Below are 57,671 nucleotides of genomic sequence, written 5' to 3' on the forward strand. Positions count from 1 at the left end.
TGGCGCGCGGCGTGTCCGCACAACCTCGCGTAAACGACGGAGTGATGCGGCCATGATCGTTATCGAACCCGAAGCGGCGGCCTATGTCCGGAAACGGTCCGCTTCCCTGTGTGTCGGCTTCAAGTTCGAGTCGGCCATGGGGGGCTGAGCCTGTTCCTCAAAAAGGGTAACAGGTAGTTACATCCCCTTCGTCAGCGCGGGAGCCCCCCTGGATGCGGCGGGCTACCGCGTTGAATCGATCGACGGCATCGAGGTTTTCCTGGCGCCCGGGCTCACGCTGAAGCAGGGGCACAGGCGCATGCGTGTCGTGCTGAAGCGCTTTTTCTTCCTGCGCTGGCTGGAACTGGAGGGGGCCAAGGCCGTTCCCGTCTACGAATGACGCCAAGGTCCGCGCCGCACCAGGGGGATAGCGGCCGGCCTAGGCGCGTAACTTGCCGGACACCCGTTTGATGACCTCGCAGAGCGAGTCCATGTCCACCGGCTTGGCGAGGTAGTCGGTCATGCCCGCCTCGATGAATTTGCTTCTGTCCCCGGCCATGGCGAAGGCGGTCAGCGCAATGACAGGGATGCGTGCCTTGTCCGCTCCGGCAATCCCGTCGCGGATGCGCCTGGTGGCCTCCACTCCGTCCAGGGCGGGCATCTGGACATCCATGAAGACCAGGTCGAAATCCTGCTCGATAAAAAGCTGAAGCGCCTCCTTGCCGTCCTTGGCGGTGGTGACGGCGAACCCGTATTTCTCGAGCATCCACTTGCCGGAAAGAGAGCTTATCGCGTCGTCTTCCGCGAACAGAATCCGCAACGGGGACTCCGAGCCCGGGAGGAACGCGGGGCTGGGCTCGTCCGCTTCGGAAGGGGCTTCCTCCGGGACCTTGAAGGGCAGGGAAAGGTGTACGGCCGTGCCTTCCCCTGCCGTGCTCTCGATGGATACGTTCCCGCCCATCAGCGCCACCAGCCGCTTGACAATGGAGAGCCCGAGGCCTGCGCCCTGGAAACGCCGGGTGTATGAACTCTCCGCTTGAACGAACGGCTCGAAAATGACCTTCAGGTTCTGGTCGGTGATGCCTATGCCCGTGTCGCTGACAGTGACCAGGACACGGACATTCGAACCGCGCGATCCCGGCAACAGGGACGCTTCGACCCGGACGCGGCCCGTGTCGGTGAATTTGATGGCGTTGCCGACAAGGTTGAAAAGAATTTGCCGCAGGCGCGCCTCGTCCCCGATGAGCACCGGAGGGACGTCCTCCCCGGTGTGGAATTCCAGCCTGAGTCCTTTCGTGCTGGCTTGCGAGTCGAAGAGTTCCTTGATGGATTGCTTTGTCTTGTTCATGTCGAAAGGGGATTCGACGATGTGCAACTGTCCGGCCTCGACCTTTGAAATATCGAGTATGTCGGAAAGTAGTCCGGTCAGGCGGTGGGTCGATTTGATCGCGGCCTTCAGGTATTCTTTCTGGTCGCCGCTCTGGGCCGAGACTTTCAGCAGTTCCAGCATTCCGAGGATGCCGTTGAGCGGAGTCCTGATCTCATGGCTCATGTTGGCCAGGAATTCCGACTTGGCCCTAGTCGACGCCTCCGCGACGTCGCGGGCCTCGCGGAGTTCCGCCACGGTTCGGTTGAGGTCGGCGGTCCGTTCCTGAACGGTCGCCTCGAGTTCGTCGTTGGCGGATCTGAGAGACTCTTCCTCGATCTTGCGTTTGGTGATGTCCCTGAGGGCGGCGAGAAAAGCCTGCCGGTCCTGGATTTCAACCACCGTGAGCATGACTTCGGCCTGGAACGCTTCCCCGCTTGCCCGGACGAACGTCCATTCGAACATGTGTGAACCGCTCTCCCGGGCCGAGGACAGCATCCTGGCGAGTTTCTCCCCGGAGCGGTGTCCGTCGGGCTGAAAGGCCGGGGAGATGTCGTTCATGGTAAGGCCGCCGGTCGGGGATTCGGCGGGAAATCGCATCAGGGCGGCGGCGGCGGGGTTGCGTTCGAGGATGGTTTCGTCGTCGAGGAGCAGCATGGCGTCCGAAGTGTTTTCGAACAGGGAGCGGAACCGCTGTTCGCTTTGGAGCAGCCGGGCCTTGGCGATGTCCCGGTCGTATCGGGCCTCGGCCACGGCAAGGTCCGACTTGGCCTGGATCGCGCGCCGGTTGACGAACACGAGGATTCCGAGCTGCGACAGGCCCAGGGCCAACGAGGACGCGAGGACGATGCCGAGCGCGTTTCTCATGTCCGTGGTGGTGGGGGTTATGTCCGAATACACCTCGGCCGCCCCGGCGAATGTGCCCTCGCGCATGATGGGGATGTAGGTTTCGATGACGTCTTTCGTGATTTTCGATCCGCCAGCCGACCGGTGTCCCTTGTCGACGAGCTTTTGGTAGGTGGACCCCTTTTTGACTATCGTTTCAAAATAATCATTCTCGTTTTTTCTGCCAAAATGCTGATCAGCATACGAGTATATCTCAACTCCATTCTTCGAATATATCCTTACGTTGTAAATGTCATAACTGTTGATGAGTTTTATTATGTTGCTTATCAGGGATTTGTCGCTGATTTCCGTGTCGCTGTTGAGCTCGTTTCCGGAAACAAGATCCGCTAGTTGGGTTGTTATTTTGCGGGATTCATATTCTTCTCGCAAAAGAATATGAGATTTAAATGTCGTGTACAGGATGTATGTAGGGATTGATGGGATGCATATCATAAGAATTGAAGAGAGGAGGAGGGGCTTACTGATGTTAAGCGAGCGAATTCTCCTGGAGAAAGAGCCAGTAATGTAACGTTCCCATGCTGCCTGAATGAGAGATTTTCCGGTTCCCGGAGCCATGTCGTCTCCTGGGCCATGGTGTATGGCCGGTCATGGAACGAACTTTCGATTCCGATCGAATTCACACGTGTTGCCGCACACCGGGACACGGGCACGGAGTCTTGGCCGTTCGGCGCATGAAGGCTCCGGTTGTGAAGTCTAGATTAAATGCTCCTATGCTGGCCCGTGGTTCTAATCAAGTGCTTCAGCCGCACTTTTGCATATTCTCCGGCGGATTTTAATTCCCGGACCCGCACGGCAGAACCGGTGGGGAGGCGGATGAGGAGATTATTATAGGGCATTGCAAGCTGCGCCTGGCCGCAGTCCAGCGTCCGGCCTCCGCATGAGCTGCCCGGGCTGGATTGCCGGACCGACGGGAAGGTCGCTTTTCCTTGGCGCAAAAGTGTCATAACGACCAGGGGCCGCGTCCGGCTATGCCGCGCGGCCGTATGACCCAAGGAAGTATCCGCGTGAACGAAAAGTACAGCTCCCGCATCGCCAAGGAAATGTCCCTGTCCGTGACCCAGGTGGAAGCCGTGGCCAGGCTGGTGGCGGAGGGGGCCACGGTCCCCTTCGTGGCCCGCTACCGCAAGGAAGCCACGGGCTCCCTGGACGAAGTGGCCGTTGCGGCCATCCGTGACCGCCTGGAGGAACTGGCCGAACTGGACAAACGCCGCGAGGCCATCCTCTCCTCCCTGGAAGAGCGCGGGCTTCTCACTCCCGAGTTGCAGGCGGCCCTGGAGATAGCCCAGGACAAGGCCAGGCTGGAGGACGCGTACCTGCCGTACCGGCCGAAACGGCGCACCAGGGCGTCCATGGCGCGGGAACGGGGGCTGGAACCCTTGGCCCGGGCGCTCATGGCCCAGCAGGGCCGCGATCCCAAGCCCCTTGCCCGGCCTTTCGTGGATGCGGGCAAGGGGGTGCCAGATGTGGAGGCCGCCCTGGCCGGGGCCCGGGACATCCTGGCCGAGGAGATGGCCGAGGCCCCCCGCCTGCGGGCGGCCGTGCGCGACCTCTTTTTTCGCCGCGGCCGGTTTCTGTCCAAGGTGGTCAAGGGCAAGCAGGAGGCCGGTGCGACCTTCCGCGACTGGTTCGCCTGGGATGAGCCGTTGCGGTCCATTCCGGGGCACCGCGCCCTGGCCATGTTCAGGGGGGAGGCCGAGGGGTTCCTGTCGCTTAGCCTGCGGCCGCCGGAGGAAGAGATTCTCGACCTGGCCCGGCGGTCGCCGGAGTGCGGGGTGCGCGGCCGGGGGCCGGACGCACGGGAGGTGGAGACCGCCCTGGCCGACGGGTGCAAGCGCCTGCTGGCCCCGTCCCTGGAGAGCGAAGTCCGGGCCGAGGTGAAGGCCCGGGCCGACGCCGAGGCCATCCGCGTATTCGCTTCCAACCTGCGCGGGCTCCTCTTGGCGCCGCCCCTGGGCCAGAAGAGGGTGCTGGCCTTGGACCCGGGCTTCCGCACCGGGGCCAAGCTCACCGTGCTGGACGCCCAGGGGGGGCTTCTGCACCACGCCACGATTTATCCCACCACATCGACCGGCCAGCGGGAGATCGCCGCCGCCCTGCTCAAGGAGCTGTGCGCCCGCTTCCGGATCGAGGCCGTAGCCATCGGCAACGGCACCGCGGGCCGGGAAACCGAGGCCTTCGTGCGCGAGCTGGGCCTTGGGCTGCCCGTGGTGCTGGTGAACGAGGCCGGGGCTTCGATCTACTCCGCGTCGGAGACCGCGCGGCGGGAATTCCCTGACCTGGACCTGACCGTACGCGGATCCGTAAGCATAGGGCGCAGGCTCATGGACCCCCTGGCCGAGCTGGTGAAGCTCGACCCCAAATCCATCGGCGTGGGCCAATACCAACACGACGTGGACCAGGCCGGGCTGCGCCGGGCCCTGGACGACGTGGTCATGAGCTGCGTGAACGCCGTGGGCGTGGATGTGAACACGGCCAGCCAGGAGCTGCTGACGGCGGTGTCCGGGCTGGGCCCGGCCCTGGCCAAGGCCGTGGTGGCGCACCGCGACGAGAACGGCCCTTTCCGCTCCCGGGACGCCCTGCGCAAGGTCAAAAGGCTCGGGCCCAAGGCCTACGAGCAGGCTGCCGGATTTTTGCGGGTGCGCGGGGAAGAGCCGCTGGACGCGAGCGCCGTACACCCCGAACGCTACGCCCTGGTGCGGCGCATGGCCCGGGACGCGCAATGCACCGTGGACCAGCTCCTGTCCGACCCCTCCGCCAGGGCCAGGGTGCGCCTGGAGGAGTACGTCTCGGAAGACATCGGCATGCCCACCCTGACGGACATCATGGCCGAACTGGAAAAGCCCGGCCGGGATCCCAGGGCCGGTTTCAGCGCCTTCGCCTTCGCCGAGGGCGTGAACCGTATCGAGGACCTGACCCCCGGCATGGAACTGCCCGGCATCGTCACCAACGTGACCAAGTTCGGGGCCTTCGTGGACGTAGGCGTGCACCGCGACGGAATGGTGCACGTGAGCCAGCTGGCGGACCGCTTCGTGTCGGACCCGGCGGAGGTCGTGTCCGTCGGACGGGAGGTGCTGGTGCGGGTGGTGGACGTCGATTTGCAGCGCGGCCGCATCGGGCTCAGCATGCGCGGCCTTTCTGCGAAAAGGGGCGGCTAACTTTCCGTTAACCGGTCATTTCCCTTGGGGAAATTCTGGTCGGGATGAGAGGATTTGAACCTCCGACCCCTTGAACCCCATAAGCAGAATGTCAGTATCTCTTGCAAAACCGCCCAGGCACGACGCCATCAGAAACTGACGTTCACGCCCAGTTCGCCGCCGTAGGTCACCGTCTGCGGGTTGCTGAACATGGTGGAGAACGAGGCCTTGAGCATCACCCGCTCACTCACCTTGAAGGATGTGCCGAACATCACGGTGCCCCAATCGGTGGTCACCGGCACGGCGTCCATGGAATACGCGGGGGCTGAAATGGTGGTGAGCGCGGCCTTCACCGTGCGCTTGGGGTCGGCCAGCTCGTGGTTCCATTTGGCTTCGGCGAAGGGCTGGAACCGCCCCACGTCAGCGAGGATCCGCCAGCCCAGCTGGGTGACGGCGGAATCGCGCTTCTGCTCGCCGTAGGAAAGGGCGGTGACGCCGCTCAATCCGGACTCGGTGAATCCCTTGATGGTCACGCGCTGCAGCACCAGGCCAGCTACCGGCCCGGTGGTCACAAGGCCCCACTTCAGGTCCCCGCCCAGGCGCAGGGCCAAGCCCAGGGAATCGCCGGTGGTGTTGGCGCTGTTCTCGTCCATGAACAGGCCCAGGGGCGCGTTGCGGCTGACCTTGTCCTGGTACAGGCCGTAGGAGGCCACGGCGTTTCCCCACACCGGCCCGTATTTGTAGGCGGTGTAGAGGCTTATGGCCTGGTCGTTCTGGTCGTAATGTCCTGCCCCCTGGGAGAAGTTCTGGGTCTGGGTGCCGGCCGCGAAGGCCGCGCCCAGGATGAGCCCGAAGCTGGTCTGATAGTCCGCGCCCACGGAGCCCACGAACGGGGTGCCGGTATCTTCCACAAAGCCCGAGTAGTTCTTGATTTGAAGCGAGCTGACCCCGCCGCTGGCCCAGACGTTGATGCCGGTGTCGCCTCGGTGCTGCCCGGACAGGTCGATCTGTCCCTGGATGGTGGCCGCGCGCGCGAGGCCGCCCTGCACCGGGCCTTCGGCCAGAAGCGACATGAGGCTTGGCGCAACGAGCAGGCTGTGCTCGTAATCGGTTTCTATCTGCTGTCCAGCCGTGGTCAGGTGCTTGCCGTCGATGAAGAGATAGGTCTGCATCTGGAGGGGGGTGATGTCGGCCCAACTGGTAAACAGGGCGGCCACGGGTGAAGGGGCGTTGGACGACAGCACCGAGGACGGCGTGAATCCGAACAGAGTGGGATTTGTGGATACGAACCGGAACATGCTGGTGAGGTCGGCGGGGATGAAGCGCACGCCCGCAGCCGCAAGATACGTCCACTTCGTATTCCCGTAGTTGATGGCCCGGGCGTAGGAATCGGCGTTGCTCGCGGGGATGACGCCGCCAAGGTCCAACAGGGCCGAGGTGTAGAAGGTGTTGGGCACCATGATGGTGCGGGCTCCGGCGGCCTGCAGGGCGGCCACGCTCAGAGTGAGTTGGGAAGCCACGTTACTGAGGAAGTTGGGGTTGGCGGCGATCCAGGCTGCGCTCTGGTTCTGCACGAAGATCAGGTCGTTGTTGCCGGTGTTGACGACATACAGGGCGCTGGGATTGGCTGCGCCTCCCCCGGAGGCAAGGTGATTGGCGATCTGCTGGGTCGTGGCCACGTTCCCGGGCAGACTTCCCGGGATGGAGGGGCCGCCGGGGGTGAAACTCAGGAGCGTCGTATAGGCGGCGCCGTTGGCGTAGATGGTTCCACCGGCGCTGACCGGTTGGGCGCTCAGGCCGAAGCGGCCCCCAAGCATGGTGGTGGTCATCACGCCCGGTCCGGCGAACCCGCCCTGGGCCCCGGCCGCGATGGCTGAGACGAGATTCGCGTTGAGCATCGCGTTTCCCGTGGAAGCATAGCGGAAATAGCCTGTGTCCAGGGTGCTGTCGCCAAGGCCGATGAGCTGGTTGAACTTCCCTGCCGCGCTGGCGGGCGCGGAGGCGATGAGAGTGGCCAGGGAGAGCACGGCGGCGACAAGGGCAACACGTTTCATGCCGGGCACCATTCCTTGTGTTGAGTGCGGGTCAATGTGAAATTGCCTGGATGTTTCGAGGAGTTAGGTATGCGTAATGTGTCGATAACTCAACATGAAATATATCCGGCAGGCACTCTTGCGGAATCCGGACAGGGACTTTGGGAGGAGAGCGCAAGGCGGGCCTGTGAAAAGTGTTGTGAAAAGAAAAAGGGCTTACGATTTTCATCGTAAGCCCTTGATCGCGCTGGCCGGGATGAGAGGATTTGCCCCCCCGCCCCGAGTCCCATGGGTATTTCCGTTTTAGGGGTTCACCTTTCTGCGGCGCAGCCAGGGCAAGCCAAGAGCGCCGATGCCGATGAGGGCCAGGGTGCAGGGTTCGGGGACGCTCCTGCTGCTCGCCGTGGTCGTCGTGCGCAGCGAAGCGCCGCCAGTGTCTTTAATGCCGATCGAAATCGGAAAGCTCCCGCCGCCGGCGTATGTGTGGGACCCCTCCAATGCGAACTCACCCGGGCTTCCGGCGAGGATGATGCCCGGCGTTTGCGTGCCGTCGCCCCAATCGATCATCCCCGTGAAATCTATGACCGAGCCAAATGGGTTGGCGTCGCCAAAGGTCGCTAACAGGAAGTTGCTCAGGGGAACGCCTGGCGTGAACGGGATCGGGGGAGCGGTGGAGAGAAGGCTCAGGGCGGCGTCGGCCACGCCCGCCGTTTCACTTATTCCGATGGCGGTCAACGGAAGGGGTGAAAAGGTGACGTCTGTCGAATACGAATAATTTCCCTCATCCGCGTAAGTGTGCGATCCGGTCACGGTGAAGGATCCACCACCCCCGCTGGTGATGTCGCCAGGTGACGTCGTGCCGTCGCCCCAATGGATCGCGGCCGTATAGTCGGCAAGAGCGCCGGGGTTCAAATCGCTGAAGGTGGCGACCGTGACGTTCGTAAAGGCGGCGCCTTCGACCAGGCCGGAAATCAAAACCGGTGACGAAACGATATCACCGGGCAAAATCGCGGCCGAGGCGGGCGATGAATAACAGAGCACGGTCGCGATCAGGCTGCAGACGGCGATGAGCTTTGAGTGGCGCATTCTTCCTCCTCCGCACAGGTTTCGCGATTATCTGTCACGCATGGCTCACGATACCCTGGCCGATGGTTGATGGAGATAAACAGGCGAGAAAGCTCTGCAAAATGTATACGCCACCTATTGTATAATAAATGTCATGTGTTGAGCTGAAGCCGTGGGGTTGAAATCTCTATACTGTAAGATTTGTCAACGAAGATTTGTAAACTTCAGAGAGGGTCGGCACGTGAGTCGGCAGGTGTACTGCTGTAGTTGTTGATATTGAGTAATCGCTAAAACAGGGAGGTGTGTGCACTGGGCCAGAATTGTTTTATGGCTAGGTCCTAAATATTTCATCAGGGTTATCCCATAGGCCATAGAAAAAGGGCTTACGGTTTTCACCGTAAGCCCTTGATCTAGCTGGTCGGGATGAGAGGATTTGAACCTCCGACCCCCTGAACCCCATTCAGGTGCGCTCCCAGACTGCGCTACATCCCGACGCGAAGGAAGGGACATTTACCGCCGCAACCCGGGGCTGTCAACGCGAAATTCGAGCCAAGGGGATTTTGTTTTCCTTTGCCAGCAAATTCAGGGTGTCGTATCAACCGGAGCAGGTGGATACGATGACGACCGATCATCCCGAAAACGCTCCCATCCTTGTGACCGGGGCCACCGGATACGTCGGGGGCAGGCTGGTCCCCCTGCTGCTGGCGCGGGGCGTGCGCGTGCGCGCCGTGGCCCGCTCCCTGGACAAACTCGCCTGCCGCCCCTTCGCCTCCCATCCGGCCTGCGAACTGGCCCGGGCCGACGTGCGCGACTTAGAAAGCCTGCGCACGGCCCTTCAGGGCTGCCGGGCGGCCTATTACCTGGTTCACTCCATGGGTTCGGCCGGAAAGGATTTCGCCTCCTCCGACGTGGAATCCGCCCGCGCCTTCGCTACGGCCTGCGCCGAGGCGGGCGTTTCGCGCATCATCTACCTGGGCGGCCTCGGCGACGAGCGCGCCGACCTCTCCCACCATCTGCGCTCCCGCCTGGAAACCGCCAAGGCCCTGGCCTCGGGGCCTGTGCCGGTGACCTTTCTGCGCGCGGCGGCCATCCTGGGCGCGGGCAGCGCCTCCTACGAGATCCTACGCTCGCTGGTGGAGCGCCTGCCCGTGATGCTCACCCCGCGCTGGGTGCACACCCGCTGCCAACCCATCTCCATCCGCGACGTGCTCGACTATCTGGCCGGATGCCTGGAGCACCCCGAGACCGTCGGGCAGACCTACGACATCGGCGGGCCGGACATCCTCACCTATGAGGACCTGTTCCACCTCTACGCCGAGGTGGCCGGGCTGAAAAAGCGCCTCATCATCCCCGTTCCCTTCCTGAGCACCGCCCTGTCCGCCCTGTGGGTGCGCTTCGTCACGCCCGTGCCGCCTTCGGTTGCCGGGCCGCTCATCGAGGGGCTTCGAAACGAGGTAGTCTGCCGCGACACGCGCATCCGGGATATCATTCCCCTGCCTCTGCAGAGCTGCCGCGAGACCTTTCAGGCCGCCCGGCGTGAGCTCAAGGACCGGCTCGTCCCCACATGCTGGGCCGACGCCGGGCTTGTGCTCCCCCCGGAGTGGCTGGTCTGCGGCGACGCCCCCTACGCCGGAGGGCCGGTGTACGAGATCGGCTACGAGGCCGTTTTCGACGCCCCACCCGAAAAAGTCTGGCCCGCCGTGGAATCCATCGGCGGGGAGCGCGGCTGGTATTTCGCCAACATCCTCTGGAAGCTGCGCGGCGGGATCGACCGCCTGCTCGGCGGCGCGGGTCTCGGGCCCGGCCGGCGCGATCCGCAGTGCCTGCTGACGGGCGACTCCCTGGACTGCTGGCGCGTGTGGGAGTCTTCCCCGCCGAGCCGGCTGACCCTGCTGGCGGCCATGAAGTCCCCCGGCGAGGCGGCGCTTACGCTGACGCTCGCGCCCTCGCCCGGCGGACGCGCCCGGTTCACCCTGCTGGCCCGGTTCCAGCCCAGGGGGCTTGCGGGCCTGGCGTACTGGTACGCCATGTTCCTGCCCCATCTGGCCCTGTTCACCGGGCTTGTCCGGGGGCTGGCCCGCGCGGCCGGTGCCGGGATCGTGTCCGGACCCACCCGCGCAACCCCCCTCGTGCCCGGGCAATGCCGTCTGCCGAACCGCCCATGAGGGTCGCACCCAGGATGACATTTGGGTCACAATGGGGCGCAGCGCTTGATTTTTGCCTATCCTGGGGGTAGCGGGGCAGGGCCTCGGAAAGGGGGATTTTTTTCGTGCGCGTATTCCAACCGTCCATACCGGCCAGAAAGGGCCTCGCCGCCGCCGACGGGCTCGTTCTCCTGGCGCTATTCGTGCTGGCGTACACGGGCGTGCGCCTGGCCGCCCAGTCCCCGGAGGTGGTGGACGGTCCGGCCATCACCACCGACCCGTCGAGCCTGCCCTGGTACGCGCTCCTGTCCGTGGGACGGATGTTCGCGGCCTATGTGCTCTCGCTTCTGTTCACCTTCTTCTACGGCACGGCGGCCGCGCGCAACAAGCAGGCCCAGGTGGTGCTCATGCCCATCCTGGACATCCTCCAGAGCGTGCCCATCCTGTCGTTCTTGCCCGTGGTCATCCTGAGCCTGGCCGCCGTCCTGCCCCTGACCCTGGCCGTGGAGCTTTCCTCGGTCGTGCTCATATTCACCTCCCAGGCCTGGAACATGACCTTCGCCTGGTACCAGTCGCTCACCACCATCCCCAAAGAGCTTCAGGAGGCCGCCAGCATCTTCCGCTTCAACAAGTGGATGCGTTTTCGCGTGCTGGAGCTGCCGTTCGCGGCCATCGGCCTTCTGTGGAACTCCATGATGAGCTGGGCCGGGGGCTGGTTCTTCCTCATGGCATCGGAGATGTTCACCGTGGGCCAGAAGGACTTCCGCCTGCCCGGGCTCGGTGCCTACCTGCAGGAGGCCGCCTCCAAGGGCGACCTCAAGGCCATCTCCTGGGGCGTGGGCACGCTCTTGGCCGTGATCATCTGCCTGGACACCTTCGTGTGGCGGCCGCTCCTGGCCTGGTCGGAGCGCTTCAAGCTCCAGATGCAGGAGAGCGAGGAGCCCGCCACATCCTGGTTCCTGGATTCCATGCGCGCCTCGCGCCTCATCGGCTGGATATTCGAGAAATGCCTGGAGCCGGTCCTGGAGTTCCTGGACTCCTTGTTCCTCAAGCTCAAGCCCGTGGAGGGCGACGCTGCCGCCGGGCGCGGCTGGGGCATGCGGCTCTTCACCCTGGCCGTGCTGGCCGGAGGCGGCTACGGGGCCTTCCAGGCCGTGGGCATGCTCACACAGGTGGGGCCGGACAAGTGGATGGAGATCGGCCTCGGGCTTTTGGCCACCCTGGCCAGGGTCTGGGCCGCGCTCATCATCGCCCTGGCCATCACGCTGCCGCTGGGCCTGGGCATCGGGCTCAACAAGCGCATGTCCAACCTGCTGCTGCCCGTGGTGCAGGTGCTGGCCTCCATTCCGTCCACGGCGCTCTTTCCGGTGGTGCTGCTGGTGCTTCTCAAGCTGCCGGGCGGGCTGGCCGGAGCCTCGGTGTTCCTCATGCTCATGGGAACCATCTGGTACCTGCTCTTCAACATCATGGCCGGGGCCTCGGCCATCCCGCAGGAACTCATCAGCATGAGCGCCATCCTCAAGATCGAGGGATGGGAGCGCTGGAAGACCCTCTACCTGCCCGCGCTCTTCCCCTACTGCATCACCGGGGCCATCACCGCCACCGGCGGTGCCTGGAACGCCTCCATCGTGGCCGAGTACGTCCTCTTCGGCGGGGATTACGTCACCACCACGGGCCTGGGCTCCATCATCGCCCAGGCCACAGCTGCCGGGGACTACCCCCTGCTGCTGGCCGCCACCCTGGTCATGGTGGGCACCGTGGTCGGGTTCAACCGCTTCTTCTGGCGCAGGCTCTACAGGCTTGCCGCCGAACGCTATGTGATGGAGTAGGCCATGCGCGAAGTTCTCCAGCATCTCAAGAAGGTTTCCCAGATTTACGGCATCGGCGACCGGCAGTTCACCGCCATCTCCGACGTGGAGCTGGACATCGGCGAGGGCGAGTTCGTCTCGCTGCTCGGCCCCTCCGGCTGCGGCAAGTCCACGCTTCTGCGCATCATCACCGGCCTGCAGAAGCCCACCTCCGGCGAGGTGCTCTACCGGGGCGAAGCGCTCAACGGCGTGAACCCCCGTTCGTCCATCATCTTCCAGAGCTTCGCCCTCTATCCCTGGCTCACCGTGCAGGAGAACGTCGAGGTGGCCCTCAAGGCGCGCGGCGTCACTCCCAAGCAGCGCGCCCGCCGCGCTCTGGACATGCTCCACCGCGTGGGCCTGGAGGGCTTCGAGACCGCCTACCCGCGCGAGCTTTCCGGCGGCATGCGCCAGAAGGTGGGTTTCGCTCGCGCCCTGTCCATCGAGCCGGAGCTTCTGTGCCTGGACGAGCCCTTCTCCGCCCTGGACCCCCTCTCGGCCGAGGCCCTGCGCGGCGAACTCCTGGAACTCTGGACCACGGGGGCCATCCCCACCAAGAGTCTGCTCATGGTCTCCCACAACATCGAGGAGGCCGTGTTCATGTCCGACCGCATCGTGCTCATGGAAAAGGAGCCCGGGCGCGTGGTGGCTGAACTGGCCGTGGACCTGCCCCATCCGAGAAACCGCAAGTCAAAGGAATTCTTGGAAATCGTGGACAAGGTCTTCGCCATCCTGGCCGGCCAGACCCTGCCCGAGGCCGACGAGCACGGCTCCGCCCCCGGCGCGCCCGGCAAGACCCGCCCGCTGCCGCACATCGTGCTCCCCGACCTCTTCGGCCTGGTGGAGCACATCGACTTAAGCCCCGGCAACACCGCCGACATCTACCGCCTGGCCGACGAGTTCCAAATGGAGGTCGATGACGTGCTGCCCCTGGTGGAGACTGCGGAAATCCTGGGCCTGGCCGTGGTCAGCAAGGGCGACATCGCCCTGACCACCCTGGGCGAGACCTTCGCCGAGGCCTCCATCGCCGCGCGCAAGGAGATCTTCGCCAGCCGCATCCGCAGGCTGCCGTTCTTCCAGTGGATGCTGGCGCTGCTGCGCAAGTCGGACAGGCAGCAGCTCAAGTGGGACGTGGTCCAGATGGCCCTGGAGCTGGAATTCCCGCCCCACGAGGCCGAAAAGCAGCTGGAGACCGCCGTCACCTGGGGCCGCTACGCCACGGTGCTGGCCTACGAGGACGACACCGGCATCCTCAGCCTGGAGCCCGAGGCCGCGCCCGGGAAGGCGGCGTAGGAATTGAGGTTCATGACGCTATCCCGTAAGGATGTGCGAGTTGAGAGAGCGGGAACCCATTATCGGAGGACTGCATGATCGACCTCGACAGCGCGCGCGACGCGGTGGCGGCGTTTGAGGAACTTCTGGACCGGACGGACGCCGAGGCGGCGCATGTCCGTGTTTCGCCGGACGCCTGGACCCTGGCGGAAATCACGGGCCACCTCATCGACTCGGCGGCCAACAACCATCAGCGATTCGCCCGGCTGCGGCTGGGCGACCTGGAAGGCTTTCCGGGCTACGAGGCGCAGCAATGGGTCGAGGCGCAGAACTACGACCGTTGCGACTTCCTGATCCTCGCCACCCTGTGGTCGAGCTACAACGCCTTTCTGCTGCACCTGGCCGAAAACACCCCGGAGCAGGCGCTTGGCAACGCCTGGATACGTCCGGACGGCCCGCAAACGCTGGAATTCCTCATTTCCGATTACTACGCGCACCTGCGCCTGCACAGCGACCACTACGCAGGAAGGCTGTCCGAGGTGGAGGCGGCGAGCGAGAACCGGTGAATCTGGCCCGCCGCATGCATGCGCACAGCCCGGACGTTGCATCACGTCGGGATTCTGCCTATGCATCGTCAAACCTGATCCGCCCAAGCGAGGCCGCACATGAAATCCTTCAGGCGCACCGCCTTCTTTTTCCTGATGCTTCTGCTTGTTGCGTTTCCGGCCGTGGCAGCCAAAAAGGCCGCCCGTCAGGAAGCCGCCGCCCCCCAGGACGCCAACGCCTCCAGCCTGGTTGACTTCTTCAAGGGCGAAGCCGCCACCACCCCCAAGTCCCTGGATTTCGTCATCCAGGGCGGCTACGCCGACATACGCACCGAAACCCCCGAATCCTCCGGCCGCTACTTCATGGCCGGCCAGTCCATCGTCGCCGTGGCCCAGGACATCTACCGCCTGGACATGACCTTCAAGAAAAAATACGAGCGCGACGTCATCGACCTGACACCGGAGTATTTCTTCACGCAGCAGCGTTCGTATTACTTCTGGTATAACGGCGGGAGCAAGATCGTCTTCAAAATCGGCGGCGGCAAGAAGGAAATCAAGATCGGCAAGAAGGAACTCACAGAAATCAAAGTGAAATCGTTGGAAACCTACAGCGTCGAAAAGACCAAGCTGCCCCTGGACATGTCCCTCCAGGACGGCGGCACGCGCATCTACCTGCAGCTCAGATTCATTTAGGGCGAGCGGACGCTCCCCGGCGGCGCCGCCGAGCAGGAGCCGTCCCGCCGCTCACGCACGCCATGCATCCAGCGCCTTGCTGCCGCCTTGTACCTTCGGTAGCCTCGGCGGCCAGTCCGATCCGCTTCACCCCCGGCACTGGGGACAGGTGCCGTCCAGGCGCACGCTGACGTGCTCCACCCCCGCGATGTCCGCCCCCACCGTCACGGCGTCGGGCTTAAGGCACAGAAGCCTGCGGCAGCGCAGGCAGTAGAAGTGGTGGTGGTCCGGATGTCCCGGCCCGGCCGCGCAGTAGCGCAGCGACCCGTCCCCGGCCTCGTGGCGGGTGATGATGCCGTGTTCGGTCAAGGCGTCCAGGGCGCGGTAGAGCGTGACCTTGTCCATGGGCTCCTCTTCCCGGAGCCTGGCCAGCAGCGCGGGCGCGGCCAGGGCTTCCGGCGCTCCCAGAACCGCCTCCAGCACCCGCACCCGCTGGGGCGTGGCCTTGAGGGCGCTTGCCTCAAGAAGCGCCCTGGGGTCGCAGTGCGAGCACATCAGGCGGCCCTCCTCTTGCCCAGCAGGTGGTCCAGGAAGAACCACAGCGTGGCCACGGCGATGATGCTGGCCCCGCTGGTCAGGTCGAAGGCGTAGGACAGGGCCAGCCCGGCCATGCAGAACGCCGCCGAATAGCCCGCCGACGAGAGCATCATCCCCCCCAGCGACCGGCAGCGCCGCTCGGCCAGATAGGGCGGGATGGTCAAAAGCGCGATCACCAGGATAAGCCCCACCACGCGGATGATCATGACCACCGAGGCCGCGATCATGGCCAGCATGGCGAAGTGCAGGAACTTGACCGGCACGCCGCGCAGCCCGGCGAATTCCGGGTCGAAGCTCATGGCCATGAAGCCCCGGTAGTAGAGGGTTGCGGCCGCCAGCAGCAGGGCGTCCAGGCCCGCCATGAGCAGCAGGTCGGAGGAGGGCACGGCCAGGATGGACCCGAACAAAAAGCTCATGAGGTCCACGTTGTAGCCGTGGGTCAGGTCCATGAGGATGATGCCGAAGGCCATGCCCGCGGCCCACAGGACGCCGACCACGGTGTCGGCGCGCTCCCTGCGTCCGAAGGTCACCGTGGCCATGATGGCCGACACGCCCAGGCTGAAGGCGATGGTCACGGGCAGCACGGGAAGGCCCAGGAAAAAGGCCAGCCCCACGCCGCCGTATGCCGCGTGGGAGATGCCGCCCGCCACGAACACCACCCGGTTCACCACCACCAGGCTGCCGATGACTCCGCAGGCGATGCTGGCCAGCAGTCCCGCCAGGATGGCGTGGCGCATGAAGTCGAAGGAGAGGATGTCCATCACGGCTTCACCTCGTGGCGCGGAAGAATCCTGTGGGGAATGCCGTGGGCGATGAGCTCCACCGGGCAGCCATGGGGGCCGCACTGGTACATCATGCCGAACATCTCGGGGGTAATCTCCGGGCGGGGATGGAAGTGCACGGTGCGGTTGACGCAGACCACGCTTGTGACATGGCGCGAGATCACCGAGATGTCGTGGCTCACGAGCACCACGGTGAGGCTCTTGGCCAGCTCGCCCAGAAGCTCCTGGAGCGAAGCCCTGCCTTCGGGATCGACGCTCGCGGTGGGCTCGTCCAGAAGGAGCAGCTCCGGGCCGCAGGCCAGGGCGCGGGCGATGAACACCCGCTGGCGCTGTCCGCCCGAGAGGTCGCCCAGGGCCTTGTCCGCCAGATGCGCCGCGCCCACGCGCGCAAGGCATTCCAGGGCCTTGTCCCGGTCGGCCTTGGGCCACCAGGGCCAGTAGGAGCGCTGCGTGAGCCTGCCCATGAGCACGGTCTGCAGCACGCTTATGGGAAAGGCCCGGCCGCTGGCCGTGAACTGCGGCATGTAGCCCACCCGGCCCGAGGCCCGGGACGGCTCCCCGCCCAGCACCCTGACCGTGCCGGAGGACGGCTGGATGAGCCCCAGCAGCAGCTTGAGAAGGGTGGTCTTGCCGCCCCCGTTGGGGCCGAGCACGGCCAGGTATTCGCCCTTGGGCACGTGAAGGCTCACGTCCTGGAGGGCGGGGGAGACGTCGTAGCCGTAGCTGACGCCCGAGAGTTCGATGGCGGATTCGTTCATGGGTCCTCGTGGCCGGTCGGGTTCGCGCCCGGGTCTACTTCCTTAGCGCATCCGCCAGGGAGTTGGCTACCGCTAGCAGATTGGCGGACCAGTCCGGGGCCAGATCGTCGGCTTCCACCAGCTTGGCTCCGATGGCCTCGGCCACGGTCTGGGCGGACTTGCGCGAAAACTGCGGCTGCACGAACACCACCCTGGCCTTGGACGCCTTGGCGTGCTCCACCAGTTCCTTGAGCTTGCGCGGACCGGGTTCCTTCCCGCCGGACTCGATGGCCTGCTCCTTGAGGCCGTAGTCGCGGGCGAAATAGGCCCAGGCCGGATGGAACACGATGAATTCGCTCCCGGCGGGGACGCCCTCCAGGATCTTGCGGATCCGGGCGTCGAGCGCGTCGATCTCGGCCTGGAGCGCGGCCAGGTTGGCGGCGTAGGCGCCCGCGTTGGCCGGGTCGGCCTGGGTCAGCGCCCGGGCGATATTCACGGCCTGCACCTTGGCCAGGGACGGAGAGGTCCAGGTGTGCACGTCCATCTCCTTCTCGGAGTGCTCGTGCGGTTTGCCGTCGTGGTCCTCGTGGTGTTCGTCCATGGGCATGAGTTCGATGCCCGCCAGGGTGTCGGCCACCGTGAGGCCGGAGTTGGTCTTGGCCAGCTTGGGCAGCCAGGTCTGCTCGAACTCCACGCCCTGGGCCAGGTAGAGCCGGGCCTTGGCCGCCTGGACCATCTGGCTGGGCTTGGGCTCGAAGGAGTGGGCGTCGGCTCCGGGCTGGACCATGACGCTCACCTCGGCCAGGGGGCCGGCGAGTCTCTCCACGAGATATTTCTGGGGCGCCACGCTCACCATCACCGGCAGCGGAGCGGCCAGGGCCGGGGCGGCCCCGAGCGCCAGGGCCAGCGCCAGCAGCAGGGCTGCGAGCGCGGAAGATCCCGCGTGTGTGCGTTTCATGCCATCCTCCGGGGAATGTGTCTGGGCGTGAGATGCAACTTGGTTGCATTGATGTCAACGGAAAAGGGTGTTGACGGGTGGCCAGTAACACGATTACATGTTTCGTGTGTGAGTGGTGGGCGCATCCTCCCCTGCCTCAGGACAGGGTAGGGAAGGCAACCCGCGCCTTACTGCTGGCGTGCTTGGCGTGAGCCTGACATTAAACCTCTTCGTGGGCGCTCAGCTCTCGGGGCGAAAGATCCGCAGGCGTTAAGCGATGCATATTTCCGAAGGAGTGCTCTCCGCCCCGGTGCTTGCCGGGGGCGCGGTGTTGGCCGCGGCCGGAGTGGCCGTGGGCATCAGGAAGCTGGACGGCGAAGCCCTGGTGCGCACGGGCATCCTGTCCTCCGCCTTCTTCGCCGCGAGCCTGATCCATCTGCCCATCGGGCCCACAAGCATCCACCTGATCCTTTCCGGCCTCATGGGGGCCATGCTCGGCTGGGCCGCGTTCCCGGCCATCTTCGTGGGGCTTCTCCTGCAGGCGCTGCTCTTCCAGTTTGGCGGGCTCACCGTGCTTGGCGTCAACGCAGTGGTCATGGGGCTGCCCGCCGTGGTCTGCGGGCTGGCCGTGCGCCCGTTTCTCAAGAAGTCCGGGGTGGTGTTCACCGCCGCGTCCTTCGCCTGCGGGGCGCTGGCCATCCTGGGCAGCCTGGTCCTGCTCTATCTCTCCCTGGTGCTCTCGGGCGACGCCCTGTCCGTGTTCGCGAACCTGTTCTTCTGGGCGCATCTGGCCCTCATGGGCATCGAGGGGGCCATCACCATGGTCATACTGGGATTCCTCAAGCGCATGCGCCCGGAGCTTTTGTGAGCGGCCTCGACGCCCGTTCCCGCCTCCTCTGCGCGCTGTGCGTCTCGGTGGCGGTGGCCGTGTGCCACGGCTGGCCTGCGGCGTATCTGGGCCTCGCTTGCGGGATCGCGGCGTTGGCGCTCGGCGACCGGCAGTGGGGCCGCCTAGTCAGGCGCCTGGCCCTGGTGAACGTCTTCTTCGCGGGCATCCTGGTCACGGTCCCCCTGGCCGTGCCCGGCGACGCCCTCGTCATGCTGGGTCGCGTGCCCTTCACCCGCCAGGGGCTCCTGCTGGCCCTGCACATGGCCGCCAAGGGCAACGCCATCTTCCTGGTGTTCTGGGGCCTGGTGCGCCCGCTCTCGCCTCCCCGGCTCGGTTCGGCGCTCTCGGCGCTGGGCGTGCCGGACAAGCTCTGCCTGATCCTCTCGCTCACCTACCGCTACCTGGACCTCATGCGCCACGAGTGGGACCGCCTGGTCACCTCGGCCAGGCTGCGCGGCTTCACCCCTGGCACCAGCCGCCGGGCCTGGCGCACCTACGGGCTCATGCTGGCGCTTCTGTTCATGCGCGCCCTGGACCGCTCCACGGCCATCCATCAGGCCATGGTCTGCCGGGGCTTCGATGGACGCTTCCGGAGCCTGGGCGGGCTCCGCTGGAACGGAGCGGACACCGCCCTCGCCGTGGCCGGCCTACTGGCCGTGGCCGGGATAACCGTGTTGGAGGTTGCGTGAGTCTGTTGGAGATCGAGAATCTGTGTTGCGGCTACAACGGCCGTGAGGTGCTCCAGGGCCTGAGCCTCTCGATGGTTCCCGGTGCGCGCGTGGGGCTGGCCGGGCACACCGGCAGCGGCAAGACCACGCTCCTCAAGACCGTCATGGGCCTTCTGCGCCCCAAGTCCGGCAGCGTGCGCGTGGAAGGGTGCGAGTGCCGCCAGGAGCGCGACTTCGCCCAGGCCCGCCGGGTGCTCGGATACCTGTTCCAGAACCCAGACGACCAACTCTTCTGCCCGACCGTCCTCGAGGACGTGGCCTTCGGGCCCCTCAATCTGGGCGTCGCCCCGGACGAAGCCAGGGACAGAGCCGGGCAGTGCCTCGCGGCCGTGGGGCTGGCCGGGTTCGAGGACCGGCTCACCCATTGCCTGTCCGGCGGCGAGAAGCGCTTGGCCTCCCTGGCCGGGGTGCTGGCCATGCGCCCCAAGGCTCTTCTTTTGGACGAGCCCACCACCGGCCTGGACCCCGCGAGCAAGGCCCGCGTGGCCGAGGTGCTCTGCGGGCTTGATCTGGCGCTGCTGATCGTGTCCCACGAATGGGATTTCCTGACGCAGGTGACGGCTCGGTATTACGTTCTGTCGCACGGGCACCTGCACGAAGCCGCCGAGGCCCCCCACGTGCACCGCCACGTGCACGCCCTGGGCGAAGTGCCGCACAGCCACGAATAAGAAAAAGGCGGGAAGAGGAAGAGGCCTCCGGCGGCCAAAGGAACTTCGTTCCTTTGGAATCCTTTACCGCTTCGCGGGAGTCGGGAACGGTTCTGAAAATGAAAACGGGGAGCATGCCAGGCATGCTCCCCGTTCTTGTTTGAGGCAGAGAGCGGGCTACTTGTAGGCCGCGCCCTGGGCCGCGGACTTCACCGACCGGGCGTAGCGACGAAGCAGTCCGGAGGGCAGGGGCTTTTCCACAGGCTTGAAGGCCGCGCGGCGGGCGGCGAACTCCTCCTCGGAGATGGCCAGGTCAAGCTTGCGCGCGGGAATGTCGATCACGATGGTGTCGCCGTCGCGCACCAGCCCGATGGGCCCGCCCTCGGCCGCCTCGGGGGAGACGTGCCCGATGGCCGGGCCGCGCGTGCCGCCCGAGAAGCGCCCGTCCGTGATCAAGGCCACGTCCGAGCCCAGGCCCATGCCCATGATGGCCGCCGTGGGCGAGAGCATCTCGCGCATGCCCGGGCCGCCCTGGGGGCCTTCGTAGCGGATGATGATGGCCTGTCCCTTGACGATCTCGCCGGCCAGGATGGCCGCGTAGGCGTCCTCTTCGGAGTCGAAGCACCGGGCCGTGAGGCTGCGCTGCATCATCTCCGGGGCCACGGCCGACTGCTTCACCACCGCGCCGTCCGGGGCGAGAGATCCCTTGAGCACGGCGATGCCGCCCTGCTGCGAATAGGGGGTGTCCACGCGGATGACGTCCGGGTCCGCGATGCGGGGCTTAAGCTCGGCCAGGTTCTCGCCCACGGTCTTGCCGGTGACGGTCAGCGCCGAGGTGTCGATGAGGCCCTTTGAGGCCAGGGCGTTCATCACCGCCGGGATGCCGCCGGCGCGGTGCAGGTCCTCGATGTGATGGTGGCCCGCAGGGGAGAGCTTGCACAGGTTGGGGGTCTTGGCGCTCACCTGGTCGAAGATGTCCAGGGTGAGGTCCAGCCCGGCCTCGGCGAAGATGGCCGGCAGGTGCAGCACCGTGTTGGTGGAGCAGCCCAGGGCCATGTCCATGGTCACGGCGTTGGCCACCGAGGCCTTGGTGACGATGTCGCGGGGCTTGATGTCCTTTTTCAGCAGGTCCATCACCAGCATGCCCGCGCGCTTGGCCAGGCGCACGCGGTCGGCGGTCACGGCGGGGACGGTGCCGTTTCCGGGCAGGGCCAGGCCGATGGACTCGGAGAGGCAGTTCATGGAGTTGGCCGTGAACATGCCCGAGCACGAGCCGCAGCCCGGGCAGGCCTTGCACTCCAGGTCAGCGAGCTCGGATTCGTCCATCTGGCCCTGCTTGACCTTGCCCACGGCCTCGAACACGCTGATGAGGTCCACAGGGCCCCCGGCCGAGGCCCCGGCCAGCATGGGGCCGCCGGAAATGAGGATCGAGGGGATGTTCAGCCGGAGCATGGCCATGAGCATGGCCGGCACGGTCTTGTCGCAGTTGGGGATCAACACCAGCGCGTCGAAGGGGTGCGCCGTGGCCATGATCTCGATGGAGTCGGCGATGATCTCGCGGCTGGGCAGCGAAAAGCGCATGCCCGCGTGGTTCATAGCCAGGCCGTCGCACACGCCGATGACCGGGAACTCCATGGGGGTTCCTCCGGCCATGCGCACGCCTGCCTTGGCGGCGGTGGCGATGGTGTCCAGGTGGATATGTCCGGGAACGACCTCGTTGGCGGAGTTGACGATGCCCACCAGGGGGCGGTCGATCTCCTCGCGGGTGAGCCCGAGTGCGTGAAGAAGGGAACGGTGGGGGGCCTTCTCGACCCCGCCGGTCATGAGCTTGCTGCGCATAGGAATTCCTTGGGGTGGGATGGGTTCGGGATAGCCCCAAAGGGATTCGATGTCATCCGTGAATTCGGCTGGTCGCTTCGGCCGTGTGGCCCTGTTGTGCTTTTTCACGAATAGTGGAAAAACACATGAGAGTCGTCCGTCATGCGGCCGGATTCCTTCCGGCCCGGCGGCTGATTGAGGATTACTGCGCTCTGGAGACGTCCGCATGCCCGCTAGACATCGTGAAGGATTGACCACTTTCGACCTGTGGCGCACGGCCCGGGTCGTCACGCGCACCATGGCCGCTCCGGCCGAGCGCAAGGGGATTCAGCTGCAGTTGGAGATCCACCCCGACACCCCCAGGCATGTCCGCTCCGACGTGGGCAAGCTGCGCAGGATCATGGCCACCATGGCGGAAACCGCCGTGGAGTCCGCCGGGGCGGGGCACGTGGCCGTCAAGGTCTGGCCGGACCCGGCCCAGAGCGCCGCCACCTGTCCGGTCACGTTCAGTGTGACCGGCACCGGCGTCAAGGAACCGCGCGGCTGGCCAGACGTGCCCGGGAAATCATGCGTCACGCCCGTGGACGGCCCCAAAAGCGGACTGGCCGCGTGCAAGGTGCTGGTGGAGCAGCTCGGCGGATCGATCCGGGTGGAAAGCGTGGCGGGCCTCGGCTTTTCGTATCGCGTCACCATCGCCCTGGAGCGTGCCGCACCGCCTCCTGGGGCCGCGCCGGATGTCTCCCGGGCCGAGGCTGAGCGGACGTATCCGCTGAGCATCCTCCTGGCCGAAGACAACGAGCTCAACAAGCGCTTCATCGTGGAGTTCCTTCGCCAACGCGGCTACGAGGTCCAGGCCGTGTCCGACGGAAGCCAAGCCCTGGATGCCCTGGCCAGCCGGAGCTTCGATCTGGTGCTCATGGACGTGTCCATGCCCGTCATGGATGGGCTGGAGGCCACCAGGGCGGTGCGGGCCCACGACGGTTCCAGCTACGACCCGGGCATTCCCATCGTGGCCGTCACGGCCCACGCCGTGAAGGGCGACGAGGAGCGCTTCCTGGCCGCAGGCATGGACGCCTACCTGTCCAAGCCCCTGGACCTGAACCTGCTCGACCGGGTTGTGGCCGGTTTCGCCGGCGCGCAGGCTTCCGCCGGGGATTCCGCCACGGCCGCCGCGTCAGACCAGGCGGGCCACGACCCCTTCGACACGGCCCTGCAGCGGGAGCGGTTCAAGAACATGACGGATTTCCTGCCGGAACTGCTTGCGCTCTACCGGGAGAACTCCGTCGTGAGCCTGGACAATATCCGGCAGGCCCTGGATGCGGGCGACCTGTCCGGAGCCTCCGCCGCGGCCCACACCCTGAAGGGGATGTCCGCCGTGGTCTGCGCCACGCCGGTGCAGGTTCTGTCCGGTGAGATGGAGTCGGCGGCCAACGAGGGTAACCTTGAGTCGTGCCTGTCATTGCTGGAGTCTCTGGACGAGCAGATCGGCAAGGCCGTGGCCTGCCTGGACGCCACGCTGACGGTGTGAAGCCATGAGCGAATACGCCGAGCACTCCCTTGACGACGCGGGCGAGGGCCTGGTTGAGAAGAAAAGCTTCACCTTCGCCCAAACCGAGCCCTTTCCCCTGGAGAGCGGGGCGTCCATCGGCCCCGTGACCCTGGCCTACGAGACCTACGGCCGGCTGGCCCCCGACGGCTCCAACGCCGTGCTGGTCTGCCACGCCCTCACGGGCGACTCCCACGCGGCCGGGGTCTATTCCCTCTCCGACCCCAAGCCGGGCTGGTGGGAGGTCATGGTGGGGCCGGGCAAGGGCATCGACACGGACAAATATTTCGTGGTGTGCGCCAACGTGCTGGGCGGCTGCATGGGCTCCACGGGGCCTGCCAGCATCGACCCGGCCACGGGCAAACCCTACGGCATCTCCTTTCCCGTGCTCACCATCGGGGACATGGTGCGCGCCCAGAAGGTCCTGCTGGAGCACCTGGGCGTCACGCGCCTGCTCTCCGTGATAGGCGGGTCCATGGGCGGCATGCAGGTGCTGGAGTGGGCCGCCCGCTACCCGGACATGGCCGCCTCGGCCATCGCCCTGGCCACCGCCGCCAGGCATTCGGCCCTGCACATCGCCTTCCACGAGGTGGCCCGCCAGGCCATCCTGGCCGACCCCGACTGGAACGGCGGCGACTACTACGCCTCGGGCAAGCCCGAGCACGGCCTGGCCGTGGCCCGCATGATCGGCCACATCACCTACCTCTCGGACGAGGCCATGCGCCACAAGTTCGGGCGCGGCCTGCAGGACCGGGCGGACTTTTCCTTCAGCTTCGACGCCGACTTCCAGGTGGAATCCTATCTGCGATACCAGGGGCGCAAGTTCGTGGAGCGCTTCGACGCCAACTCCTTTCTCTACATCACCCGGGCGGCGGACTATTTCGACCTGGGAGCCACACACGGCAAGGGTTCGCTCACCCGAGCCTTCTCGCGCGGCAGCACCCGCTTCCTGGTGGTGTCCTTCAGCTCGGACTGGCTCTATCCCACCTACCAGTCCCGCGAGCTGGTGCAGGCCCTCAAGCGCGCCGGAAAGGACGTGAGTTTCTGCGAGATCGAGGCCCAGTGGGGGCACGACGCCTTCCTGCTGGACAGCCCGCGCCTGGCCGGGCTCATCTCCGGCCACCTGGAGCGCACGCGCCGCGACATGGAAAAAGGACTCATCTGATGATGCGCTACGACCTGGACCTTATCGCCTCCTGGATCGCGCCCGGCTCGCGGGTATTGGACCTGGGCTGCGGCCAGGGGGAGCTGCTCGAGTACCTGCATGAGGCCAAGCAGGTGCGCGGTTTCGGCGTGGAGCGCGACGAGGAGAAGGCCGCCGCCGGCATCGCCCGGGGCGTGTCCATCCTGCAGGGGGACCTGATCGAGGAGGTGCGCGATTATCCCGACTTCGCCTTCGATTTCGTGGTGCTCTCCCAGACCCTGCAGCAGGTGACCGAGCCCCTGGAACTCCTGCAGCAGATCCTCCGGGTGGGGCGGCGAGCCGTGGTCAGCTTCCCCAACTTCGCCCACTGGCGCAACCGCTGCCAGCTCTTCTTCCAGGGCCAGGCCCCGGTGACGCCGGAGCTGCCCTACGACTGGCACGACACCCCCAACATTCGAGTGATAACCTTCAAGGATTTCTCGCGTTTCTGCGGTCATTACGGCATCCGCGTGCTGGAGCGCGTGGCCATCAAGAGCGAACCGTCCACCTTGACGGGGCTGGTTCTCAAGTGGTTGCCCAACCTGCGGGCCTCGTACGGGATATTTTTGCTGAGTAAGGAGTAGCCGGTGCTTATGCCCCGGATCCCGCACGGGCTCCGCCCTTGACCCGCCAGGGGGAGAAGCCCCCCCCTGGACCCGGCAGTAGCTTCGCGGGATTTGCGCGCAGGCCTGTATCCGTTCTGTGTCACTGGCAGGATTATTAGATTTAACAGGCTGTTAAATTGTAATTACTGCGAGTATATTATGTCAGAAAGTCACCACTCAGGATCAATGCGAACCCGATATGATGTGCTTGATGGAATGCGAGGGATTGCTGCGATAACGGTTATGGTTGCTCATTATCTCCCGAATTCTGATTTAACAATTGAAAATATAAAATTCGTCACACTTAACAATGCAGGACTTGCGGTTGATTTTTTCTTCATACTTAGTGGATTCGTTATTACGCACTCGTATGGACGCCGACTGTTGAACGGCATGTCTGTTTGGGAGTATTTGTGCAAGAGAATAATTCGTCTGTATCCAATGTTTTTTGTTGGGCTATTGATTGGTGTTCCGGCCATGATCTATTTTATGAAGACCGGCGTTTCAACCTATTCCAATAGAAGTGTCGTCGGGTCATTCGTATATAATTCTGCGTTCATTCCGTTTCTTAGCAGCTCAATGATCCGTTTCATTGGAGGGAAAGGTGCAATTGTTGGGGAAATATTCCCGGCGAACCCTCCGGCGTGGTCATTGTTTTTTGAGATGGTGGCCAGCATCGCCTTTGTGGCTCTGTTGAAATACGATAGGAAGATTCTTCTAAGATCGACAGTCGCTTGCTACGCCATGCTTGTGGTTGGCGGCCTGATCTCGTCATTTTCAGATTATGCGCCTTTTTATTTGCATCTCGCGTCTGGACCAACCATGGATACGTTTATTGGTGGGTTTCCGCGGGTATTTTATGGGTTTACATGTGGGATTCTGATTTATCAGATTGCTCGCGATGATCAATGCAGTCGTGTTTTTCGGGATGTGGTTGCTAGACTTATCAGAAGTTCCTATTCATTGTATTTTGTTCTTGTGGCAGTATTTTTGTTTCCAAGTGAAGTCATGGGGTTATACACGTGTTTTATCTTGGCAGTTGTAGCTCCTTGCCTTGTGCTGGTTGGATCAACAACAAGATGCACGCAACAGGCGGGGGTGCTATTGGCCAGATTTCTGGGTTGGATTTCATATCCAGTGTATTGTCTTCATTATCCGGTAGGGAGAGCGGTGTTTTCGTTTGGAGACAGGGTCGCCGTTCCAAGAGAAGTGCTCGTCCTGGTGTCCATAGCTGTCACTTTTATTGCGTCGATAGTTATCGTAAAGTTTCTTGAAGAACCTGTTCGAAGATATCTGTCCGGTAGGCTCGCAAAGCATGCGTACTTTCTTGAGCGCAATAAGCAGGTGCCATCCGCCCAAAAGGCTGGTGAGCCAGTCAATTTGTGAAGAAGGCAGCCTCGCATCGATCGACGCGAAGCTATAAAGGATTCCAAAGGGACTCAAGTCCCTTTGGCCGCCGGAGCATCTTCCTCCTGCTCTTCTCTACCGAGGCAGCGCCTTGTTCCCGTCGCCCGCTTCGAAATCCCGTATGACCTCGCCGAGCCGGGCCTGTTCGCTGGTGAGCCTGCGCAGGGCCTCGAGCGACTCCGAGGCGTTGCTGGCGATCTCCTGGGCGGTGGCGGAGATGGATTCCACGGCCTGGGCCACCGCGTCCATGGTTTCGGATTGGCGCCGGGCGTTGTCGGCGATGGCCGAGGTCTGCCCGGCCGAGCGCCCCACGATGTCCACGATGGTGACGAACACCTCGCCGGACTCCCTGGCCAGTCCCGTGGCCTTGGCGATGGCCTGGGAGGCGCGTTCCATGCGTTCCAGGTTGCCCTTGGCCCCTTCCTGGATGGCTCCCACGGACCTGGAGACCTCCTGGGTGGCGGTCATGGTCTTTTCGGCGAGCTTTCTCACCTCGTCGGCCACCACGGCGAAGCCGCGCCCGGCCTCACCGGCCCGGGCGGCCTCGATGGCCGCGTTCAGGGCCAGCAGGTTGGTCTGGTCGGCGATGTCGGCGATAGTGGTGAGGATGGCCCCGATGGCCTGGCTCTGCTTGCCCAGCTCGTGCATGGACTGGGACAGTGCCAGGGCCTGGGTGTTGACCTCCTCGATGGCCTGGGCGGAGCTTTCCACCACCTTGGAGCCCGCCTGGGCCTTGGCGCTGGCTTCCCCGGCCAGGCCGGCGGCCCCGGAAGCAAGGCCGGAGACGCCGGTCAGGGCGCGGGCGGCCTGGTCCACGTCCCGGGCGGCGTCCTGGGCCTGGCGGCTCTGGCGGCCGGTGCCGTCCACGGCCTCGGAGAGAAGCCCAGAGAGGTCCTGGGACACGTGGCCCATGCCGTCGGCGGCCTCGGCCATGGCGGCCACGGCGGTCATTTCGCCTTCGTGCTTGGCCTGTTCGGCCATGCGGCAGGCCTGCTCGGCCAGGCGGGTCTGCTCCTTGGCCTGCTCGGCCTGGAGCCCCGCCTCGCGGGTCTTTTCCTCGGCCAGGGCGATGGACTGGCGCAGGCGCTCCACCATGGTGAGCAGGGCGGCCTTGAGAGCGCCCAGTTCCGCCCTGAAGGACACGGGCGGCACCTGGGCGGCAAGGTCGCCCTCGGCCACCTTGCCCGAGAAATTCACCAGGGCGTCCACCTGGCGGCCCACGAAGGCGCGCGTCAGCCACAGGGTGACGGCGAGCCCCACCACGAAGACCGCGGCCAGCACCGCGTAGCCCAGCCCACGCAGGGTGGCGATGCGGGCGTCGATGTGGTCGATGTACACGCCGCTGCCCACCAGCCAGCCCCAGGGCTTGAAGACCACGCCGTAGGACAGCTTGGGGAAGAGCTCCGTGGTGACGCCGCCACCGGCCAGGGGCTTGAACCAGCGGTAGATGATGAACCCCCGTCCGTCGTTCTGCGAGGCCTCCAGAAGGGCCTGGAAGAGGTTGGCCTTGCCTCCGGGAGTGGGATTGAGCTCTCCGTCTGTTCCCTTTTGGGAGTGCGTGGCGCAGAAGAACTTGGGGTCGTCCAGCACCTTTCCGTCCAGGGCGGGCACGGTGGGGTGCATGACCATGCGCGGGTAGGGCAGCGTGAGGTCGTTGATCCAGAAATAATCGTTGTTACCGTATCGAAGCATCTTGATGCGGTGGACGGCTCTTTTCTGGGCTTCTTCCAGGGTCAGGTCGCCGCGCTTCACTTGGCTGTCGTATTCTTTCAAGAGCGATTCAATGGTGCCGACTACGGCCCGAAGGGAGTCTTGATGCACGTGAAGGAGTTCCGTCTCCATCTTCGGGAGAATGACCCCGAAGAGCGACCCGGCGAAAATAGCCAGGGAGAAGAGCGATATGGTGAGGAATTTGACGGTAAGACGCGTTTCGGAAAGCCTTTCGAAGAGTCCTGCGGACATCGCTCCCCCCTCAACGTGATCCTTTCTTGAATGCAGGGCGACGATGCTTTGCATTCAAAGAAAAGTAAAGGGCGGCTTCCTGTCGGGGAAGCCGCCCTGCGTTTTTTCACTTCGCGCGTCCGCTACCCGAAGAGCTTGTCCTTGCCCTCGATGAGGTCCGTGACCACGCCCGGATCGGCCAGGGTGGAAGTGTCGCCCAACTGGCCGATCTCGCCCTCGGCGATCTTGCGCAGGATGCGGCGCATGATCTTGCCCGAGCGGGTCTTGGGCAACCCTTGCGCGAACTGGATGACCTCGGGGGTGGCGATGGGGCCGATTTCCGAACGCACGTGCTTTTTGAGCGCCGCCAGCAACTCGTCGGAGGCGTCCACGCCCTCCTTCAGGGTGACGTAGGCGTAGATGGCCTGGCCCTTGATGTCGTGGGGCATGCCCACCACTGCGGCCTCGGCCACGTCCGGGTGCGCCACCAGGGCGGACTCGATCTCGGCCGTGCCCATGCGGTGGCCGGACACGTTCACCACGTCGTCCACGCGGCCCATGATCCAGACGTAGCCGTCAGCGTCCATGCGCGCGCCGTCGCCGGTCTCGTAGACGCCGGGGAAGGCCTCGAAATACTGCTTGCGGTAGCGCTCCTGGTCGCCCCAGACGCCGCGCAGCATGCCGGGCCAGGCCTGGGTGATCACCAGGAAGCCGCCCTGGCCGCAGCAGACCTCCTTGCCGTCCTTGTCCACCACCTTGGGGACGATGCCGGGCAGGGGCAGCGAAGCCGAGCCGGGCTTCAAGGGAGTGGCGTAGGGCAGGGGGGAGATCATGAGGCCGCCGGTCTCGGTCTGCCACCAGGTGTCCACGATGGGCAGTTTCCCCGCGCCGATGTTGTCGTGGTACCACATCCAGGCCTCGGGGTTGATGGGCTCGCCCACGCTGCCCAGGATGCGAAGCGAGGAGAGATCGTGGTTCTTGGTCCACTTCACGCCTTCGCGCATGAGCGCCCGGATGGCCGTGGGGGCGGTGTAGAAGGTGTTGACCTTGAACTTTGCCACGGTGGCCCAGAAACGGTCGGGGCCGGGCCAGGTGGGCACGCCCTCGAACATCACCGACGTGGCCCCAAGGGCCAGCGGCCCGTAGACGATGTAGCTGTGGCCCGTGACCCAGCCGATGTCGGCGGTACACCAGTGCACGTCCTCTTCCTGGATGTCGAAGACCAGCTGGGTGGTGTGTGCCGCGTAGGCCAGGTAGCCGCCGGTGGTGTGGAACACGCCCTTGGGCTTGCCGGTGGAGCCGGAGGTGTAGAGGATGAAGAGCACGTCCTCGGAGTCCATGGGCACGGGGGGGCAGGGGGCCAGCATGTCCGGGTCGGCCATGGCCTCGTGCCACCAGATGTCGCGCTCCTCCACCCAGTCGATCTGGGTGTTCGCGCTGTTGTGCACCACCACGCGGGTGACGCTGGGGCATTCCTTGAGGGCCTCGTCCACGTTGTGCTTGAGCCCAATGGCCTTGCCGGCGCGGCGCACGGCGTCGCCGCAGACCACCACCTTGGCGTGGCAATCGTTGATGCGGTCGCGCAGGGAGTGGGCCGAGAATCCGGCGAACACGATGGAGTGGGCCGCGCCGATGCGGGCGCAGGCCAGCATGGCGATGGCCAGCTCCGGCACCATGCCCAGGTACAGTGCCACGCGGTCGCCCTTGTGCACGCCCAGGCTTTTCAGGACGTTGGCGAACTTGCAGACCTCGTCGTGCAGCATCTGGTAGGTGAGCACGCGCACGTCGTCCGGGCGGTCGCCCTGCCAGATGATGGCCGCCTTGTTGCGGCGGGGGCCGTCCAGGTGGCGGTCCAGGCAGTTGTAGGCGGCGTTGAGCGTGCCGCCCTGGAACCACTTGAAGGATGCTTTGTCGAAATCGCAGTCCATGACCTTGCCGAAGGGGGAGGCCCAGGTCAGAAGCTCGCGGGCGCGATCGCCCCAGTAGCCTTCGGGGTCTTCCACGGAGCGTTTGTATACTGCGCGGTACTCTTCGAGGCTTTTAATATGGGCGCGGGCGTGGTGCGGCCCGACCGGGGGCTGGAAGATGCGGTCTTCGTGGAGCAGGGTTTCGATGTTGTCGGTCATGGACGGCTCCTTAACGTGTGAAGTGATATGGTGTCTGTCTATCACGAATACATCTGATTCATAGAGTTTTTTAGGCCAGCGGCCGCCAGGGCACGGTGAGCGGTCGCCCGAGACGGCGTCAGAAGAAGGCGGGCTGGGCCGTGGCTCTGGGCTGCGAGGCGGGCGAGGCCAGGCGCAGAACCGTCTGCAGGGTGGGCTCCTCCCCCTGCCGCGAGGAGCGCAGGATGGACAGGAACCGCTGGAGCACCTGGGCGGTGAGCCAGGCGTCGCCAAGGGCGTTGTGGGCTCCCCGGGGGGAGACCCCCAGCGCTCGGGCCACGCTGTAGAGGGTGGCGTCCTTGAGCGGCAGTTCGTCCAGCAGGTGCGATCCCCGCCCGCCCCGGATAGCCAGGTACAGCCCCAGGACGTCCAGGCTCCGGTTGGGGGGGGGAGGGAGCTTCAGCCGCTTGGCCCAGGAGCGCAGGAAAGCCATGTCCAGCTCCACGTGCCAGCCCGTGAGCACCGCGTCGCCGCAGTATTCCAGGAAGGCGGGCAGGGCCTCCTCGATGGGGGGCTTGTCCTTGAGCTCCGAGGGCGTGAGCAGGTGCACCCGCACGCTCTCGTGTGAAGGGACCTTGCCCGAGGGGCGCACCAGCATCTCGAACACGCTGCCCAGGTCGATGCGCCCGCCGTGCATCTTCACCGCCCCCATGGACAGGACGGCGTCGCGCGAGGGGTCGAGCCCGCCGGTCTCCAGGTCGAAGACCACGAACTCCGCGCGTCCTACGGGCTCGTCCGGCTCACGGCCGGACCAGGGCCACCATTTCATCGTTCACCCTCCCCGCCGCGGCGCGGCACATGCGCGTGAACGCCCGGGCCAGGGGGGAGCGCCGCGAGGGCTCGCCCACCCATTGCCAGGCTGTGAGATACTCCAGGGCGTGGGCCAGTTCCGCTCCCAACGGGCTCAGCTGATCCAGGGCCAGGGCCCGCTCCACGCTCGAGATGCGCGGCAGCCCCAGGCGAAGCGCCCAGCTGCGGGCCGTGCCCGCCAGGGATTCCGCAAGGTCTGCGCCTTCGGGGGCGCAGTCCATGCGGCAAGCTGCGCCCATGAGCCCGGACAGGTGCGTTCGCAACGCCTCGCCCAGCCAGAGCTGGCCGTGCACCGGCCGGAAGTCGAACCAGGCCGGATCGAATTGTCCGGCCGATCCGTGCGGCGATCCGGGCCGGGCATGGACCCAGTCGTCCAGCCGCGCGCGCCACTGGGCGAGCGTGCCGCGCCAGGCCGGGTTCTCGGCCGACGGCGTGCCCGGAGCGCCCGAAAGGTTGGCGATCTCGAACGCCTCGGACAGAAACGCCCCCAGCCGCTCGAACCAGACGTCGCCGCCCGGGGCTTCCTCATGGACCACGGCGTGCCACATGGGGCACAGGGCCGGGCCTTCGCGCCGGGCGGCCCGGCCCAGAAGCAGCAAGGCGTAGCCCGCCGGGGGCGGCCCCAGGACCTCCTGGGCGAGCTGGCAGGCCCGCGAGGCCAGGGCCTCGCGCAGCCCGCCCACGATGCGTCCGAGTCCGGAGGCTCGCGCACCCTCCCGAAGAAGCCCCAGCGCGAGCGGATCCAGAAGTTCGGCCACGCGGGCCAGTTCCTCCGCCGACGCGGCCCCGGCCATCCTGGCGGCCAGTCCGGGCGGGGAGCCCACCTGCTTGAGCAAGAGTTCCTGGGCCGAGAGCACCCCGGCGGGCAGCCTTCCGGCCATGACCACCACATGCCGGAGGTGGTGGCGGGTCATGGCCATGAGGGCGTCGAAACAGGAGGCGCAGGAATCCACGGACACCACCGGCGAGGTCATGATGGCCTCCACCGGGGCGTCCGGGGAGAGCCCGGCCTCCACCGCCTTGGAACGGAAGTCCCGGTCCGTGACCACGCCCGAGGGCCGCCCTTCGCGGCCAAGCACCACCACCGCATCCCGGGCGGTGGCGCTCATGATTTTCGCGGCCTGGCGCAGGGTCGTGCCCGCGGGCAGCGGGTCGCCCACGCGCAACGCCTCGCCCGCCGTCACCGCGGCCAGGGGACGCTTGGCCAGCCAGGCCGGAATCTCGCGCACGATGCCCGCCAGACCCAGCTCCAGCACGCCCGCGCTCAAGCGTCCCTCCAGAAAGTCGAACAGCTCGGGCCGTCCGCGCAGGGCGTCGGCCACGTCCTCGGGGGGCAGCAGGTAGCAGACGCAGTCTTCCGCCGCGTCCGCCTCCATCCCGGTCCAGCCCAGCACCTCGCCCTCGCCCCAGTCCTCGCCGCCGGCGCGCAGGACGCCCTTCTTCACCGCCAGCACGAAGCCTTCGCCGGCCCCTCCCGCCCCCAGCACCCGCGTCCCCTCGGGGAAGAAGTCCAGCCCTGCACGCCGGGCCAGGGCCGCGAGCCTGGCCGGTTCCAGAAACGACAGGGGGGGGGCCTCCCGGAAGAAATCCACCACGTCTTCGATGATCATGTGAGCAGGTGCAGGGCGTATTTGTTTGCGAGCATGGCTTGGAACTCCGCCACGGCCTTGAGGCAGTCCTTGAGGCGCGAGCGCTCCAGGCGCGTGAGCTTCTCGGGATAGACGAAGTTGTCCGGCTCGCGTCCGTCCGCCACGGCCTCGGCCTGGAAGCGCAGGCGAAGCTCCTGCAGGAAGGCCATGGCCTGGGCCAGGGTCCGGGCGGTGTCGTTCGAGAGCGCGCCGGCCTCGGCCGCGCCAGAAAGGCGCGAAGCCGTGTCCGTGGGCTCGATTTCGTATTCCAGGGCCAGCACCCGCGCGCCCTGGGTCAGGGGGAAGATGCCCCCCCGCTTGATGTCCAGCCCTCCGAGCCCGGGCTCGCGCTTGCGCACGGAAAGGCCCCCGAACACGGTGACGGGGGGCTCGAAGCGCGCGGCCTCGCGGGCCATGTAGCGGAGCGCCCGGGGAGCCTCGCGCACGGCGTGCAGGAGGGCCCCGCGCAGCCCGGCGGTGAGATCCGGGCGGCCGAACACGTGACGGGCGTCGGCCAGGAGCGAGAGCGAAAGCACCGCGTCCGGGCCGAGATCACGTCCCAGGGCGTCCAGGCGTTCGCCCCAGCCGTCGAGGTCCATGCGCCAGGGGGCGTTGTCGGCGGTGACGCCGTTTTCGCAGGGCGGCAGCCCCGCCCGGGCCAGGATGTCCATGAGCCGTTTGGCGAAAGTCGAGGCTTTCGCCGGATCAGCCCCTTCGCCCAGCACCAGGGCGTTGTCCTGGTCCGTGGCCAGGAACTGTTCGCGCCTGCCCTCGCTTCCAAGCGCCGCCAGGGCCAGCGGGCCGGGATCGGGACCGGCGGCCAGGGCCAGCTCGGCCGCCCGCGCGAACAGCTGGTCGCGCACTGCGGCGGCCAGGGCTCCGGCGCGCGTTACGTCCGCGCCCTGTTTGAGCCAGCGCGGCACCAGTGCTCCCAGTCCCGCGTAGGCCGTGGCCAGGGCCTCGGCGTCCGGGGCCTTGGCCATGGCGGCGGCCAGAGCCACCGGGCTCTCCAGGCGCGCGGCCATGAGGTCGCGCTCCTCGATCATGGAGACCACCCGTCCGTTCGCGTCCGTGACGGCCAGGCGGCGGATCGAATGGCGGATCATGGCCAGGAAGGCCTCGCAGACCAGTTCCCCCTGGCCCACTCCGACCACTCCCTGGCTCATGAGCGCCGAGGCCGGGCCTTCGAGGTCCTGCTCCTCGGCCACGGCGCGCACGATGTCGCGCTCGGTGAGGATGCCCGCGACGGATTCCGGGGAGCCCACCAGGCAGGCCGTGGCGTTGGCGGCGCGCATGGCGCGCGCCGCCTCGGTCACGGAAGCTTCCGCCCCGACGAACACCGGATGTTTCAGCGTAAGGCTGCCGGTGGTGAGCCCCAGGAAGCCGTCGTCGGCGTTCATTCCAGTCCCACGCCCAGGTAGTTGCGGATGTTCTGCTCTTCGTAGCGCGCCTTGGCCTCGGGTTCGGGCACGAACACCGAGCCCAGCCATCCAGCCAGGAAGGCCGCGGGCATGGAGATGAGCGCCGGGTTCTTCCAGGGGAAGATGGCCGCCTTGAAGCCCAGCACGTCAACCCACACGGTGGGCGAGATGAGGATGAGCCCCACCGCCAGCACCGAGCCGGTGATGATGGCCGCCGTGGCCCCGAAGGTGGACATGCCCCGCCACAGGATGGACATGAGCAGCGCCGGGAAGTTGCCGCTGGCCGCGATGGCGAAGGCCAGGCCCACCATGAAGGCCACGTTCTGGCCCTTGAAGGCGATGCCCAGGACCATGGCCACGATGCCCAGGCACACGGTGGCCCGCTTGGCCATGCGCACTTCCTGCTCCTCGGTGGTTTTGCCGGACTTGAACACGTTCACGTACAGGTCGTGCGAGAAGGTGGCGGCGCCCGCCAGGGTGAGTCCCGCCACCACGGCCAGGATGGTGGCGAAGGCCACGGCCGCTATGAAGCCCAGGAATATGGTGCCGCCCGTGGTCTCGGCCAGGAGCAGCGCGGACATGTTGCCGCCCTTGTCGAAGTGGGTGATCACGTCCTGGCCCACCAGCACCATGGCTCCGAAGCCGATGATGAAGGTGAGGATGTAGAAGTATGAGATGAAGCCCGTGGCGTAGAACACGCTCTTGCGGGCCTGTTCGGCGTCGGGAACGGTGTAGAAGCGCATGAGGATGTGCGGCAGGCCGGCCGTGCCGAACATGAGCGCGATGCCGAGGCTCAGCGCGTCCCAGGGGTTGGAGACCAGGCCGCCGGGCTCCAGCACCTTCTGGCCGTACTTGGTGGCCGCGGCCGAGAAGAGCTCCGCCGGGTTGAAGCCGAACTTCGAAAGCACCATGCCCACCATCACCGTGGCGCCGCCGAGCAGCAGCACGGCCTTGATGATCTGCACCCAGGTGGTGGCCAGCATGCCGCCGAAGAGCACGTACATGATCATCACCACGCCCACGATGGCCACGGCCAGCTCGTAGGGCAGGCCGAACATCAGGTTGACCAGCGACCCCGAGCCCACCATCTGGGCGATCAGGTAGAAGCACACCGTCATGAGCGAGCCGCAGGAAGCTGCGATGCGGATGGGCTTCTGGCGCAGGCGGTAGGCCACCACGTCGGCGAAGGTGTACTTGCCCAGGTTGCGAAGCGGTTCGGCGATGAGGAACATGATGAGCGGCCAGCCCACCAGAAAGCCGATGGAGTAGATGAGGCCGTCGTAGCCCTTGAGGGCCACCAGGCCCGCGATGCCCAGAAACGACGCGGCGGACATGTAGTCCCCGGCCAGGGCCAGGCCGTTCTGGAAGCCCGTGACCGAGCGCCCGGCGGCGTAAAAGTCCGAAGCGGTCTTGGATTTCTTGGCCGCGAACCAGGTGATGACCAGGGTGAACGCCACGAACACGAAGAAAAAGCCGATGGAGATGGCGTTGGGCTGACCGATGGTGGAAGTGAATGGGTTCATGGGGGCTACCTCTTCATCCCGTCGATGATGTCTTTCACGGTTCGGTCGTAGCTGGTGTTGGCCCAGCGCACATAGAGCCCGGTGAGCACGCAGGCGGAAATGATGACGCCCAGGCCGATGGGGATGCCCAGCGTCATGTGCTCGCCGATCTTCTGGGCCAGGATGGACCTGTTGAAGGCCAGCAAGAGGATGAAGCCGAAATAGATGGCCAGCATGAGCGCCGTCATGGACAGGGAGACCGACCACTTCTTGCGCACGAGTCCGCTGAAGCGGGTCTCGTCGATCTTGTGGGGATTTGGCATCGGGAACCTCCTGTTTTTCGTTTGGCGGGTAGGTCCGGCGCGCTTTCCGGCCAGTCCGCGATTTGTACCTAACAGGGGCGGCAAGAAATAAAAGGGGTGTTTCGGCGAGCGGTTAAAACCTTGGCGATGATCGGTGAACGGTTCGGAAGGCGAACGACGAACGGTGGGTGGATGCGCCGTTCACCGGGGCGGAGGGGCCGTTTGCCGGGGGTGAGCGGCGGCGGGTAGTGAGCGTGTTCGCGCGACGAGTCGTCGTTAGGATGCGGCAGTCCGCTCGGCGGGGCGCGGACCCTCCAGCGCAATCCCTATGAGAAGATCGCGATGAGGACGGCCGCCGCCAGGACCGCCGCAATCCCCATGAGCGGGATCAGACGGTACAGGTTGAGGACGAATATGTTGCGCAAGGCGCGCTCCAGCCACTGGCCGAACGTCTCGTCGTGGTCGGAGACCCGCTCCGGCTCACCGGGTATTTCCCAGGGGAGCGGCATGCGCGGCTCCCGGAAGGAGCTCTCCGGCGGTTCGCGCAGCGCCTCAGACATTGCCGAAGGGGAGTTGCCTCGGGGAGGCCGGTAGGGCCTGGGCTTGAAGGCCAGGAAAAGGACAGTGAGCGGCACGAGGGCTACCGCACAGAGACCCAAGAGCGTCCATATTCCGTCGCTCATCATCGCTTCCTCTCTCCCGGATTGTGGCGTGATCGATTTCAATCGATGGGCAAATTTAATATGTCGACATTTCGATTCATAGCGGAAATTTTCGCGCCTTCCGAGGCCCTGTCTATGCGGCCGGTTTGGGCGGCGGAGTTCCGCCGCCCGTGGCCTATCAATCGTGGTTTTCCAGCCACCATTTTTCGTTTTCAGCAGGATCAGGCCTGTCCCAGATCTGCTTGCCCATGGCTTGTTCCAGGGTGTCTTCAGCTTTCGCCATCCAGCCGAAGGGACCAAGGAATCCCATTCCCGCTTTATCAAGAGCAGAGGACATTCCTGTCCCTGTCAGTGGAGAGTTGGCCGAAGGGGGAATCGATTTCGGATCAAATCCTGGCTTGAAGCGTTCGCTCATCGACGGAGCAATGGCGTCGTACACATTCCCCCTGAATAGGTGCTGCAAGCGCGCGTTAATCTCACGCTGTCCCGGGGTCCAACTGGGGTCGTCAAAGAACGGTTTCGGATATCCACGATTATCCTCGGGATTCGTTTGCAGAACCGGCCCCAGTGTGGCGTCCACATCGTCCGCCAGCGTGTAGTTCTCGAATTTCGGGTCACCTAAACGTTCGCTCACGGTTTCCTCCTTGAGCATCTGAAAGTTCCGCTTTCCCCTCCCGGAGGAGGATCCCCCTGCCATTGCGGCTCGTCGCCGTCTCGCGGCCGGATGGGCCGCCCTGCGCCACGCGGGCGCGCACAGCCTCCTTCACCGAGGCATGATGATCCCCGGCGTCCTGGCCGGATTGGCGGGAGATTCTATGCAGAGGGCGCGGAAAATCACCCCATATAGGGCTATGTGGGGAAACAGCCGAAAATTTTACGAGAGAGGAGCTGGGTACGCGATGTTCTCCGGGGCGAAGACCGTCGTGCCCGTGCGGCGCAGCCCTCCGGACGTCCCGGCAAGTTCACGCTTCCCATTGCGCCGTAGAATGGTACAGTAGCAATTGAGCAACAAAACATGGCGCAGGAGAGAACTATGAATGAGGGTGCCGACACCTCGACTTCGCATCCGTCACTCAATATTCTTTTCGCGGAAGACGACTATGTCAGCAGGATGCTGGTGGAAGAGATTTTCCGGCTCAATGGGCACACCGTCACAAGCGTGGTTACGGGCCATGAGGTCCTGAAGGCTCTCAAGCTTGAGAAATTCGACATCATCTTCATGGACGTGAGCATGCCCAGGCTGGACGGCATCAAAGCGACGAAGCGCATCCGGGAGGATACCTCCGGGCTGTTCGATCCGGCGATTCCCATAGTGGCCATGACCGGCCACGTCCTTCCCAGCGACAGGGATAGAATCATGGAGGCGGGAATGGACGACTTCATCGCCAAGCCCATCGACATATCTGAACTGAGCAAGATTCTGAACAAATTCGTTGCCAGGATAGAGGACGCGCGGAGCGACAGCCCGCAAGGCGCCCGGACAGGGCGGCCTGATTGAGGAAAAGCCCTCCGATACATTCCGGACAGCCACGAGGACACCGTTCACCGGACGGCAAGCGCCATTCATCGGATCAATATTTTCCGGCGGTTGCGGGCGACCCTGTTTCCGGCTACCAATGCCCAAATACGGGAGCCTTCAGCCCATGCCCCAGGTCAAGACCCTCATCGTCCATGCCGATCCCGCCGTGCGCGCGGGGCTGCGCCAGCTTCTGGCGGGCGTGGAGGCCTTGCGCGTGCTGGGCGAGGCGGCCACGGCCTTCGAGGCCCTGGAAATGCTCGAGGCCATCCCCTACGGCGTCTTTTTTCTGAGTCCGGGGCTCCCGGGCCCCACCTCCGGCATGGAGTTGGCCCAGATGCTGGCCGGACGCCGCACGCGCCCGGCCCTGGTGTTCGTGGCCGACGACGAATCCCAGGCCTACAAGGCCTTCGAGCTGGGCGCCGTGGACTACCTCATCTGGCCCGCCACCCCGGAACGCCTGGATATGACCCTGGTCCGCCTCAAGGGCCTGTCCCCGGGTTTCAAGCAGGCCCAACCCGCCGGGGCGTGGCTCGAGGAGCGTTCCGCCTCCGCCCAGGACGACCAGCAGACCCTGTCCCTGCCCATCGAGGAGGAGGAGGAAGGTCCCTTCATCTCCGCCCTCAAGCAAGCATGGGATCTTACTCAGAAAAAGAAGCCCGTGGATATCGAGAAGTTGCCGATCACCCTGGACGGGCGGACGCTTCTCCTGCCCTATCCGCAGATACTCTTCGTGGAGGCCTATGAGGACTATTCCTTCGTGCACACGGCCCAGCAGAAGTACCTGACCTCCTACAGGCTGAAGAACCTGGAGGAGCGCCTGGGACCGCACGGATTCTTCCGGGTGCACCGCAAGTTCCTGGTGAACCTGGAAGCGGTCACCGAGATCGCGAGCCTGCCGGGCGGGCAGTTCATGCTGCGCACCCAGGGCAAGACCCGCATCGAGCTGCCCATCAGCCGCCGCAGGATCGGCGAGCTCAAGCAGGTGCTTGGATTGTAAGAGCAGGGCGGGGCGCTGCCCCGCACCCCGCTGGGGCTCCGCCCCAGACCCCGCCAGGGGAAATGATTTCCCCTGGACCCCTCGATGGGGGGTGTCGAGGGTCGCCACGCCGGACGCGGTGCGGCGACTTGGAGAAAAAGCAGGAGTGATGCATGGAAACCGGTCTCGTCGATAGCTTGCTCAGGGAGGAGCGCGTCTTCCGCCCCCTGCCCCAGGTGGTGCGCGAGGCCAACATGGGCCAGCCCGAGCTCAAGGCCGCCCAGGCCCTGGCCGAGGCTGACTACCGCCTGTTCTGGGAAGAGCAGGCCTCCGACCTGGACTGGTTCGAGAAGTGGGAGCATGTGCTCGACGAGTCCAACCCGCCCTTCTACAAGTGGTTCCTGGGCGGCAAGTGCAACCTGGTCCACAACGCCCTGGACCGCCACATCCTCACCGCCAACAAGAACAAGCTGGCCATCGTCTGGGAAGGCGAGTCCGGCGAGTGCCGCAAATACACGTATTACGAGCTCTTCCGCGAGGTCTGCCGCTTCGCCAACGCCCTGCGGGCCATGGGCGTGGGCAAGGGCGACCGCATCCTCATCTATCTGCCGCCCCTGCCCGAGACCATCATCTCCATGCTGGCCGCGGCCAAGATCGGCGCGGTGCAGACCCTGGTGTTCGCCGGGTACTCTGCCCGGTCGCTTCGCGAACGCATCGAGAGCTGCCAACCCAAGATCATCGTCACCGCCGACGGCTTCTACCGCAACGGCCGGGTCATCAACCTGAAGTCCGTGGTGGACGAGGCCCTGTTCGGCCAGGACGGCGACTGCGTGCAGAGCGTCATCGTGGTGCACCGGGCGGGTGTGGAGCTGGACATGGTGGAGCCCCGCGACCTGCGCTACGAGGACCTCCTGCGCCAGGAGCGGCCCCAGTCCCCCACCGAGGTCATGGACGCCGAGGACCCGCTTTTCCTGCTCTACACCTCCGGGGCCACGGGCAAGCCCAAGGGACTTCTGCACACCCACGGCGGCTACATGGTGGGCGTGCACGCCACCTACCGCTGGGTCATGGACGTGAAACCCACGGACCTCTACCTGTGCACCGCCGACCCCGGCTGGATCACAGGCCACAGTTACGTGGTGTTCGGCCCCCTCATGGCCGGGACCACCGTGGTGCTCTACGAGGGCCACCCGCTCTACCCGCAGGCGGACCGGCTCTGGGCCATCGTGGCCCGCTACGGCGTGACCATCCTCTACACCACGCCCACGCTGATTCGCATGCTCATGCGCTACGGCGGCCAGTATCCCAAGAAGCACGACCTCTCGACGCTCAGGTTGCTTGGCAGCGTGGGCGAGCCCATCGGCCCCGAGCCCTGGGTGTGGTTCCACAAGTACATCGGGCGCAGCGAATGCCCCCTGCTGGACACCTGGTGGCAGACCGAGACCGGCATGTTCATGGTGTCGCCGCTGCCCATCTCGCTTCTGAAGCCCGGTTCGGCCGGGCGGCCCCTGCCCGGCGTGGACGTGGACGTGGTGGACCGCAACGGCAACCCCGCCGGCCCCGACAAGGGCGGCTTCGTGGTGGTGAGAAAGCCTTGGCCGGCCATGGCCCGCACGCTCTTCGGCGACGACGAGGGCTACAGGAAAGCGTACTGGGAGAAGATCCCGGGCGTGTACTTCGCGGGCGACGTGGCCAGAAAGGACGAGGACGGCTACTTCTGGTTCCAGGGCCGGGCTGACGACGTGCTGAACATCGGCGGGCACCGCATCGGCCCGGCCGAGGTGGAGGCGGCGCTGGTGGCGCATAAGGCCGTGGCCGAGGCCGCGGTGATCGGCGTGCCGGACGCCATCAAGGGCGAGGCGGCCAAGTGTTTCGTGGTGCGCCGCGAGGGCTGGGAAAAGGACTTCGACAGCGAGGTCGAGCTGATCAAGGCCCTGACCACCCATGTGAAGCGGGAACTCGGGCCGTTCGTGGACATCAAGGCCATCGCTTTCCGGGAGAAGCTGCCCCACACCAAGAGCGGCAAGATTTTGAGAAGGCTTTTGAAGGCCGAAGAGACGGGATCAGCGCCCGGGGATTTGTCGAGTTTGGAAGAGGAGTAGGGACCCGGTTAACTCTCGTTAAATAACGATCAGAGCATGATACAATTATTGTTTAAAAGCATATTTTGTATTGTCGCGATAACTTTTTTGTTGCCTGCCTGCAGCCAGGCAGGTGCTTCTCCTTGCGATGGGATAAGCACGGTTGCCGATAACACTGGTCAACTGGGTGAGGTGGTTGCGAAACAGTTGAATGTCGATAGCGTAGAAATATTGCGATCATTCTCTTTTGGCGGATGGACTATATTTTTTGTCGAAACACATGTGTCAGATGAGCCATTCGTGTTTTATTCAGGCGATCCGATTAAAAATAAATATATCGCTCTTTGGAGTGGCGCGGCTAGAATGGATGAAGAACAAGATATTTATAATTGGGTGATTGTGAATGCGCCAGGGATTCCCATCGAACTTGCCAAATGTTTCTCCTGGCATGTCACGAAGGGGCGCGCAATGTAAGTGCTGTAAGAAGCATAAAACGTTGTGTTCATTTGTGTTATTCCATGCCGCCTTTTGTTGATCTTCTCGTCAATTGGAACCTCTCCTTCGTCCGCCTTCGTCCCGACCTCGCCATTCCCGGCAGCCCGGAGCGGTGCATTTGGCGTCACGTGGTGGAAGATGGGGAAGGGGGGCTGTGGCTGCTTGAGCAGCTGGGGCCGAATCAGGTCCAGCGCCGGGAGGCCATGGGGCAGGTTCTCGATGGTCTGGCCGGGCGAGGGTTGCATGGCCTCGCGCCGTACCGGCGGACCTCACCCGGTTCCTTCGTGTGCCGCGACCTCGGCCACTCCTGGCAGCTTTCCCCGTTCATCCTGGGCGAGCCCCTGATCCAGCCCGACTACCTGGACGACAGCGCCAGGGGTGACGCTCTCGGCGCATGGCTGGCGGCCTTCCGCCAAGCCTCGGACGGCCTTGCCCTGCCGCCGGGGCTCTTCCCGCTGGACCTGCCCGCCTACATCACGGACCTTCTCGACCGCATCGCCCGCGCCGGTCTGTCTCACGCCGGGGACGTTCAGTCCGCCGCTAACCGCCTGGCGGGGGGCGCCAGCCCTGAAATCTCGCGCCCGGCCGGGATCGACCTTATCCAGGTCCACGCCCGGGCCTCGCGCCTGCTCCCCGCGCTGGCGGAATTTTTCGAAACGTATGACGAACTGCTACACACTTTGTGCCACGGAGACATCCATCCCCTGAACGTTGTCTGGGGCCCGTCCGCCCCCAATGCGGTCATCGACTGGGAGTTCTGCGGCATCCGCCCGGAAATCTACGACCTGGCCAACTGTCTAGGGTGCCTGGCCATCGAGGGCGACGGCGGTCTTTCCACCCCCTTCGCCCAGGCCGTGCTCGCGCGCACCCTTCCCGCCGGGCTCTTCTCCCCCGAATCCGCCCGCATGCTCGCACCGGCCATCCTGGCCACGCGCTTCGGTTGGCTTTCCGAGTGGCTGCGCCGCCGCGACGAGGAAATGATCACTCTCGAGCTCGACTTCATGGAGCACCTGTCCGCCACCGGCAACGGCCTGCTCCTCAACGCCTGACCGACAGCGTCTCGCGATTCCCCGACACCCCTATACGGGATTCCAAAGGGAAGTAGTCCCTTTGGCCGCCGGAGGCCTCCCCCTTCTCAAATCACCCGCGCCTCTCCCAAGAAAAATCATCCTTCCCGCTCAAAGTTTCCCGCTTTATCGCCCCCGCGATAGTCCTCTTCCCCTCCCCGGGCTAGACCGCCACCATCCAAAAGCCGCATCCGCGCGGCGCATCCAGGAGGTGGCGCATGGCCAACGGGTCGGTTGAGACCGTAAACGTATGCAGGGGAGGGCTCGGAACCTACATTTCCGAGAACCTCACCCTGTGCGGGCAGAGCGCCCGCGTGGCCTGGGCCGGGTACGCCGCGGCGTGGGGCCTGTTCTTCCTCATCAACTGCGTCCTACCGCTGCCCGAGGGTCTCAAGCCCGAGGGCATGTCCGTGCTGGCCATCCTCCTGTGGGCTTCGGTCATGTGGGTCACCGAGGCCATGCCCGTGGGCATCACCGGCATATCCATACCCACGCTCCTGGTGCTCACCAGGGCCATCCCCTGGAACGGCGCCAACCCTCCCATGGGCCAGGTGTTCTCGGGCTTCACCACCCACGAGGTGTGGCTGTGCCTGTTCGCCTTCTTCGCCGGGGCCATCATCCAGCTCCTGAACATGGACAAGCGCATTGCCTTGGCCATTCTGGACAAGATCAAGGCCTCGAGCGTCGGGCGCATCATCTGGGGCATGTTCTGGGTCAACGTGGTGCTGGCCTTTCTGATCCCGGCGGCCAACGCCCGCGCGGCCACGGTGATGCCCGTGGTGCAGGGCATCACCAACCTGCTGGGCGACACCCCCCGCGAGCGCGAGGCCAAGAAGGCCATCGTGATCCAGTCCATGGTCTACGCCAGCATGATCTCGGGCATCTTCATCCTCACCGGCCACATGCCCAACCTGATCATGACCGGCCTCTTCGAGAAGAGCGGCTTCAAGAACCTGGGCTACTTCAACTGGATGCTCCTGCACGCGCCCTACATCCTGATGTTCGCCATGACCCATTGGTGGGTGCGCTTCCACTTCAAGACGGGCGGCGTGGTCATCGCGGGCGGCCATGAGCAGATCAGGCGCAAGCACAAGGAGCTGGGCCCCATGACCCGGCCCGAGTGGGCCATGCTGGCGGCCTTCGTGCTGGTCGGCGTGCTGTTCATGACCGGCAAGGGAAGCCCCGTTGTGCTGCACAACTACCAGCTGGGCATCGTGGGGCTTATCGGCATTATGATCCTCTTCATCCCGGGGCTCTTCCCCTTCAAGTGGAAGGCCGTGCAGGACCGCACCATCTGGGGCACCTTCCTGCTGCTCGGCGGTGCCATCACCATGACCGACGCCATGAGCAAGTCCGGACTGGCCTCCTGGATGGCGGACCACATCCACCACATGGTGGAGGGCATGGGCTGGTGGCAGACTCTCCTGGTGATGATGCTGGGCACGCAGGTGCTGCGCATCGGCATGCTCTCCAACGTGGCGGCCGTGGCCATGCTGGCTCCCATCGTGTTCGCCATGGGCCCCAAGGTGGGGCTGCATCCGGTGGCCTTTACGCTGCTCATCTGCAACGTGGACACCTTCGCCTACCTCCTGCCCACGCAGATCACGGCGGCGGTCATTGCCTACGGCACCAATACTTTCTCCACGGCGGACTACGCCCGCTCCGGCTGGGTGTGCATCCTCATGGCCATCGCCTTCGGCATCTGCGTCATGGCCCCGTGGTACGCCATGCTCGGCCTGCCCGTGTGGAACCCGGCCGCTCCCTGGCCCTACTAGAATCCGGCAACAGCCCGCAACACATACGCTTTCACAGACGATACAGGAGGAGAACCCACATGCCCCGCATGGCCCAAAACCCCCCAAGCCTGGACGCGGTCGAGACCGTCCGGGTGGACTGCGACATCCTCATCATCGGCGGCGGCAACGCCGGATGCTTCTCGGCCGTGGAGGCCGCCAAGATCGACCCCTCCCTCAAGGTGGTCATCATGGAAAAGGCCCAGATCATGCGTTCCGGCGCGTGCTCGGCGGGCATGGACGCCATCAACACCTACATCCCCGAGGGCAAGACCCCCGAAGATCTCGTCAGGTGGTGCCGCTCCCAGGTGGGCGGCGGGCCCATCCGGGAAGACCTGGCCTTGTCCAATGCGAAGGAGCTGAACGAATCCGTGGACGACCTGGAGCGCTGGGGCCTGCCCATCCTGCGCGACGAGAACGGCAAGATCCGCTACCGGGGCGCCTGGGACATCTCCATCCACGGCGAGCAGTTGAAGCCCATCATGGCCGAGAAAGCCATCGAGGCCGGGGCCGAGGTGTACAACCGCGTGGCCTGCACCCAGCTCTTGATGGACAACGGCCGCTGCGCGGGGGCGCTGGGCTTCGGGGTTCGCGACGGCAAATTCTACGTGTTCCGGGCCAAGGCCACCATCAACGCCACGGGCGGCGCGGCCGGGCTCTACAAGAGCTACACCGCCGACGCCACGGACAGCCACCACCAGATCTGGATGTGCCCCTACTGCGTGGGCACGGGATATGCGGTCGGAATCCGCCAGGGCGCGGAGATGACCTCCATGGAGCAGCGCTGGGTGGCCACGCGCACCAAGGACTTCTGCGGACCCGTGGACACCATCTCGGTGGGCTACAAGGCGCCCATAATAAACGCCAAGGGCGAGCGCATCATGCAGAAGCGCTATGCCCACCTGGGCGCGGACAAGGCTCCGCGCTACATCCGGGCCAACGCCCCCATGGAGGAGTGGCTGGCCGGACGCGGCCCCACCTACTGCGACACGCGCGGCATGAAGCCCGAGCTGGCCGAGCAGATGATGACCGACTACCTGAACGAGCGCCCGAGTTTCGTGTTGTTTCTGGCCAGCCGGGGGCAGGACCCGGTCAAGGAGCCCATCGAGATCTACGGCTCCGACCCCTACATCGTGGGCGGGCACACCCAGTCCGGCTTCTGGGTGGACCTTGACCGCATGACCACCGTCCCGGGCCTGTTCGCGGCCGGCGAGACCGCGGGCGGCAACCCCAACAAGTTCGTTGGCGGGTGCGCGGCCGAGGGCAAGCTGGCCCTGCGCGGAGCGGCGGACTACATCAAGAATCTCGTCCTGCCCGAGCCGGACGCCGCCCAGGTGGCCGCCGAGAAGGCCCGGGTGTTCGAACCGCTCTTGCGCGGCGAGGACTTCGACGGCCTCAAGGCCCTGGAGATGGAAGAGCGACTGCAGCGCCTCATGGACGAATACGCCGGCGGCACCAGCCAGTTCTACCGCACCAACGAGGAACGGCTGGACTATGCGCTCAAGCACCTGACCATGCTGCGCGAGCAGACGAAGTACCTGAAGGCCGCCGACCTGCACGACCTCATGAGCGTGCACGAGGTCATCGACCGCATCGACGTGGCCGAGGTGCTCTGCCACCACCTGAAGTTCCGCAAGGAGACCCGCTGGCAGGGCTGGCAGACCCGCTCGGACTACCCCGAGGTGGATCCGGCCTATGATTGCCACGTGGAGAGCCGCCGGAATCTCGAGACAGGCGAGATCGAGACTTTCACCCGCCCCTACGAGCAGCTCGTGCCGGGCGACCGGTACAAGCCCTAAAAGGAGGACGCCATGCCGCCCATTATCGACCCCAAGAAATGCAACGGCTGCGAAGGCCGCGAAGAATCGTTCTGCGAGGAGGCCTGCCCGGGCGACCTCATGTACGTGGGCGCGGACGGCAAGTCCCACTGCCACGCCAGCCGCGACTGCTGGGACTGCATGTCCTGCGTGAAGATGTGCCCGCGTAACGCCATAGAAACGCGCGTGCCGTACCAGCTGGGCTACCACAAGGCCACGCTCAAGCCCCTCATGGGCAAGAACAGCATCACCTGGAAGTGTACGGACATAAACGGCCAGACCGTCACCTACAAGTACCGCAACCGCCTGGATATCAAGGATTGAGGCCGCGAGGCGGCGGGACGGACGCGTCACGGCGCCTTTCTTCGCGCAGCCGGGCAGGGCCGCGGACATGCCTCGCGGTCCCGTTGCTGGAGCCGGGCTCCGGCAATGACGGAACAACGACCCGCTGGCGGGGGACGCGAGTTGCTCGCGCAAACCTCCGCCCGGGCCATGCCCCGGCCTTGACCTTGGCCGGGGCGGGCCTATGTTGCGGGCATGTCTTCGCATGGAACCCAGATGGACTGGCACCTGATCAAGGGCGGCTTCTTCGACGGCCTGGAGCGCGAGTTCGCGGCCTTCCGCGTTGTCGCGGACAAGCGGCGCATCAAGAAGAACGAGATCGTGTTCTTCGAGAACGACCTGTGCGACCGCTCCTTCTACCTGGACCAGGGCTCGGTGAAGATTTTCCGGGTGTCCCTGCACGGCAAGGAGCCCACCTTCTTCATCCGCTCGCCGGGCGAGATGTTCGGGCTGGCCGAGGTGGTGGGCGGGGAGCGCCGCAAGGCCTCCGCCCAGGCCCTGACGGATTGCGCGCTGCTGGAGGTGGCCCGCGACGATTTCCTCACGCTCATGCTCGAGCATCCCCTGCTGGCCCGGCGGGTGATCGAGGTGCTGGGCAAGCGCATCCGGTATCTCAGCGAGCAGTTGGAGAACGTGATGACCTGCGGCGTGGGCACGAGGCTCCTGAAGCTCCTGCTGTGCCTCTCCCACGACGAGATCGCCCAGGCCAGGGGCGGCCCGGTGGACGTGCCCGTGCGCCTCACCCAGGGACAGATCGCGGCCATGACCGGCTCCTGCCAGCAGACCGTGAGCGAGACCCTGGCGGCCTTCGAGCAGCGCGGGCTCATAAGCGTATCGCGGCGCAGCATACGGCTTCTGGACCCAGGGGCCATCGTGGACGCCCTGTCCGAGCCGGAATCCTGACGGGGGCGTCAATTCGTGATTCCCCCATGGCGGCGCGCCCGCTCAAGGAGTAACGGGCAGGCAAAAGACGCATCAAACGGAATCGATTTCCATGCATACCCACGACGAATCACGCAAATCCCACGAGGAGCTCCAGGCCGAAGTGGAACGCCTGCGCAGGGAAGTGACCCACCTGGAGGCGGCCCAGTTGGCCAGGCGCAGGGTGCAGGCCCTGCTCACGTCCGAGCGGGACTCGTTCCGCGAGGCCTTTGACGGCTCCTCCGTTCCCCAGGTGTGGCTCGACCGGAGCGGGCGCGTACTGCGCCTCAACAGGGTCGCGCAGGCCATGCTCGGGGTGGACATCCCCCCCAGCGACTTCACCGTTTTCAACGATCCCCAGCTCATCATGCTGGGCGTCCCCCCGTATTTCGAGCGGGCCCTTTCGGGCGAGACGGTCCGCGTTCCCGCCCACGTCTTCAACCCGGCCAGGACCCATTACAGTGCTCCCGACGTGGATTTGACGGTGGAAACCGTGCTGTATCCGCTCGCGGGCGACGTAAGCGGCCAGGCCACCGTGGTGGTGCAGTTCTTCGACGTCAGCGCCCTTGCCGCCGCAGAAGCCGAGGTCCGGCAGTTGCGCGACGAACTCTCGCGGATGAAAGCCGCCCCGCACGACACGGACCGTTAATATCCCGTCATAGCGGCCCGGATCATTTGACGTCGTCGAAGCTCCGCCGCACTTTCTCGAGTCTTTCCCGGTATCCCTCTGCGTCGCCGTATTCAAAAAAATGCCGGTATCGGCTGTGAATGGATTTCAGGGGCCGGGCGTGCCGCACGGGGCACCAGTACTGTTCCGTTCGCGCGGCCACTTCGGTGACGTAGGCCATCAACCCGTTGAAATAGCTGCAGTATGAGCAGTTCAATTTCTCGATCCAGTTCAGGTAGCTCAGCACGTGGCGGTCCATGACGATGTACTCGCCGCGCTTCACCCGGGGGATGCCGTATACGGGGAAGCAGACGGCCTGATAGACGCTCACGACCGCATCCATGATCGCGGCAGGGACGAGGGCCGACCAGATCACCGGGATGGTCAGCATCTTCATGGCCCCGGATTCAGAGACATACTCCGGCCACTTCGCCGCCAGCTTCCGGTGGTACTGCCTGACCTCCTCGCTGAACCGGACCTTCTTGTCGCGCACGGTATAGAGCAGGTCGTGTTCCGTCTTGCGCAACTCCTCGAGGAGCTCCTTCTCCAGCGCCTCCATCCGGTCCAGAATGTCGTCGACCCTGCTCATGAACGCTCCTTCGCGGTTCCCCGGCGGGGCAGGGGACATCCCGGCGCCGCTCCTGGGAATACATCTACAGGTATTTCCGGAAGAATTAACCGGAATCATACGGTGTCCAAAAAAAGGCCGTGTTTTTCGGTTTGCCGGCCAGGGGCAACCGGACGACGATCATGCGGAATTGATTGGCCAAAGGGCTCTGGCCGGGGCGGAAGAGGGGGCGCGGGGAAGAAATTGCTGGCACGCGTTCTGCATTACGAATCATGACGCTGGACGGTGCGCGAGCAGGCCACGGCGATGAACCAACAACTACAGAAACGAACGTAGAAACCAGGTTCGATCCCCATACCCGCCGCGCCCGAATCGGCCAAAGCCCGGCATCTGCGCCCGGACGGACCAACACCCTCAAGAACATACCTATACAAGAGGGTCCGCCGGAAACACCTGCGGGGCTTTTCCTTTTTCGATCCCCCACGCATGAAATCTTCGTTCATGAAGGCTCCTCCGGGCCGGATTCTCTTGCCAGCGCGGTTCTTCCTGTCTATTTTACGGGGAGTTTTGTGGATTCAACACAGGAGAATCGACATGTACAACGCCTACAATGCCCAGCAGACCATACCTCGCGCCGAAGCGCTCAGCGCCTTCATGCGCGGCGTGTACGGCTGGATGGCGGCGGGCCTGGGCCTGACCTCCGTGGTGGCCGTGGCCGTGGCCTCGAGCCCGGCCATGCTCAGACTGGTCTTCAACCCCGTGGCCCTCATCGTGCTGGTCATCGCCGAACTGGGCCTGGTGATGATGCTCTCGGCCCGCATCAACCGCATGGCCGCAGGCACCGCCACGGGCATGTTCCTGGCCTACAGCGCGCTTAACGGCCTGACCCTCTCCGGCGTCTTCATCGCCTACACGGCCTCCACCATCGCCTCGGCCTTCGCCGTGAGCGCGGGCATGTTCCTGGCCATGAGCGTGTACGGCCTGGTCACCAAGCGCGACCTCACCTCCTGGGGCAGCTTCCTGTTCATGGGCCTGATCGGCATGGTGCTGGCCTCGCTGGTGAACATCTTCGTGCGGAGCTCGGCGCTCGGCATGCTGCTCAACTACGTGGGCGTGCTGGTCTTCGTGGGCCTCACCGCCTACGACACCCAGCGCCTCAAGGACATGGGCAGCTACGCTCCCATGAACGACGCCACGGCCATCCGCCGGGGCTCCATCCTGGGCGCGCTGACCCTGTACCTGGACTTCATCAACCTTTTCCTCATCATGCTGCGCCTGTTCAGCGGCAACCGCGACTGATCCTTTCAGGCCGGGGGGCCGCAAGGTCCCCCGGAATTTTTTCCCCCATGCAGGATATCATCGCCTGGCAACAGCGCCTCCGACTCCTTCTGGCCCCGCCGGCGGCCCTGACGTCGCTGGCCATGCGCGCCAGGGCTTCGCTCTACGCCAGGAAGATCCTGCCGTCGTGGAATCCGCCCGCGCCCGCCGTGGGCGTGGGGGGTATCAACCCCACGGCGAGGGGCAAGGTGCTGGTGTCGGCCTGGCTCATGGGCTGGGCCGCGGCCAAGGGGATCACCCCGGCGCTTTTGGCCTGTCCGCGCGACGCCTCCCCGCAGGACATGCCCCTTTCCGTCACGGCGGACACCCCCGCCTTCGAATGCGGCACGGACGCGGCGCTTCTGGCCAGGTACCGCCCCGACTCGGTCATTCTCTCGGACGTGAACCCCGTGCGGGCCGGAAAATCCGCCTGGGCGGCCGTCTCCCCACGCATCTTCATCCTGCACGATTTCTATTCGGCCTTGTCCGCCAAGCGCTCGGCCGACCTGGCGCTTTTGAACGCCTACGACCTGGACAAAGGCTGGAACCGCCCCTTCCCGGCCGGATTCTGGCGGGAGGGCGTGCGCGCCCTCTCCAGGGCTTCGGCCTTCATTCTGCACATCCCTCCGGATGAGGTTCCCCTGCGCGCGCCCCTGGCCGAGCGCCGGCTGGGACGATTCGGCAAGCCTGTTTTCACCGTGCACCCGAGCATCTGGCGTCTCCGGCAGCCGGACGGCCAGGTGGCCACGGATCTTGGCGGGGAGCCGTACCTGCTGGTCACCGCCGAATCCAACCAGGAGATGGCCGCCAAGGCGGCTCAGTCTTTCCTGAAGCTGCCGCCGCGCCTGCGGGTGGTGTTCTCCGACTCCCACCGCTTCACCCAGCAGGACCAGGACCAGATCGCGGCGGACGCCGCGCGCATGCGCACCCCCCATGTGCTGGCCACCCCCGAGGCCGCCCTGCGCCTGGGCGGAGTGCCCGGCCGCACCCTCTGGACGTACGACCCCGACGTTGTGCTCGGCCCTTGCCTGCTGGGCGGAGGGGCGTTCACCCCCTGGTGGGAGAACGCCTGGGCCGGGATACGCCAGCAAGCCTAATCCGCTCTATTTCTTCAGGAAAAAACTTTCGCTGTTTTTCCGGCCAGGCATTGCCTTCTTCTGGAGCTGCTGCTAACTGAATGAACATTCAGTCAGGAGATTTCAGTGGCAGAGCAGACCATCGAGACCATCATCGACGCCGCCACCGCCTTGTTCGCGCAAAGGGGGGCCGAGGGCATCACCGTGCTCGAAATAGCCAAGCGGGCCAGCGTGTCGGCCGGCACGGTGATCTACCACTTCAAGTCCAAGGACAATCTGCTGTTCATAATCTCGCGCGAAATATTCTCCCGGCTGCTCAGGCAGTCCCAGCAGGCCATGCGCCAATCGGGCACGCCGCTTGCCGCCCTCCACGCCTTCCTCGACGCCTTCTTTGCCCTGGCGGAGAAAAGCCGCGACAGCATCGTCTTCCTCGCCCGGTTCGACCCGTTCACCCGTCTGGACCTGGAGACTTTTCCCAATGCCGACCTGCTTGTATTGAGGGACCAATATATCGGCCTGGTGGTGGATTGCGTTGCGGAAGGCGTTGCCGGAAAATGTTTTAATCCGGTGGATCCTGCCGCGTTCGGCATGTTGACATGGGCGGCATTGCAAGGAATTTGTCGAATATATAGTCAAGCATCTTCTCTCCGGGAACTCTCCCGGGAGCTCAAAAGCATGGTCGCGTTCAGACTTACGGGTACGCTGGCCGACGAAATGGACCCGAGCCTTACTTGAGCGGAACATTTTAACCAAGGGCCTTGTGATGAAAAATTTAAAGCTCGGAATGAAGATCGGCTTGGGATTTGGCATTCTCATCCTCATCGCCGCGCTCTTGGGTGGGATGGCCATGCTGAACATGGGCTTGGTTGGCAAACAGGCTGACCGCCTGGCCGAGGAGATCGCGCCGGAAGTGCAAATTGCCAACATGGTCGAGAGAAGCGCCCAGAACGCCATGCTGGCCATGCGTACCTACGGCCTGACCGGCGAGGACGCATACTGGGACACGGCCTCCAAAGCCCTGGACGAGATGGAAAAAAACATCAAAGATGCCAGGGATCTGGCCCAGAAGTATCCCGGCTTGGTCAAGCTCAAGGAGAACGCCGAGAAGGCGGCCGCGGCCGCGGCCGAGTACAGGCGCCTGGCTGGACAGACCCGTGAGGCCGACAAGGCCATGGCCACCGGGCGCAAGGTCACGGAAGAGGGCGCGCAACTCTTCATCAAGAACTGCACCGACTTCCAGGACAGCCAGACCGAGGCCATGCAGAGGGAGATCGAGGCCAAGCTCGATCCGGCCAAGCTCAGGGAGCGCACGGACAAGCTCGACTGGATCGTGGACGTCACCAACATGGGCAACGCCATCCGCGTGGCCAACCTCAATGCCCAGGTGAAGCGCGACCCCAAGGTTCTCGAAGAGGCCATGAAGCATTTCGACTCCATCAACGGCCTGCTGGAGAAGCTCAAGCCCATCACCCGCAACGAGGCCAACATCCGCCAGCTGACCGAGATCAAGAAGGGCGCGGACATGTATCGCGAGGGTATGGTCTCGCTGCTCAAAGGCATGGTGAGCCTGCAGGAGTTGGGCAAGAAGCGCAACGAGGCCGGAGTTGCCATGATCAAGGCTTCCCAGGATACCGCCGAGGGCGGCGTGAAGGAGACCCGGGACGTCACGACCGAGGCGTCCAGCAGCCTGGCGTCGGCCTCCACCATCATGGGCGTGGGACTGGTCCTGGCCGTGATCGTGGGCGTGGGCGTGGCCATCTTCATCACCAAGGGCATCACCGGCCCCGTGGTCCAGGGCGTCGGATTCGCCCAGAAGATGGCCGAGGGCGACATGACCCAGGACTTGCACGTGGACCAGCAGGACGAGATCGGCGTGCTGGCCAACGCCCTGCGCGACATGACCCAGCGTCTGAACGAGGTCATGGGCGAGGTGGTGGAGGGGGCCAACAACGTGGCCTCCGGCTCGCAGGAGCTTTCGGCCACCTCCGAGACCCTCTCCCAGGGGGCCAGCGAGCAGGCAGCCAGCGTGGAGGAGGTTTCCTCCTCCATGGAGCAGATGGCCTCCAACATCCAGCAGAACGCGGACAACGCCGTGCAGACCGAGGCCATGGCCCTGAAGGCCGCTAGGGACGCCGAGGAAGGCGGGCAGGCCGTGGCCCAGACCGTGGGGGCCATGAAGCAGATCGCGGAGAAGATCTCCATCATCGAGGAGATCGCCCGCCAGACCAACCTGCTGGCCCTGAACGCGGCCATCGAGGCAGCCCGCGCTGGCGAGCACGGCAAGGGCTTCGCGGTGGTCGCGGCCGAAGTGCGCAAGCTGGCCGAGCGTTCCGGGTACGCGGCCTCCGAGATTTCGGCCCTGTCCTCGGAGTCCGTGGCCGTGGCCGAGAAGGCGGGCAGCATGCTCGGGGCCATCGTCCCGGACATCAAGAAGACCGCCGAGCTGGTGCAGGAGATCGCGGCCGCCTCGCGCGAGCAGAACGCCGGAGCCGACCAGATCAACAAGGCCATCCAACAGCTGGACCAGGTCATCCAGCAGAACGCTTCGGCCTCGGAGGAGATGGCCTCCACGTCCGAGGAGCTCTCCAGCCAGGCCGAACAACTGCTGGCCACGGTGGGATTCTTCAGGCTTCGGGGAGGGCACACCCTGCGCCGGCCCGCGCCAAAGGCATTGCCCGCGGCCGCCCACGCCGCCCCGAGGCGCGCATCGGCTCCCGCGAAGGCTCCCGCCCCCAAGAAGGGCGTGGTGCTCGACCTCGCTTCGCAAACCCACGACGACGACTTCGAGAAATTCTAGGGGAGGAAGCCGCCTGTGAGCGACAGCACCAATCAGTTTCTGACCTTCACCCTGGGCGAGGAGGTCTTCGCCCTGGACATCGCCTCGGTGCGCGAGGTGCTGGAATACACCGCCATCACCAAGGTGCCGCGCACGCACGAGAGCATCCGCGGGGTCATCAACCTGCGCGGGCGCGCCGTGCCTGTGGTGGACGTGCGCCTCAAGTTCGGCATGGCCGAGACCCAGCGCACCGTGGACACCTGCATCATCATCGTGGAGGTGTCCCTGGGCGGCGAGGACACGGTCCTCGGCGCCCTGGCCGACTCGGTCAAGGAGGTCATGGACATCGAACCGGGGGACATCGAACCGGCTCCCCGGATGGGCACATCCATCAAGGCCGACTTCATCCGGGGCATCGGCAAGCACAATGACGAGTTCATCATCGTGCTGGACATCGACAAGGTGTTCTCGGAAGAGGAGATCGTTCACGCGGCGGCCGTCGTCGCCGAGGAGGCCCCTTCCGAGGCCTGAGGGCCCCTGTTTTCCCCGGCGGCACCGTGCCACCGGACTTCGCCGTCACGACCGGGGCCCCGAGGCCCCGGTTTTATTTTTCCGTTCCTATGGCACATCTTCGCCCTTCTCGATGCGACTGGCCGGTTTCATTGGCCCCGAGCCCATGTCATGGGAACGATTTTCCATCCTTCCCGTAGACCGATCTATCGAGTTCTGTTAGAAATATCTGCAAAATCGGCTGTGCCGCCACTATCCGCCGCTGATCAACGGGCGCAACTCACGAAACACGAAGGTATCCAGATGCGTAACCTGAAGCTTGGGGTTAAGATCGGCTTGGGCTTCGGCATTCTCATCCTCATCGCCGCGCTGCTGGGCGGCATGGCCATGGTGAACATGGGCTCGGTGGGCAAACAGGCGGACCGTCTGGCCCAGGAAGTGGCCCCCGAGGTGGCGACCGCCAACACTCTGGAACGATCCTCCCTGCACACCCTGTACGAGATGCGTGGATTCGCCTTCACTGGCGACGAGACGTACTGGAAGGAAATGGCCAAAGAGTTGGCCTCGGTGGAGCAGAGCCTTCAAGGCGCTCAGGATCTGGCCAGGAAATTCCCCCATCTGACCAAGTTCAAGGAAAACGCTGACAATGCCTCGGCCAAAGTCGCCGAATACAAGAAACTGGCCGAGCAGACCTATTCCTTGAGCAAGGCCATCGACGAAAACCGTCGGGCCATGGACCAAGCGGCCCAGACATTCATGAAGAGCTGCCTCGAGTATCTCGCGGACGAGGGCAAGAAGCTGAATGAGGCACTCGTCCCGGCTACCGTCGAATCGGCCAAAGTGAAGGGCCGGACGGAAAAGCTCGAACTCATGAACGGCATCATCGACGCGGGCAACGCCATCAGGCTGTCCAATTTCAAGGGCCAGGCCCTGCGCGATCCCAAACTCATCCAGGAAGGAATGAAGCGTTTCGAAACCATCGCTTCCAAGGTGCAGGCCATCCGTTCCAACACCACGCAGGAACTCAACCTGCGGCAGCTGGCCGAGATGCTCCAAGGCGCCGACAGCTACAAGGAAACCATGGCCAGCTACATAAAGAATTACATGGCGATAGAAGAATTAAACAAGAAGCTCAGGGAGACCTCCGCCGAGGTGATCAAAGCCGCGGAGGAAATTGCCGCCTCCGGCGTGAAGGAGACCCGGGACGTCACGGCCGAGGCGTCCCGCAGCCTGGCCTCGGCCTCTGCCATCCTGGGCGCGGGGCTGGTCCTCGCCTTGCTCCTGGGCGTGGGCGTGGCCTTCTTCATCACCAAGGGCATCACCGGCCCGGTGGTCCAGGGGGTCGGGTTCGCCCAGAAAATGGCCGAGGGCGACATGACCCAGGACTTGCACGTGGACCAGCAGGACGAGATCGGCGTGCTGGCCAACGCCCTGCGCGACATGACCCAGCGTCTGAACGAGGTGATGGGCGAGGTGGTGGAGGGGGCCAACAACGTGGCCTCCGGCTCGCAGGAGCTTTCGGCCACCTCCGAGACCCTCTCCCAGGGGGCCAGCGAGCAGGCAGCCAGCGTGGAGGAGGTTTCCTCCTCCATGGAGCAGATGGCCTCCAACATCCAGCAGAACGCGGACAACGCCGTGCAGACCGAGGCCATGGCCCTCAAGGCCGCCAGGGACGCGGAAGAGGGCGGCCAGGCCGTGGCCCAGACCGTGGGAGCCATGAAGCAGATCGCGGAGAAGATCTCCATCATCGAGGAGATCGCCCGCCAGACCAACCTGCTGGCCCTGAACGCGGCCATCGAGGCGGCTCGCGCGGGCGAGCACGGCAAAGGCTTCGCGGTGGTCGCGGCAGAGGTGCGCAAGCTGGCCGAGCGCTCCGGGCACGCGGCCTCCGAGATATCAGGCTTATCCAGCGAATCCGTGGCCGTGGCGGAGAAGGCGGGCGCCATGCTCGGAGCCATCGTCCCGGACATCAGGAAGACCGCCGAGCTGGTGCAGGAGATCGCGGCCGCCTCGCGCGAGCAGAACGCCGGGGCCGACCAGATCAACAAGGCCATCCAGCAGCTGGACCAGGTCATCCAGCAGAACGCCTCGGCCTCGGAGGAGATGGCCTCCACGTCCGAGGAGCTCTCCAGCCAGGCCGAACAGCTGCTGGCCACGGTGGGATTCTTCAGGCTCCGGGGCGGACACGCCCTGCGCCGTTCCGCGCCAAAGGCATTGCCCGCGACCATCCATACCACCCCGAGGCACGCATCGACGGCCCCGAAGGCTCCTGGCGGGCCCAGGAAAGGGGTGACGCTCGATCTCGCGCAAGACCAGGGTGACGACTTCGAGAAATTCTAGGGGAGGAGGCCGCCCGTGAGCGACAGCACCAATCAGTTCTTGACCTTCACCCTGGGCGAGGAGGTCTTCGCCCTGGACATCGCCTCGGTGCGCGAGGTGCTGGAATACACCGCCATCACCAAGGTGCCGCGCACGC

At 65.0% G+C, this 57,671-nt stretch carries 48 protein-coding genes and 1 tRNA gene (1 of these 49 only partly in view); 30 read left to right on the forward strand and 19 right to left on the reverse strand.

What is annotated here, in order from left to right; genetic code table 11:
• Positions 1-418 precede the first annotated feature (418 nt).
• Positions 419-2,806, reverse strand: a complete 2,388-nt coding sequence (locus ML540_RS13100; protein WP_243361834.1) for an ATP-binding protein — start codon at positions 2,804-2,806, stop codon at positions 419-421.
• 428 nt (positions 2,807-3,234) lie between these two features.
• Between ML540_RS13100 and ML540_RS13105 the strand changes: the two genes are divergently transcribed.
• Entirely contained in the window at positions 3,235-5,406 is a 2,172-nt protein-coding gene (locus ML540_RS13105; RefSeq protein WP_423747893.1) for a Tex family protein, read from the forward strand.
• Between the two features lie 128 nt (positions 5,407-5,534).
• On the opposite strand, the gene ML540_RS13110 is transcribed toward ML540_RS13105, so the two are convergent.
• The 3 genes from ML540_RS13110 to ML540_RS13120 form a co-directional block, all read right to left on the reverse strand.
• Positions 5,535-7,439, reverse strand: a complete 1,905-nt coding sequence (locus ML540_RS13110; RefSeq protein ID WP_243361839.1) for an autotransporter outer membrane beta-barrel domain-containing protein — start codon at positions 7,437-7,439, stop codon at positions 5,535-5,537.
• A 282-nt stretch (positions 7,440-7,721) separates the two neighbouring features.
• On the reverse strand, positions 7,722-8,504 hold the full coding sequence (locus ML540_RS13115) for a PEP-CTERM sorting domain-containing protein (RefSeq protein ID WP_243361842.1): 783 nt from the start codon (positions 8,502-8,504) through the stop codon (positions 7,722-7,724).
• A 394-nt stretch (positions 8,505-8,898) separates the two neighbouring features.
• Positions 8,899-8,975 (reverse strand) — tRNA-Pro (locus ML540_RS13120).
• A gap of 125 nt (positions 8,976-9,100) precedes the next feature.
• On the opposite strand from ML540_RS13120, the gene ML540_RS13125 reads away from it, so the two are divergent.
• From ML540_RS13125 to ML540_RS13145, 5 genes are all read left to right on the forward strand, one after another.
• Entirely contained in the window at positions 9,101-10,648 is a 1,548-nt protein-coding gene (locus ML540_RS13125) for an SDR family oxidoreductase (protein ID WP_243361844.1), read from the forward strand.
• Positions 10,649-10,752: 104 nt separating this feature from the next.
• Positions 10,753-12,456: an ABC transporter permease gene (locus ML540_RS13130; protein WP_243361846.1), complete on the forward strand. Its 1,704-nt coding sequence runs from the start codon at positions 10,753-10,755 to the stop codon at positions 12,454-12,456.
• Between the two features lie 3 nt (positions 12,457-12,459).
• On the forward strand, positions 12,460-13,767 hold the full coding sequence (locus ML540_RS13135) for an ABC transporter ATP-binding protein (RefSeq protein WP_243361849.1): 1,308 nt from the start codon (positions 12,460-12,462) through the stop codon (positions 13,765-13,767).
• Positions 13,768-13,841: 74 nt separating this feature from the next.
• Positions 13,842-14,312 carry a DinB family protein gene (locus tag ML540_RS13140; RefSeq protein WP_243361850.1) on the forward strand — a complete coding sequence of 157 codons (471 nt, stop codon included), beginning with the start codon at positions 13,842-13,844 and terminating at the stop codon, positions 14,310-14,312.
• A gap of 99 nt (positions 14,313-14,411) precedes the next feature.
• A complete protein-coding gene (locus ML540_RS13145; RefSeq protein WP_243361852.1) occupies positions 14,412-14,984 on the forward strand; it encodes a hypothetical protein in 573 nt (190 codons plus the stop codon).
• A 126-nt stretch (positions 14,985-15,110) separates the two neighbouring features.
• Here the strand turns inward: ML540_RS13145 and ML540_RS13150 are convergent, their stop codons facing one another.
• From ML540_RS13150 to ML540_RS13165, 4 genes are read right to left on the reverse strand one after another with little or no spacing between them, the layout of a single operon-like run.
• The gene (locus ML540_RS13150) at positions 15,111-15,518 is read right to left on the reverse strand and encodes a Fur family transcriptional regulator (RefSeq protein WP_243361854.1); all 408 of its coding nucleotides are present in this window, start codon (positions 15,516-15,518) and stop codon (positions 15,111-15,113) included.
• On the reverse strand, positions 15,518-16,324 hold the full coding sequence (locus tag ML540_RS13155) for a metal ABC transporter permease (protein WP_243361856.1): 807 nt from the start codon (positions 16,322-16,324) through the stop codon (positions 15,518-15,520). Before ML540_RS13155 ends, ML540_RS13150 begins: the two co-directional genes overlap by 1 nt.
• Entirely contained in the window at positions 16,321-17,100 is a 780-nt protein-coding gene (locus ML540_RS13160; RefSeq protein WP_243361858.1) for a metal ABC transporter ATP-binding protein, read from the reverse strand. Before ML540_RS13160 ends, ML540_RS13155 begins: the two co-directional genes overlap by 4 nt.
• Positions 17,101-17,134: 34 nt before the next feature.
• The gene (locus ML540_RS13165; protein ID WP_243361860.1) at positions 17,135-18,037 is read right to left on the reverse strand and encodes a metal ABC transporter solute-binding protein, Zn/Mn family; all 903 of its coding nucleotides are present in this window, start codon (positions 18,035-18,037) and stop codon (positions 17,135-17,137) included.
• Positions 18,038-18,293: 256 nt separating this feature from the next.
• Between ML540_RS13165 and cbiM the strand changes: the two genes are divergently transcribed.
• From cbiM to ML540_RS13180, 3 genes are read left to right on the forward strand one after another with little or no spacing between them, the layout of a single operon-like run.
• On the forward strand, positions 18,294-18,884 hold the full coding sequence (gene cbiM / locus ML540_RS13170) for a cobalt transporter CbiM (protein WP_243361861.1): 591 nt from the start codon (positions 18,294-18,296) through the stop codon (positions 18,882-18,884).
• Entirely contained in the window at positions 18,881-19,594 is a 714-nt protein-coding gene (gene cbiQ / locus ML540_RS13175; RefSeq protein ID WP_243361863.1) for a cobalt ECF transporter T component CbiQ, read from the forward strand. The genes cbiM and cbiQ overlap by 4 nt, the downstream gene beginning before the upstream one ends.
• On the forward strand, positions 19,591-20,301 hold the full coding sequence (locus ML540_RS13180) for an energy-coupling factor ABC transporter ATP-binding protein (RefSeq protein ID WP_243361865.1): 711 nt from the start codon (positions 19,591-19,593) through the stop codon (positions 20,299-20,301). Before cbiQ ends, ML540_RS13180 begins: the two co-directional genes overlap by 4 nt.
• A 156-nt stretch (positions 20,302-20,457) precedes the next feature.
• On the opposite strand, the gene ilvD is transcribed toward ML540_RS13180, so the two are convergent.
• The gene (gene ilvD / locus ML540_RS13185) at positions 20,458-22,119 is read right to left on the reverse strand and encodes a dihydroxy-acid dehydratase (protein ID WP_243361867.1); all 1,662 of its coding nucleotides are present in this window, start codon (positions 22,117-22,119) and stop codon (positions 20,458-20,460) included.
• Positions 22,120-22,324: 205 nt separating this feature from the next.
• Between ilvD and ML540_RS13190 the strand changes: the two genes are divergently transcribed.
• The 4 genes from ML540_RS13190 (at position 22,325) to ML540_RS13205 (ending at position 26,818) form a co-directional block, all read left to right on the forward strand.
• The gene (locus ML540_RS13190; RefSeq protein WP_243361868.1) at positions 22,325-23,626 is read left to right on the forward strand and encodes a response regulator; all 1,302 of its coding nucleotides are present in this window, start codon (positions 22,325-22,327) and stop codon (positions 23,624-23,626) included.
• Positions 23,627-23,630: 4 nt separating this feature from the next.
• Positions 23,631-24,809: a homoserine O-acetyltransferase MetX gene (gene metX / locus ML540_RS13195; protein ID WP_243361870.1), complete on the forward strand. Its 1,179-nt coding sequence runs from the start codon at positions 23,631-23,633 to the stop codon at positions 24,807-24,809.
• Positions 24,810-24,811: 2 nt separating this feature from the next.
• Positions 24,812-25,411, forward strand: a complete 600-nt coding sequence (gene metW, locus ML540_RS13200) for a methionine biosynthesis protein MetW (protein WP_243362742.1) — start codon at positions 24,812-24,814, stop codon at positions 25,409-25,411.
• Between the two features lie 180 nt (positions 25,412-25,591).
• Entirely contained in the window at positions 25,592-26,818 is a 1,227-nt protein-coding gene (locus tag ML540_RS13205; protein WP_243361872.1) for an acyltransferase family protein, read from the forward strand.
• A 96-nt stretch (positions 26,819-26,914) separates the two neighbouring features.
• On the opposite strand, the gene ML540_RS13210 is transcribed toward ML540_RS13205, so the two are convergent.
• The 9 genes from ML540_RS13210 to ML540_RS13250 all read right to left on the reverse strand — a co-directional run bounded on the left by ML540_RS13210 (position 26,915) and on the right by ML540_RS13250 (position 37,904).
• Positions 26,915-28,801, reverse strand: coding sequence for a methyl-accepting chemotaxis protein (locus tag ML540_RS13210; RefSeq protein ID WP_243361874.1), 1,887 nt, complete (start codon positions 28,799-28,801; stop codon positions 26,915-26,917).
• Positions 28,802-28,923: 122 nt separating this feature from the next.
• A complete protein-coding gene (gene acs, locus ML540_RS13215) occupies positions 28,924-30,906 on the reverse strand; it encodes an acetate--CoA ligase (protein WP_243361876.1) in 1,983 nt (660 codons plus the stop codon).
• A 118-nt stretch (positions 30,907-31,024) separates the two neighbouring features.
• Positions 31,025-31,714, reverse strand: coding sequence for a 3'-5' exonuclease (locus ML540_RS13220; RefSeq protein ID WP_243361878.1), 690 nt, complete (start codon positions 31,712-31,714; stop codon positions 31,025-31,027).
• On the reverse strand, positions 31,686-33,365 hold the full coding sequence (locus ML540_RS13225) for a DUF294 nucleotidyltransferase-like domain-containing protein (RefSeq protein ID WP_243361880.1): 1,680 nt from the start codon (positions 33,363-33,365) through the stop codon (positions 31,686-31,688). The genes ML540_RS13220 and ML540_RS13225 overlap by 29 nt, the downstream gene beginning before the upstream one ends.
• Positions 33,362-34,783, reverse strand: coding sequence for a putative nucleotidyltransferase substrate binding domain-containing protein (locus ML540_RS13230; protein ID WP_243361882.1), 1,422 nt, complete (start codon positions 34,781-34,783; stop codon positions 33,362-33,364). Before ML540_RS13230 ends, ML540_RS13225 begins: the two co-directional genes overlap by 4 nt.
• Positions 34,780-36,327 (reverse strand): sodium:solute symporter family transporter, encoded by a 1,548-nt coding sequence (locus ML540_RS13235; RefSeq protein ID WP_243361884.1) that lies wholly within the window; start codon positions 36,325-36,327, stop codon positions 34,780-34,782. The genes ML540_RS13230 and ML540_RS13235 overlap by 4 nt, the downstream gene beginning before the upstream one ends.
• A gap of 5 nt (positions 36,328-36,332) precedes the next feature.
• A complete protein-coding gene (locus tag ML540_RS13240; protein ID WP_243361886.1) occupies positions 36,333-36,629 on the reverse strand; it encodes a DUF485 domain-containing protein in 297 nt (98 codons plus the stop codon).
• A 305-nt stretch (positions 36,630-36,934) separates the two neighbouring features.
• Positions 36,935-37,291, reverse strand: coding sequence for a hypothetical protein (locus ML540_RS13245; RefSeq protein WP_243361888.1), 357 nt, complete (start codon positions 37,289-37,291; stop codon positions 36,935-36,937).
• 157 nt (positions 37,292-37,448) lie between these two features.
• Positions 37,449-37,904 (reverse strand): hypothetical protein, encoded by a 456-nt coding sequence (locus ML540_RS13250; protein WP_243361890.1) that lies wholly within the window; start codon positions 37,902-37,904, stop codon positions 37,449-37,451.
• Between the two features lie 399 nt (positions 37,905-38,303).
• Between ML540_RS13250 and ML540_RS13255 the strand changes: the two genes are divergently transcribed.
• From ML540_RS13255 to ML540_RS13300, 10 genes are all read left to right on the forward strand, one after another.
• The gene (locus ML540_RS13255; RefSeq protein WP_243361892.1) at positions 38,304-38,768 is read left to right on the forward strand and encodes a response regulator; all 465 of its coding nucleotides are present in this window, start codon (positions 38,304-38,306) and stop codon (positions 38,766-38,768) included.
• A gap of 145 nt (positions 38,769-38,913) precedes the next feature.
• Positions 38,914-39,786 (forward strand): LytR/AlgR family response regulator transcription factor, encoded by an 873-nt coding sequence (locus ML540_RS13260; protein ID WP_243361894.1) that lies wholly within the window; start codon positions 38,914-38,916, stop codon positions 39,784-39,786.
• Between the two features lie 152 nt (positions 39,787-39,938).
• Positions 39,939-41,867, forward strand: coding sequence for an acetate--CoA ligase (acs, locus tag ML540_RS13265; RefSeq protein WP_243361896.1), 1,929 nt, complete (start codon positions 39,939-39,941; stop codon positions 41,865-41,867).
• Between the two features lie 36 nt (positions 41,868-41,903).
• The gene (locus ML540_RS13270; protein WP_243361898.1) at positions 41,904-42,320 is read left to right on the forward strand and encodes a hypothetical protein; all 417 of its coding nucleotides are present in this window, start codon (positions 41,904-41,906) and stop codon (positions 42,318-42,320) included.
• A gap of 152 nt (positions 42,321-42,472) precedes the next feature.
• Positions 42,473-43,390 (forward strand): phosphotransferase, encoded by a 918-nt coding sequence (locus ML540_RS13275; protein WP_243361900.1) that lies wholly within the window; start codon positions 42,473-42,475, stop codon positions 43,388-43,390.
• Between the two features lie 236 nt (positions 43,391-43,626).
• Complete coding sequence (locus ML540_RS13280; protein ID WP_243361902.1) at positions 43,627-45,183, forward strand: SLC13 family permease; 1,557 nt, start codon at positions 43,627-43,629, stop codon at positions 45,181-45,183.
• Positions 45,184-45,242: 59 nt separating this feature from the next.
• Complete coding sequence (locus ML540_RS13285; RefSeq protein ID WP_243361904.1) at positions 45,243-47,000, forward strand: adenylyl-sulfate reductase subunit alpha; 1,758 nt, start codon at positions 45,243-45,245, stop codon at positions 46,998-47,000.
• Between the two features lie 12 nt (positions 47,001-47,012).
• The gene (locus tag ML540_RS13290) at positions 47,013-47,342 is read left to right on the forward strand and encodes a 4Fe-4S binding protein (RefSeq protein ID WP_243361906.1); all 330 of its coding nucleotides are present in this window, start codon (positions 47,013-47,015) and stop codon (positions 47,340-47,342) included.
• Between the two features lie 213 nt (positions 47,343-47,555).
• The gene (locus ML540_RS13295; protein ID WP_243361908.1) at positions 47,556-48,263 is read left to right on the forward strand and encodes a Crp/Fnr family transcriptional regulator; all 708 of its coding nucleotides are present in this window, start codon (positions 47,556-47,558) and stop codon (positions 48,261-48,263) included.
• A 91-nt stretch (positions 48,264-48,354) separates the two neighbouring features.
• Positions 48,355-48,930, forward strand: coding sequence for a PAS domain-containing protein (locus ML540_RS13300; RefSeq protein WP_243361910.1), 576 nt, complete (start codon positions 48,355-48,357; stop codon positions 48,928-48,930).
• Between the two features lie 22 nt (positions 48,931-48,952).
• Here the strand turns inward: ML540_RS13300 and ML540_RS13305 are convergent, their stop codons facing one another.
• Entirely contained in the window at positions 48,953-49,537 is a 585-nt protein-coding gene (locus tag ML540_RS13305; protein WP_243361912.1) for a hypothetical protein, read from the reverse strand.
• A gap of 573 nt (positions 49,538-50,110) precedes the next feature.
• Here ML540_RS13305 and ML540_RS13310 point away from each other — a divergent pair.
• The 7 genes from ML540_RS13310 to ML540_RS13340 all read left to right on the forward strand — a co-directional run.
• The gene (locus ML540_RS13310) at positions 50,111-50,815 is read left to right on the forward strand and encodes a Bax inhibitor-1/YccA family protein (protein ID WP_243361914.1); all 705 of its coding nucleotides are present in this window, start codon (positions 50,111-50,113) and stop codon (positions 50,813-50,815) included.
• Between the two features lie 47 nt (positions 50,816-50,862).
• Positions 50,863-51,930 carry a tetraacyldisaccharide 4'-kinase gene (locus ML540_RS13315; RefSeq protein WP_243361916.1) on the forward strand — a complete coding sequence of 356 codons (1,068 nt, stop codon included), beginning with the start codon at positions 50,863-50,865 and terminating at the stop codon, positions 51,928-51,930.
• A gap of 105 nt (positions 51,931-52,035) precedes the next feature.
• Positions 52,036-52,644 carry a TetR/AcrR family transcriptional regulator gene (locus tag ML540_RS13320; RefSeq protein WP_243361918.1) on the forward strand — a complete coding sequence of 203 codons (609 nt, stop codon included), beginning with the start codon at positions 52,036-52,038 and terminating at the stop codon, positions 52,642-52,644.
• Between the two features lie 28 nt (positions 52,645-52,672).
• Positions 52,673-54,706 carry a methyl-accepting chemotaxis protein gene (locus ML540_RS13325; RefSeq protein ID WP_243361920.1) on the forward strand — a complete coding sequence of 678 codons (2,034 nt, stop codon included), beginning with the start codon at positions 52,673-52,675 and terminating at the stop codon, positions 54,704-54,706.
• A gap of 15 nt (positions 54,707-54,721) precedes the next feature.
• Positions 54,722-55,216 carry a chemotaxis protein CheW gene (locus ML540_RS13330; RefSeq protein WP_243361922.1) on the forward strand — a complete coding sequence of 165 codons (495 nt, stop codon included), beginning with the start codon at positions 54,722-54,724 and terminating at the stop codon, positions 55,214-55,216.
• 282 nt (positions 55,217-55,498) lie between these two features.
• Entirely contained in the window at positions 55,499-57,535 is a 2,037-nt protein-coding gene (locus ML540_RS13335; RefSeq protein ID WP_243361924.1) for a HAMP domain-containing methyl-accepting chemotaxis protein, read from the forward strand.
• A gap of 15 nt (positions 57,536-57,550) precedes the next feature.
• Positions 57,551-57,671, forward strand: partial view of a chemotaxis protein CheW gene (locus ML540_RS13340; protein WP_243361926.1) — the 5' portion only. It continues 371 nt past the right edge of the window; only the first 121 of its 492 coding nucleotides appear in the window; its start codon is at positions 57,551-57,553; the stop codon falls past the right edge of the window.

The organism is Fundidesulfovibrio terrae (genome assembly GCF_022808915.1).
Classification (GTDB): Bacteria; Desulfobacterota; Desulfovibrionia; order Desulfovibrionales; family Desulfovibrionaceae; genus Fundidesulfovibrio; species Fundidesulfovibrio terrae.

Excerpts from the sequence above, each read along its gene's own strand:
- ML540_RS13335 (WP_243361924.1), top strand. The coding sequence starts at position 55,499 with ATGCGTAACCTGAAGCTTGGGGTTAAGATCGGCTTGGGCTTCGGCATT.
- ML540_RS13190 (WP_243361868.1), top strand. The coding sequence starts at position 22,325 with ATGCCCGCTAGACATCGTGAAGGATTGACCACTTTCGACCTGTGGCGC.
- ML540_RS13105 (WP_423747893.1), top strand. The coding sequence starts at position 3,235 with ATGACCCAAGGAAGTATCCGCGTGAACGAAAAGTACAGCTCCCGCATC.
- ML540_RS13115 (WP_243361842.1), bottom strand. The coding sequence starts at position 8,504 with ATGCGCCACTCAAAGCTCATCGCCGTCTGCAGCCTGATCGCGACCGTG.
- ML540_RS13280 (WP_243361902.1), top strand. The coding sequence starts at position 43,627 with ATGGCCAACGGGTCGGTTGAGACCGTAAACGTATGCAGGGGAGGGCTC.
- ML540_RS13325 (WP_243361920.1), top strand. The coding sequence starts at position 52,673 with ATGAAAAATTTAAAGCTCGGAATGAAGATCGGCTTGGGATTTGGCATT.
- ML540_RS13290 (WP_243361906.1), top strand. The coding sequence starts at position 47,013 with ATGCCGCCCATTATCGACCCCAAGAAATGCAACGGCTGCGAAGGCCGC.
- ilvD (WP_243361867.1), bottom strand. The coding sequence starts at position 22,119 with ATGCGCAGCAAGCTCATGACCGGCGGGGTCGAGAAGGCCCCCCACCGT.
- acs (WP_243361876.1), bottom strand. The coding sequence starts at position 30,906 with ATGACCGACAACATCGAAACCCTGCTCCACGAAGACCGCATCTTCCAG.
- acs (WP_243361896.1), top strand. The coding sequence starts at position 39,939 with ATGGAAACCGGTCTCGTCGATAGCTTGCTCAGGGAGGAGCGCGTCTTC.
- ML540_RS13245 (WP_243361888.1), bottom strand. The coding sequence starts at position 37,291 with ATGAGCGACGGAATATGGACGCTCTTGGGTCTCTGTGCGGTAGCCCTC.
- ML540_RS13160 (WP_243361858.1), bottom strand. The coding sequence starts at position 17,100 with ATGAACGAATCCGCCATCGAACTCTCGGGCGTCAGCTACGGCTACGAC.
- ML540_RS13165 (WP_243361860.1), bottom strand. The coding sequence starts at position 18,037 with ATGAAACGCACACACGCGGGATCTTCCGCGCTCGCAGCCCTGCTGCTG.
- ML540_RS13100 (WP_243361834.1), bottom strand. The coding sequence starts at position 2,806 with ATGGCTCCGGGAACCGGAAAATCTCTCATTCAGGCAGCATGGGAACGT.
- ML540_RS13225 (WP_243361880.1), bottom strand. The coding sequence starts at position 33,365 with ATGATCATCGAAGACGTGGTGGATTTCTTCCGGGAGGCCCCCCCCCTG.
- ML540_RS13260 (WP_243361894.1), top strand. The coding sequence starts at position 38,914 with ATGCCCCAGGTCAAGACCCTCATCGTCCATGCCGATCCCGCCGTGCGC.
- ML540_RS13305 (WP_243361912.1), bottom strand. The coding sequence starts at position 49,537 with ATGAGCAGGGTCGACGACATTCTGGACCGGATGGAGGCGCTGGAGAAG.
- ML540_RS13140 (WP_243361850.1), top strand. The coding sequence starts at position 13,842 with ATGATCGACCTCGACAGCGCGCGCGACGCGGTGGCGGCGTTTGAGGAA.
- ML540_RS13135 (WP_243361849.1), top strand. The coding sequence starts at position 12,460 with ATGCGCGAAGTTCTCCAGCATCTCAAGAAGGTTTCCCAGATTTACGGC.
- ML540_RS13210 (WP_243361874.1), bottom strand. The coding sequence starts at position 28,801 with ATGTCCGCAGGACTCTTCGAAAGGCTTTCCGAAACGCGTCTTACCGTC.
- metW (WP_243362742.1), top strand. The coding sequence starts at position 24,812 with ATGCGCTACGACCTGGACCTTATCGCCTCCTGGATCGCGCCCGGCTCG.
- ML540_RS13300 (WP_243361910.1), top strand. The coding sequence starts at position 48,355 with ATGCATACCCACGACGAATCACGCAAATCCCACGAGGAGCTCCAGGCC.
- ML540_RS13270 (WP_243361898.1), top strand. The coding sequence starts at position 41,904 with ATGATACAATTATTGTTTAAAAGCATATTTTGTATTGTCGCGATAACT.
- ML540_RS13285 (WP_243361904.1), top strand. The coding sequence starts at position 45,243 with ATGCCCCGCATGGCCCAAAACCCCCCAAGCCTGGACGCGGTCGAGACC.
- ML540_RS13255 (WP_243361892.1), top strand. The coding sequence starts at position 38,304 with ATGAATGAGGGTGCCGACACCTCGACTTCGCATCCGTCACTCAATATT.
- ML540_RS13220 (WP_243361878.1), bottom strand. The coding sequence starts at position 31,714 with ATGAAATGGTGGCCCTGGTCCGGCCGTGAGCCGGACGAGCCCGTAGGA.
- cbiM (WP_243361861.1), top strand. The coding sequence starts at position 18,294 with ATGCATATTTCCGAAGGAGTGCTCTCCGCCCCGGTGCTTGCCGGGGGC.
- ML540_RS13240 (WP_243361886.1), bottom strand. The coding sequence starts at position 36,629 with ATGCCAAATCCCCACAAGATCGACGAGACCCGCTTCAGCGGACTCGTG.
- ML540_RS13205 (WP_243361872.1), top strand. The coding sequence starts at position 25,592 with ATGTCAGAAAGTCACCACTCAGGATCAATGCGAACCCGATATGATGTG.
- ML540_RS13110 (WP_243361839.1), bottom strand. The coding sequence starts at position 7,439 with ATGAAACGTGTTGCCCTTGTCGCCGCCGTGCTCTCCCTGGCCACTCTC.
- ML540_RS13125 (WP_243361844.1), top strand. The coding sequence starts at position 9,101 with ATGACGACCGATCATCCCGAAAACGCTCCCATCCTTGTGACCGGGGCC.
- ML540_RS13315 (WP_243361916.1), top strand. The coding sequence starts at position 50,863 with ATGCAGGATATCATCGCCTGGCAACAGCGCCTCCGACTCCTTCTGGCC.
- ML540_RS13145 (WP_243361852.1), top strand. The coding sequence starts at position 14,412 with ATGAAATCCTTCAGGCGCACCGCCTTCTTTTTCCTGATGCTTCTGCTT.
- ML540_RS13310 (WP_243361914.1), top strand. The coding sequence starts at position 50,111 with ATGTACAACGCCTACAATGCCCAGCAGACCATACCTCGCGCCGAAGCG.
- ML540_RS13230 (WP_243361882.1), bottom strand. The coding sequence starts at position 34,783 with ATGAACGCCGACGACGGCTTCCTGGGGCTCACCACCGGCAGCCTTACG.
- metX (WP_243361870.1), top strand. The coding sequence starts at position 23,631 with ATGAGCGAATACGCCGAGCACTCCCTTGACGACGCGGGCGAGGGCCTG.
- ML540_RS13295 (WP_243361908.1), top strand. The coding sequence starts at position 47,556 with ATGTCTTCGCATGGAACCCAGATGGACTGGCACCTGATCAAGGGCGGC.
- ML540_RS13235 (WP_243361884.1), bottom strand. The coding sequence starts at position 36,327 with ATGAACCCATTCACTTCCACCATCGGTCAGCCCAACGCCATCTCCATC.
- ML540_RS13150 (WP_243361854.1), bottom strand. The coding sequence starts at position 15,518 with ATGTGCTCGCACTGCGACCCCAGGGCGCTTCTTGAGGCAAGCGCCCTC.